Origin of the sequence: Ideonella alba, from assembly GCF_018069875.1 — a bacterium.
Lineage (GTDB): Bacteria > Pseudomonadota > Gammaproteobacteria > Burkholderiales > Burkholderiaceae_C > Ideonella > Ideonella alba.
The window spans coordinates 111,678-163,987 of sequence record NZ_JAGQDF010000014.1 but is presented as its reverse complement, the minus strand read 5'-3'; the positions used below and the strand labels follow the sequence as shown (position 1 = coordinate 163,987).

The following is a 52,310-nucleotide window of genomic DNA, read 5'->3' as shown; positions in this document are numbered from 1 at the left end:
GAACTCGTAGCCGGTCACGTCGTCGTAGATCAGCGTGGAGTCCTTGATGTAGTGGGTGGTGCGCTGGTAGTCGTCGTTGTGGGCGAACTCGTAGCCGGTACCCACCACCTCCATGCCCAGGTCCTCGTAGGCGCCGATCACGTGGCGCGGGCGCAGGCCGCCCACGTACAGCATGACCTTCTTGCCCTGCAGGCGCGGCTTGTACTTGGCGATGGTGGCTTCCACCATCGGGCGGTACTTGGCGATCACCTCCTCGGCCTTGGCCTTGATGGTGTCGTCGAAGTGGCTGGCGATCTCGCGCAGGCTCTTCTCGATCATCGTCGGGCCGAAGAAGTTGTATTCCACCCAGGGAATGCCGTACTTCTCTTCCATGTGCCGCGAGATGTAGTTCATCGAGCGGTAGCAGTGCAGCACGTTGAGCTTGGCCTTGGGGGTGTTCTCCAGCTCGGCGATCGTGCCGTCGCCCGACCACTGGGCGATCACGCGCAGGCCCATCTCTTCCAGCAGGATGCGGCTGGACCAGGCGTCGCCGCCGATGTTGTAGTCGCCAATGATCGCCACGTCATAGGGCGTGGAGACGAAGTCCGGGCGCTTGTTGGGGTCGGTCTTGTCGAAGACCCAGTCGCGGATCGCGTCGTTGGCGATGTGGTGGCCCAGCGACTGGCTGACGCCGCGGAAGCCCTCGCAGCGCACGGGCACGATGGTCTTGCCACCGTACTCCTTGCTCTTCTTCTTGCTGACGGCCTCGATGTCGTCGCCGATCAGGCCGATCGGGCACTCGCTCTGCACCGAGATGCCCTTGTTCAGCGGGAACAGAGCCTCGATCTCGTCGATGATCTTGTCGAGCTTCTTGTCGCCGCCGAAGACGATGTCCTTCTCCTGGAAGTCGGAGGTGAACTGCATCGTCACGAAGGTGTCCACACCGGTGACGCCGATGTAGTAGTTGCGGCGCGCGGCCCAGCTGTACTGGCCGCAGCCCACCGGGCCATGGCTGATGTGCACCATGTCCTTGATCGGGCCCCAGACCACGCCCTTGGAGCCGGCGTAGGCGCAGCCGCGGATGGTCATCACGCCGGGCAGCGACTTGATGTTGCTCTTGACGCCGCAGTCGGGCTTGCCGTCCTCGAAGACGCCAAGGTGCTTGGCGCGGCGCTTGGCCATCTTCTCGGGATAAGCCTTCAGGACTTCGTCGATCAGGGCCTTGTTCTCGGCCTTGCGGTCTTCAACGGTCATGCTCATGGGGTGACTCCATCAAGGATGGTTCGGGGGTGTTCGGTGGGAGCGACGCTTGGCCGGGGGCCTTGTCGTGGTGGGGAGCGTGGCGGGCGCCGCGGCGCCCGCCACGGGCTCATCAGGCGGCCAGTTCCGCGGCGGTCTTGCCGACCTGGCTTTCGTCGATGGTCTTCATGATCCCGTGCTCCATCAGCAGGTCTTCCAGCTCATCCATGGTGATGGGGGTGGGGATCTTGCCGTTGCCCGCGTTGGCGTGCACCTTCTGCGCCAGCGTGCGGTACTCGGCGGCCTGCGCGCTCTCGGGGGCGTACTCGATGACGGTCATGCGGCGCAGTTCGGCGTGCTGCACGATGTTGTCGCGCGGCACGAAGTGGATCAGCGTCGAGTTCAGCTTGGCGGCCAGCGACTGGGCCAGTTCCAGCTCCTTGTCGGTCTGGCGCTCGTTGCAGACCAGGCCACCCAGGCGCACGCCGCCCGAGTTGGCGTACTTCAGGATGCCCTTGGAGATGTTGTTGGCCGCGTACATGGCCATCATCTCGCCCGACATGACGATGTAGATCTCCTGCGCCTTGTTCTCGCGAATGGGCATCGCGAAGCCGCCGCAGACCACGTCACCCAGCACGTCGTAGGACACATAGTCCACGCCGTCGTAGGCGCCGTTCTCTTCGAGGAAGTTGATCGAGGTGATCACGCCGCGGCCGGCGCAGCCCACGCCCGGCTCCGGACCACCCGACTCCACGCAACGGATGTCGCGGTAGCCGATCTTCATCACGTCTTCCAGCTCCAGGTCCTCCACCGAGCCGGCTTCGGCGGCCAGCGAGAGGATGGTGTCCTGCGCCTTGGCGTGCAGGATCAGGCGGGTCGAGTCGGCCTTGGGGTCGCAGCCGACGATGAGGATCTTCTGACCCATTTCCGCCAGGGCGGCCAGGGTGTTTTGCGAGGTGGTGGACTTGCCGATGCCACCCTTGCCGTAGAAGGCGATTTGACGCAGTGCAGCCATTTCAGTTCTCCAATCCAGGTATGAAGTTGGTCCAGCGAAACCGTTGAGGTCCGGTTCAAGCGTTCGTCGCGATCTCGATGCAGCCTTGGGTGCCTCTGTGGTCTTCTTCTGAAGCCCTGGGGGCGATACACGGGTGCCGCGCAGACCCCTTACTGCAACGGCCGTGCCATGTCGCTTGAGATCACTCAAGTGCTTGTTTTTCCGAGGGAAGTGCGCCTGAAGGGGCGCTGGGCGGGGTCGGCTGTGGCGTGTGCGAAACCCGACAAAACCCGGTCGGCGACACGACAGCCGGGCCGCCCTCGTGCGCGCGGGCGGCGCGTCGCGCGTGGGCGCATCGCTCACCCTTGACGCCCGGTGCCGGTGGTCATGCGATGGCCCGTCCAAGCCGGGTGGTATGGCCTTTGCAGACAGGGCTGTCCATGAGCACCGCCCTGCCCATCGTCAGCGCCCCGCCCGCCAACCCGCATTACGCGCGCATCGGTGGGCACGAGGCGATCGTGCGCCTGGTCGAGGCCTTCTACCGCGCGATGGACACGCGCGCCGATGCCGGCGTGATCCGCGCGATGCACGAGCCCGACCTGGCGCGGACCCGGCAGGTGCTGGTGCAGTACCTCAGCGAATGGATGGGCGGGCCGCGCGACTACTCGGCCCAGCGCGGCACGCCGATGCTGCGCCGCCGCCACCAGCCCTTCGACATCGACGCCGCCGCGCGCGATGCCTGGATGGCCTGCATGCGCCAGGCGCTGGCCGAGTGCGTGCCGGACGAGGCGCTGCGCGCCGAGATCGACGCTGCCTTCTGGAAGATCGCCGATTTCATCCGCAACACCGAGGGCGGCGGCCAGCCGCGCCAGCACCCCGGCCGACCGATGGAGGTCGCGCCCCACACCACCCCGGCCACGCACGCCAGTGCGGCCGCCACCGTTTCATCCCCCCACCGGAGTTCGACATGACCGCGATCCAGGACACCGCCTTCGCCCGCCTCGACGCCGAGGGCCGCTTGCTCAACAGCGTGCTGAAGGCACCCACCAAGAAGGCCGGCCGCTTCGGCTTCCGGGGCGACATCGCGCTGAAGTTCCAGGCCAAGCTGGCCGACGAGGCGCGCCCGCCCGAGATCAGCAGCGACCAAGTCATCGCGGTGGCCGAGGCCGGCTCGCCGCACATCAGCTTCCTCACCGGCTTCCTGCTGAGCTTCGAATACGTCAAGCTGCTGGCCGAGGTGCTGGGCGATGCGCTGTCGCCCAGTGGTGTCTACATCCTCTTCTGCGACAACATCGACATCAGCAAGAAGTACACGATGGACTACGCCGGCACCACCTTCGTGATCCTGCCGATCGACGAGGCCACCGTCTACAACGAGCTGCTCGAGCTGCTCTACCTGGAGAAGGGCGACCTGAAGAAGCTCGACACCGCCGGCAAGACCGACGCGATTGCCGACAAGGCCGCCAGCTTCAAGGCCAGCTTCCCGAAGATCAGCTACGAGGAAGGCCTGGCGCTGATGGGGCCCGTCCGCAACCTCTACGAAAACCGCCCGGTTTGAGCCCCGTCTTCCTGCTGCGCGGGCCGATCTGGCGGCTGTGATGCTCGCCGTACGGGTGTACGGCTGCGCTTCTCGCAGCCAGCTCGACCCGCTCGCGACGGAATCCGGGACTCGAACCCATCATGGCGCCTGATGAGTGCGATCAGCCGCAGCACTGGTACAGCACCAATCTGGTCGGCGTGCCGGCCCCGGTGCTGGCCAGCGCGGCCTACAACGCGCACCCGGTGCCGCTGCGGATTGCGGGCGCGCGCGAGACCCATGGCGGGCTGTTCGCGTTGCTCGGGCGCTGTGGTGAGCTGAGCGAGGCGCGCGAGGTGTTCGTGCATTACCTGGCCATCGTCTTCGGGCTGCAGCGGCCCGATGCGGACGATCACAGTCTGAGCGCGGCCGAGCGGCAGCGCTGGCGGCGCAGCTGGCGCGCGCTGCTGCAGGGCTGGGGCATGGATGCCAACGGTCCGGCCGGCGCGGTGCTCAAGGGCTGGGTGGAGAGCCGCTTCGGCCTGGTGCCGCGCTTCCATGGCGCGCCGCTGCGGCGCTTTCCGTCGCCGGCCTGGGTGGGCTACCTGGAGCAGAAGGTGGCCAGCCGCTACCACGGCAACGCGATCTTCCAGCAGCTGGACCTGCTCTACGAGTTCTGCCAGTGGAGCCTGCAGCGCTACCGGCCGGGCGTGAGCCACCTGCCGCTGTGGCGCGGCACCAACCGCTGCGACGAGCAGATCGTCGCCGGCCGGCTGGCCGACCGCCGCTGCACGCTGGCGCTGAACAACCTGGTGTCCTTCAGCCTGTCGGCCGACGAGGCCGGCTGCTTTGGTGACCGCGTGTTCGTCGCCGAGGTGCCGCTGACCAAGCTGCTGGTGTACCCGGGCCTGCTGCCCGGCCAGGTGCTGCAGGGCGAGCAGGAGGTGCTGGCGCTGGGTGGTGACTACGACGTGGTGCTGTGCGATGTCTGACACACGTGCGCTGTTCGACAAGGCCCTGGGCGCCTACCTGGGCCTGGCGATCGGCGACGCGCTGGGCGCGACGGTGGAGTTCATGCGCCCGCGCGAGATCCGCGCCCAGTACGGCGTGCACCGTGAAATGATGGGCGGCGGCTGGCTGAAGCTGGCCCGCGGTCAGGTGACCGACGACACCCAGATGTGCCTGGCCCTGGGCGACGCCCTGCTGCTGGCCGGCGCACCGCTGCTGGCCGCACGCGATGACAGCGCCACGCGGCAGATCGCCGAGGCCTTCGTGCGCTGGCTGCGCAGCAAGCCGGTGGACTGCGGCAACACCTGCCGGCGCGGCATCCAGCGCTACCTGGCCGACGGCAGCCTGCAGGGCCCGGCCAACGAGGGCGACGCCGGCAACGGCGCGCTGATGCGCAACCTGCCGGTGGTGCTGGCCACGCTGCACAACGAATCGCTGCTGGCCCACTGGAGCCTGGCGCAGGCGCGCATCACCCACCACCACCCGCTGTCCGACGCGGCCACGCTGGGCCTGGCCCGCCTGACGCGGGCCGCGCTGCTGGGCGCCGACACCGCCATGCTGGCCCACCAGGTCCAGGACTGGATCCAGGCCTGGCCCGCGTTCCGCCACCAGCCCTACCCCGGCCGTGCCAGCGCCTACGTGGTGGACACGGTGCAGACCGTGCTGCACTTCGGCTTCACCCATCCCGACTTCGAGCAGGCGCTGGTCGCCACCGTCAACCAGGGCGACGATGCCGACACCACCGGCGCGCTGGTGGGCATGCTGGCCGGTGCCCGCTGCGGCGCCTCGCGCCTGCCGCGGCGCTGGCTGCAGCGCCTGCAACCGGCCACGGTGCAGGCGGTGACCGGCCAGGTCAGCCATCTGCTGGCGCTGGCCGACGAGCTGGCGGCGCCGTCCCCCGGATGAGCCGCATCCGAACCCGAGCGACCACAGGCCCGTGATGACCCACCTGATCTTCTTCGAGAAGCCCGGCTGCGGCGGCAACGCCCGCCAGCGCGCGGCGCTGCAGGCCGCCGGCCACACGCTGGCGGTGCGCAGCCTGCTGTCCGAGCCCTGGACCGCGGCCAGCCTGCTCGCCTTCCTGGCGCCGCTGCCGGTGGCCGGGTGGTTCAACCGCGCCGCGCCCCGGGTGAAGTCCGGCGAGATCGTGCCCGAGCAGTTGGACGCCGACACCGCACTGGCCCTGCTGCTGGTCGAGCCGCTGCTGATCCGCCGGCCGCTGATGCAGCGCTGCGACGACGGCAGCCGCCGCGTGGGCTTCGACACCGCCGCCATCGATGCCTGGGTGGGCCTGGCGCCCGCGACGCTGGCACGATCCTCGCTGGAAGGCTGTGCCCACCCCGCCGAACCCTGCGCCACCCCCGGGAGCTGACCATGCCGCTGTTCGATTACCACTGCACCGCCTGCGCCGCCGACTTCGAACGCCTGGTGCGCGCCAGCGACACGCCCACCTGCCCGCACTGCGGCAGCACGGCGCTGGACAAGCGCGTCTCGCCGCTCGCGCCGGCCGGCAAGATCGAGGCGATCCGCCTGGCCCACCGCCGGGTTGCCGACCGCCAGGGCCTGTTCAACCACTACTCGCCCAGCGAGCGCGCGCGACTGCTCAAGGGCAAGACGGTCTGAGCCCTGCTCAGCCGCCGAGCGCCCGCAGGCGCAGCAGCAGGGCCAGCGCCACCAGGCTGCAGCCGCCGGTGAGCCACAGCGCCGACGGGCCCCAGTCCTCCAAGGCCAGCCCGAACAGCCAGGGCGCCAGCGCCTGCGAGACCCGCGCCGGCATCATCAGCAGCCCTTGTCGCTGGCCATAGCCGGCGGGACCGAACAGCACCAGCGGCAGCGTGCCCTTGGCAATCGTCAGGATGCCGTTGCCAGCGCCATGAAGCAGGCCGAACATCGGCGCCGCCACCGGTCCCAGCGCCAGCAGCAGGGCCGCGCCCAGCGGGTGCAGGCCGGCGGCCAGACGCGCCGACAGCAGCGGATGCCAGTGGCGCAGAAACCCGAACTCGGCCAGTCGCGCCGCCACCTGTGCCGGGCCGATCAGGCCACCGATCCACACCGCGGTGGACAGGCCCACGCCGCTGGCCTGCAGCAGCTGCGGCAAATGCGCTGCCATCGCGGTGGAGTTGAACCAGGCGATGGCGAAGACGCCGGCCAGCGCCAGTGTCGTGCCCAGGCCGGGCGGCGCGGGCGCGGTGATGGGCTCCTCGTCCGCGTCCGACACCGAGGGGTGCGCCAGCGCAGCGCTGCGCGCCCGCGGCACGCTGGCGTGCAGCGGCAGTCCCAGCAGCAGGTGCAGCCCGGCCCAGGCCAGGCAGGCGTCACGCCAGCCGTAGCGCGTCAACAGCCAGGCGCTCAGCGGCCAGGCCGCGGTGCTGGCCAGTCCGCCCAGCAGCGTGATGCCGGTGATGCCGCCACGCGAATCGCTGCCCCACAGCCGCACCAGCGCGGCAAAGGCCGACTCGTACAGTCCCAGGGACATGCCCACGCCCAGCAGCGCCCAGGCTGCGAACAGGCCCACTGGTCCCTGCACCTGCGACATCGCCGCCAGCGCCAGCGCCAGCACGCCATTGCTGGCCAGCAGCACCGGCCGGCCACCGTGCCGGTCCACCCAGGCCCCGGCGCGCGGGCCGCACAGCGCCGACACCACCAGCGCCAGGCTGAACGCCGCAAAGGCCGTGCTGACCGACAGGCCCAGCTCGGCCGCCATCGGGGCGGCCAGCACGGCCGGCAGGTAGTAGGTCGAGCCATAGGCCAGCACCTGACCCAGGCCCAGGGCGATGACGAGAGGCGCGCGCGGGTCCACCCGCGCATTGTCACTTCAGCGCGTCGAAGACCCTGGTCATCTCGTCGGCCGGCACGTCGTCCAGGGCCGCGTCCGACAGCGGGTCCTGGCCGGCCAGCCAGGCCGCCTCGGTCGCATCGTCATCCAGCGCCAGCAGCAGCGCCGCATTGAGCTCATAGGCGCCCCAGGCCAGGCCGGCGTCGCGCAGGGCCGACTGCAGCGCGCCCTGCACCAGCGCGCGCACCAGGCGGTGGCCGGGGCTGAAGGGCACTTCGTCGCGCCGACCCGCGGCCGCCTCGGCACAGGCCCGCAGGTCGTGCGAGGCATGGCCCCGGCAGGCCAGCGGCCGCACGGCGTAGATCACGCACACGCCCTGCGCGATGAACGGACAGCGCTGGCGCAGCGCCACCCGCTGGGCCTCGCCCAGGCCATGGGTGGCGGCGTCGGCGGCGCGCACCTGGCCGACCAGGTCGACGCCGCGCGACAGCAGCCGCGGCTGCACGGCGCGCAGGAAGGCCGCCACCGCCAGCACCTCGGGTGCGGTGGCCGACACCCGCAGCGTGCAGCAGGTGGCGCAGCCGCGGCCGCAGGCCAGCGGCGGCTCGTCGGCACATTGCTGGGCCACGTTGGCGCCGAAGCTGTCGGCCGCCTGGGCCAGCAGCTGCGACGCCAGCGTGGCGGCGCCGGCCTGCTGCGCCAGCGTGGCGGCAAAGGCCTGCTGCTGCTGGCGGAAGAAGTCGGGGGCGCTCATGGCTCAGCCGTGCGAATTCAGTAGTGGATCTGGAACCAGTCGGGCTCGCGCCGGTGCAGCTCATCCAGCAGCACCAGCGTGGCCGGCAACGCCGCGCTGGCCACGTACCAGACGATCTCCCGGCGCGCGGACTGCTGACGCTCCAGCGCGATCAGCACGGCGCTCCAGGCCAACCAGTCGACCTGCGGCAGGCGCAGCATCACCACCGGCGGCAGGTGGGCCAGCGTGCGGGCGATGTCCAGCAGATGGCCCTCGACCGCAGCCAGCGTGTTGGGGCTGGCGAACAACTCGTCGGCGCCGTCCTCCAGCCCCGACAGCAGGGCCAGCAGCGCATCACCATGGCGGTGGATCAGGTCGAACAGCGCGCGGGCGTACATGGCAGGGCGACGAAGGTGGGTCCGGTTTGTCGGAAGGTCGACAGACGGCAGCGCCACGCGGCGGGCCGACGCGGGGCTGCGTGCAAGACCCGTGCTCAGCGGGCCCCCCGCGGTTCGCCGGACGCTCAGCCCGCCTCGATCAGCCAGGCCAGGTAGGCCTGCAGCGCGCGCACCTGGCGCTCGCCGTGGCGCGCCAGCGCGGCGCGCAGCGCGGCCCGGCGCGCGGGCGGTGTGTCGGCGCGCAGCGACAGGCCGTAGGCCTGCAGCGGCGAGCGCAGGCCGGGCTCGTCCAGCGCCTGCGCGCCCAGCCCGGGCAGCACCGCCCGCCACAGCGCCCGGGCCGACCAGGAGCCCGCCTGGTCGGGGTGGTAGGCGTGGGCCCGCCCCAGCGCGAACACATCGACCAGGCCGGCCGCCAGCGCCTCCAGCCGTGCCGCCTGCGCCGGCACGCGCTGCGCCAGTTCACGCAGCCGGTTGCGCTCGAAGCCGGCCTGGTAGGCGAACAGCGTGCCGCCGGGCGGCAGCGCCGCCAGCAGGCGCTGGACGAAGTCGGTGCGCGGATCGGACTGGCCCTCGGCCAGGTGCTGCTGCAGCGTCCAGCCGCCATCGGCGGTGGCCTCGCCCAGCGTCCACTGGAAGGGCAGGATCTGGTAAGGCCGGGTGCCTGACCAGATCGGCACCGCCAGACCGATGGTCTCGATGCGCAGGAAACGCCAGGGCCGCGGCCAGTGGGCGGCCAGCGCGGCCACACCGGGCTCGCGCACCGGGGCACCCTGCTGCACGGCGCGCGCAGCGCGTCGCAGCCGCGGCTCGGCCAGTGCCTGCAGCGGCACGTCGAGCACGCTGCGGTGGCCCGCCAGCCGCAGTTGCTCGGCGCGCTCGCGGCCCAGGATCTCCAGCGCCTGCGCGGGCGGCACGGCCGCGGGCGCCGGCTCGCCGGCGTGGCAGTGGTCCGCGTAGGCGCAGCCGCCGTCGGCCGCGCAGGGCGCCACCAGCGGCATCGGCGGCTCGCGGCCCTGGGCGCCGCGCTGCAGCGCCACCAGCCACTCGGCCACCGGCCGGCTGCCCAGCATCGGTCCGACGTCGACCTCGCGGAACAGGCCGGCGTAGCAGCCCAGGCCCGGGTACAGGAAGTCGGTGTCGATCAGCAGCAGGCCCACCGACTGCAGCCGCCAGCCGGCCCGCGCCGCGACGTGCGCGGCCCAGGCCAGCGCATCGACATCCGGCGCGTCAGCCACCGTGCCCAGGCGCAGGCGCCACAGCCGCCAGCCCCGGGCGCCGCGCTGCATCACGTCGATGCGGCAGCGCGCGCCATCGTCGCTGGCCAGGCAGGCGCCCAGCAGCGCGGCCTCGGGGTCGGGGCGCGCACTCAGCTCGGCCAGGGCGAGCTGGGTCTGGGCGACGGCACGGTCCCAATCGTCCTCGTCACGGGGCGCGGCGATCTCGCGCGCGCCGGCATAGGACGCCCGCAGCGCCACCGCCGCTTCGGCGCTGTCGGCCACCCGTGGCGGCTGGCCGGTCGGCGCCGCGCCCTGGCGGTGCAGCCAGTGCAGGCGCGGGCAGGCGCGCCAGCGGCGCAGGTCCGGCTCGTCGAGGAAGGGGGGCGGTGTCATCGTGCTTTGATCTGGGTGCGGCGCGCTCCGGCCTGGTGCCCGGTCGTGTCCGCCCGGTCGCCGACCATGCAGACGGCGTGCCAAGCCGGTGCAAGAACGCGGGTTTACCCGAGCACGCTTCTTGCCTGTTACCAGGCAGAAACGCGCTTCAGGAGATCCCGCATGGGCCGACAGCTGCACGCCTACCTCGCCCCCACGGCGCTGCCCGATGCCGCCACGCTGCAGCGTGCGCTGGACGCGCTGCAGCTGGGCCTGGAACTGCGCGGCGCCTGGCCGCCTGCCGGCCCGACCGCCGAGCTGCCGCTGTCACTGTACGGCCAGGACGCCTGCGTGCAGGTGGACCTGCAGGCGGCGCCGCACTGGCCCGAGGGTGTGCCCTGCGAGGTGGATGTGGCCACGCTGGAGCTGATGCTGGCGCTGCGCTGGAGCGGCGGCCCGCGCGAGCACCTGGCCGCGCTGGCCCTGGCTGCGGCGCTGGCCGAGGGCGCCCAGGCCCAGGTGCTGGAGCCCGAGTGCCGGCTGGCGGTGGGGCCCAGCGCGCTGCAAACCGTGGCGCGCGAGATCCGCGACGAGCAGCTGTGATCAGCCGCTCGGCACCGGCCTGCGGCAGCCGGTGAAGGGTGGGACCGCCCAGCGTGTCGATCGCACCGTGGATGCGGCGTGCCACGGCCGTGTGATGCCCTTGCGCAGGTCACGAGACACCCACCTGTCGACCCTTCCCGCCGAGCGGGAGGCGACCAGAAGCCCCCGATGCCCCGTGCCACGCGCTCCCCCGCCCTGCCCCCTGCTGCCGCCCCCATGCCGCCCCGCATGGCATGCGGCAGCTGGCGCTGGTGGCGCCGGTCAGGCGCTGGTGAGCGGCCTCAGGCCGGCACCGCCAGCATCACGGCGTAGGCCTTGAAGGTGGCGGTGGCCGCCTGGCCCACGGCCAGGCCCAGCGCATCGACCGCGTCATTGGTGACACTGGCGGTGATGGTGGCGCCGCCCGGCAGCGTGACGCCCACCAGCGAGCTGACCGCGCCCTTCTGCACCCGCGAGATCGTGCCGGCCAGCTGGTTGCGCGCCGACAGCTTGTAGCCGGCGAAGTCGGTCACCAGCACCACCTCGGAGGACTTGACCAGGGCCAGTGCCTCGGCGCCCAGCTTCAGGCACAGGCGCGAGGCCGCCGCGGCGGTCATCGAGGCGGTGACGGTCTGCCCGTGGCCGATGTCCAGCGTGGCCTGGGTGGTGGCCGGGCCGTCATGCAGCTCGGTGACCAGGCCGGCGAACTGGTTGCGGGCGGTGGCTTTCATGGACAGTCTCCGAAGCAGGTTGGACAGGTGCGATTGCTGCAGCAGCCAGGCCTCCTGCTCGGCCAGGAAGCCGGCGTGGCGGGCCTGCAGCTGGTCCCAGGTCTCGAGCAGGTGGCGGGCGGCGTAGGTCAGGCGCGAGCCGCCGCCACCGCGGCCGCCGGTCTGGCTGACCAGCAGCGGCGAGCGCGCCAGGTTGCCGGCGGTCTCCAGGATCAGCCAGGCGCCCTTGTAGCTGTAGCCCGCGGCGCGCGCGGCCTTCTGCAGCGAGCCGCTGGCGTCGATCGCGCGCAGCAGGGCGAAAAAGCGCGCGTCGAGCCGGCCGGCCAGGCGCAGTTCGCCCTGCAGCAGGGTGGTGTCGCGCCGGGCACCGGGCTCGGTCGGGGCGCCGGGCAGGCTGTCGACAGCGGCGGGAGGTGTGGTTTCCGACAAATCGGACGCTCGTGATGTGCTTGTGTACTGTACGGCGTTGCAAGCAGAAATCACGCCCGGAGGCGCCATGGCTGCCTTTCTCCCAGGGAACAGCAGGCTGGCGTCGGCGTTGGCACGATCGCTGCAACCATGTTCGTGATGTCTTCGATAACATAACGCCACGACTCCGCCCGAGGCTGGCGTTCGACCGGGAGTCCCCGATGCCACCCCTGACCCTCCTGATCCTGCTGCTGGCGGCCCTGTGGGCCCCGGCCGCGGCGTGGGCCGAGAAGATCACCATCGCGGCCGCAGCCGACCTGAAGTTCGCGATGGACGATGTGGTGACCGCCTTTCGCCAGACGAACCCCGGCGATGAGGTGGAGGTGGTCTATGGCTCCTCCGGCAAGTTCTTCGCGCAGATCCAGAACGCTGCGCCCTACGACCTGTTCTTCTCGGCCGACATCGGCTATGCGCGCGAGCTGGCCAAGGCGGGCCTGGCCGCGTCCGAGGTGCGCCCGTATGCGGTGGGCCGGTTGGTGCTGTGGAGCGCCAGCCTGGATGCGCGCGGCATGACGCTGGCCAGCCTGGCCGACCCCAGGATCACCCGCATCGCCATCGCCAACCCGCGCCACGCGCCCTACGGCCAGCGCGCCGAGGAAGCGCTGCGCGCCGCCGGCGTCTGGGCCCAGGTGGAGCCCAAGCTGGTCTACGGCGAGAACATTGCGCAGACCGCGCAGTTCGTGCAGACCGGCAATGCCCAGGTGGGCCTGATCGCGCTGGCCCTGGCGCTGAGTCCCGAGTTGTCGGCGCGCGGCGGCCATGCGTTGGTTCCCGAGCGGCTGCACCAGCCGCTGGAGCAGGGCTTCATCATCACGCGGCGGGCGGCCGGCAGCGCACTGGCGCGCCGCTTCGCCGATTTCAGCGCCAGCCCGCCGGCGCGCGCCGTGATGGACCGCTACGGCTTCGTGCTGCCGGCCGGAGCGGCGGGGCGATGAGCGATCAGGACCTGCAGGCCCTGTGGCTCACGGCCCGCCTGGCCGCCACGGTGACGGCACTGCTGCTGCTGATCGGCACCCCGGTGGCGTGGTGGCTGGCGCGCACCGGCAGCCGCTGGAAGGGCCCGGTCAGTGCGGTGGTGGCGCTGCCGCTGGTGCTGCCGCCCTCGGTGTTGGGCTTCTACCTGCTGCTGGCGATGGGCCCCGAGGGCCTGGTGGGCCGGCTGACCCAGGCGCTGGGACTGGGGCTGCTGCCCTTCAGCTTCGGCGGCCTGGTGGTGGCCTCGGTGTTCTATTCCCTGCCCTTCATGGTGCAGCCGCTGCAGTCGGCCTTCGAGGCCATCGGCGAGCGGCCGCTGGAGGTGGCGGCCACGCTGCGCGCCTCGCCCCTGGATGCCTTCTTCAGCGTGGCCGTGCCGATGGCCGCGCCGGGATTCCTGACGGCCTCGGTGCTGACCTTCGCGCACACCGTGGGCGAGTTCGGCGTGGTGCTGATGATCGGCGGCAACCTGCCGGGCGCCACGCGCGTGGCCTCGGTGCAGATCTACGACCACGTCGAGTCGCTGGCCTACCCGCAGGCGCACCGCCTGGCCGCGGTGCTGCTGGTGTTCTCGTTCACGGTGCTGCTGGCAGTCTATGCCTGGCGGCCCGCCGCCCGGCGGGAGGCCTGAGATGAGGGACATCGAGGCCCGCTTCCAGCTCGAACGCCCGGGCTTCACGCTCGATGTCGACCTGCGCCTGCCGGGGCGTGGCGTCAGCGCGCTGTTCGGCGTGTCCGGCTCGGGCAAGACCACGCTGCTGCGCTGCATCGCCGGGCTGGAGCGCGCGGCGCGCGGCCGCCTGGTGGTGGACGGCGAGGTCTGGCAGGACGGCAGCCGTTGGCGCCCCACGCACCAGCGGCCGATCGGCTATGTCTTCCAGGAGGCCAGCCTGTTTCCGCACCTGTCGGTGCAGGCCAACCTGCGCTATGGCCTGCGGCGCAGCCCGGGGGCCTCGGACACGCCGCTGACGCAGGCGATTGAGTTGCTGGGCATCGGCCACCTGCTGGCGCGCCGGCCGGCGCAGCTCTCGGGTGGCGAGCGCCAGCGCGTGGCCATCGCCCGGGCGCTGGCCGTCAGCCCGCGCGTGCTGCTGATGGACGAACCGCTGTCGGCGCTGGACCTGCGCCGGCGGCAGGAGGTGCTGCCCTACCTGGACCGCCTGCACGACGAGCTGGCGATGCCGCTGCTCTACGTCAGCCACGCACCCGACGAGGTGGCGCGTCTGGCTGACCACCTGGTGGTGCTGGAGCAGGGCCGCGTGCAGGCCCAGGGACCGCTGCGCGAGACCCTGTCGCGGCTGGACCTGCCGATCCGTCTGGGCGAGGACGCCAGCGCCATCGTCGACGCCCGGGTGACCGAGATCGACGCGGCCTGGCACCTGGTGCGCGTCGACTTCGACGGCGGCCACCTGTGGGCGCGCGATCCCGGCCTGGTGCTGGGTCAGCGGGTGCGCGTGCGGGTGCTGGCGCGCGATGTCAGCCTGGCGCTGGCGCCCGGCACCAGCAGCATCCAGAACGTGCTGCCCGGCGTGGTCGACGCGGTGGGTGACGACGAGCACCCCGGCCTGGCGCTGGTGCGCGTGCGCGTGGGCGACGCCCTGCTGCTGTCCCGCCTGACCCGGCGCTCGGCGGCGGCGCTGCAGGTGGCGCCAGGCCAGGCGCTGTGGGTGCAAGTCAAGTCGGTGGCCTTGCTGGAGTAGCCCCGGGCCCGGCCCACCCGGCATGCTGGCAGGGCCCGCGTGCAGGTCGGCGTTCAGGCCAGGCCATCTGGCGCTCAGCGCGCCGAGCGCACCAGCCGCACGTACAGCGGGTTGCCGATGCCCGTCTGGTTCTGCACATAGCTGTCCGCGAAGTCCACCGTCCAGGCGATGTTGGGGCGCTGCGCGAAGGGCGTCGAGGACCAGGCCTTGTCCTGCGGTGTGGCCGGGAACACGCTGGCGTCGATCGCCGGCAGGCGGCAGCCCATGTCGAGCAGACTGGCCAGTTCCTTCACCTGGGGCAACCGCCAGCCGCTGGGGTTGTTGCCGGGGTTGGCCTGGCGGGCCAGTCCCAGCGCGTCGGCGTGGGTGTGGGTGGTGGCGGTGCCGGTGCAGGTGCTGCCGTTCCAGGTCTGGCCGGCACTGCAGCGTTGCCAGACCAGGCCGCTGCGCAGGTCGATGACCTGGTCGTCGTGCAGCTCGAAGCGCTGGGCTGCGGGCCAGGTGGGGCAGGCGGCATGGGCGTTGCAGGCCACGGCCAGCAGCGCCAGAGTCTTGATCGTGTTCATCATCACCTCCTTGAAGTCGTGGCGTCGCACATCGGTGGGGTGCCTCAGGAGCCCCCGCGGACCAGGCGCACCTGGTGCAGGTAGCCGCCGCCGCTGACAGGGCTGAACTCCGGCTCGTAGGCCTGGCTGCCGCTGGCCATGTCCATCACCCAGCGGTAGTTGCCGGTGGCATCGACGGTCGCCGTCCAGTGGAGGCCGCTGTGGCTGCTGTTGACGAACCAGGCCGGCGGCAGCGACGAGCCGGCCGTGGTGATGCCGTAGTCGATGATCGAGCGCATCTCCTCGGCCGTGGGCAGGCGCCAGTCCGAGAAGCCGCACAGGCGCACGCGGTTGACCTCGGCGATGTAGTCGTCCTTGGCCCAGAGGTTCGCGCCCGGGTTGGTGCCGGTGCCGAAATGGATGTTGCTGTCCGTCGAGCGCTGGCCGGTGACGGTCTTGCCCTCCCACACCAGGCCGGTGCGGTTGTCCTTGACGCATTCATCCAGCGCATGGGTGCCCACCCGCGTGAAGCTCATCTTCTGCACCGCAGCGCGGTGGCCGTCCTGCTGGCCGTTCAGCGCGATCGCGTCGGCCGCCGAGCAGGCGCCCAGCGTGATGCCGCCCGTGATCGAGTAGCACTGGCTGCTGGTGATGCCGCTGTGCGGCAGCCGGGGGGCCGGCGCCGTCACCGCGGGCACGGCCACCGGCAGTTGCCAGGCGGCCAGCTGCGGGCCGGCCGCGTCGGTGGCATGCAGCACACCGGACTGGTTGCCCGCCGGGGTGGCCAGATCGATCTTGCAGCTGAACAGGCGCTGGGTGGCGCTGGGCGTGCCGGTCTCGGTGGGGGCGGCGGTGCAGCCGTCCACGGCCATGGCCAGCACCGCGTCGGCCTGCAGCGCGGTGCCGCTGACCTTGAACTGCACCGTCTCGCCAGCGGTCACCGTGCCGGTGCCGAAGCCGCTGGTGCTGGGGCTGGACCAGGTGACGCCGCTGACGTTGCTGACCACGGCCACGGTGGGCTGGGCCACGGCCTGGCCGTTGAGGGTCAGCGCCAGCTGGCGCGTGCCGGGCAGACGGAAGCTGCAGCGCACGTCCATCGTCGTGTCGGTGACGTCGGTGGGCGCGTCGCAGCGGGCATCCGGGTCGTCGCTGACGGCCAGCTGCCAGCCACTGGCCGGCCAGCCGCTGCCGGTCAGGCGCAGCGTGGTCGGCGTCATGCGCACGGCCTGGGCCGGGGTCAGCGCCTGCCAGCGCACCGGGGCCACGGTCAGCGTGAACACCGCGCTGCGCACGCCGGTCAGGCCGTCGGCCCCAACCACCTGCGCGCTCAGGCGGTGCTCGCCCGCGGCGAGCGGCGTGGCAGGCGTCAGGGTCCAGGTGCGACCCGACACCGTGGGCGCGCTGGCCAGCGCCAGATCGCCGTCGTAGACGCGCAGCGTCTGGCCGGCGCCCAGCGCGGCGGACAGGGTGCCGCTGATCGTGGGCGTGGTGTCGTCGGTGCGGCCGCCGCTGGTGACCGCGCCGGGTTGCGTGGCGCTGTCCGAGCGCACGCTGTCCAATGTGGTCGAGGGCAGCACCACCGTGCCGCCGCCGCCCTGCGCAGGGTCGCTGGGCACCTCGCTGCCACCACCGCCGCCGCCGCAGGCGCTCAGCATGGCGCACAGCATCAGGGTCAGGGCAGACCGGCCGAACGCCGGGCTGCACTGGGCGGGTGCGGCTGTCGATGGCCGCTCAGGTCGGTTCTTGGGGGCGTGCATGTCAGGTCCTCCACATCGCTGGTCCCGCCACGACACGGGGCCGGGGCGGCGCTGGCGCGACTGTAGGAACCGGCACCGGGACCGTCTTCCTCAATCCTGCGGAGTGGCCCGGCAGCGGGCGGGCTGCCTGGCGTCATGCCGATGACAGGACCCGCTTCTAGCATCGCAGCCATGCTCGAACGCCTCGTCTACCGATCCACCGCCCACCACGACCTGGGCACGCTGGCGCTGTTCCAACTGCTCACCGCCGCCCAACTTCGCAATGAGCAGTTGCAGATCACCGGCCACCTGCTCTACCTGGATGGCCAGTTCACCCAGTGCATCGAGGGACCGCCCGAGAGCATCGAGCAGCTCTGGCAAAGCCTGCAGCGCGATGAGCGGCACCACCAGATCGAGCTGCTGATGCGTGGTCCCACCGAAGCCCGTCGCTTCAGTGAATGGAGCATGGCGTTCTCCACCTACGCCAGCTTCTACGTGCACGGCCTCAAAGGCTTCTTCCCGGTGGACGACAGCGGCCAGTCGCCGCTGGTGCCGCTGTGCCAGCGGGAGCACGCGCCCGGCGCCTGAGGCCGGCTCGCGGCGCGCCTGCTCAGCGCCTCAGTGTGCCGGCCCCTCGGCGGCCCACAGCGTGTCGACCTGTTGCTTGAGCCGCGCCGCGGCCTGCAGCGCGCCTTCCAGGTGGCCGGCATGGCGCCTGGCGGTTTCGCTGCCACCCAGCAGCAGACGGCCCTCCCACAGCGGCTGTCGCAGCCACTCGCTGGACCAGGCGGGGCCGGCGTGGGCCTCGTCGGCCAGGTCGCGCTGGCTGCAGGTCAGCGGCTCCTGCGCCCAGTCGTGGTGGTGCCATTCGCCGTCACCGGCGCCGGCGCCCCACAGCTGCTCCACCTGGCTGTCCAGCAGCAGGGCCAGGCTGGCCGCGAAGCGCGGGCGCTCGGCCGCCGGCAGCGCGATGAAGCCGGCCAGGGCGTCGCCGTCGCCGGACACGCCGGCGTCGAAGACCTCGGCCAGCACCGCCTGCGCATGCGGCACCCAGGCGCTGCCGCAGCCGCCGGACTGGCGCCAGGGCGCGGGCCGTCCGGTGGGCGCGGCGAGCGCGGCCTTGGCGGCGGTGGCCATCCAGGTGGGCGTGTCGGCCAGGGCCTGGCTCACCGGCGGCGGCAGTGCGGGCGTGCAGACGATGTCCTGCGCCACCAGGCGCGGCGGCAGCGCCAGCACCACCTGGCGGGCGGACCAGACGCGGCGCTGTCCGCCCTGCATCACGGTGGCGCGGACATGGTCAGCCGCGTCGTCCAGCGACAGCAGCGTGCTGCCCAGGTGCAGGCGCTCGCGCGGCAGCAGGCCGGCCAGCGCGGTCACCAGGGCCGCCATGCCATCGACCAGGCGCTGCGCGCCGCCATGCAGCGCGCCGGGCTGGGGCTGATCGGCCGGCACGGGCTGGCCATCGGCGCCCAGCGCCATGGCCTGGCGGCGCGGGCCCTGGGCGGGATCGTCCAGCCACTGCAGCCAGCCGTCGTCGGGCTGCGGCAGCGTGGGCAGGCCCAGCTGGCGCACCACCTGGGTGATCGCCGGCTGACTGGCCGGCCAGAACCAGGTGGGACCCAGGTCCAGCGCCGGACCGGCCGAGGGCAGGCGCGTCAGCACCCGGCCGCCCAGGCGCGGGCGCGCCTCAAGCAGCTGCCAGTCCAGGCCGCGCGCCTGCAGGCCCTGGGCCAGTGCCAGGCCGCAGACACCGCCCCCGACGACCAGGACGTCGATCATGGCCCGGCGCCGCTCAGCCCGACAGCGCGCCCAGCAACTCCACCGTCACCGGCTCGCTGCCCAGCGTGACCTGACAGGCCAGGCGGCTCTTGCTGCCCACGCCGACCAGGGTGTCGAGCTTGGCGTTCTCGGCCGGGGTCAGCCGGCTGATGGTCTTGCGGCCTTCGGTGACGAACAGGTGGCAGCCGCCGCAGCTGGCGTTGCCGCCGCATTGGCCGGCCAGCTGCAGGCCGGCGTTGATCAGGGTCTGCAGCAGGTTGGCGCCAGCGGCGAATTCAACCGTGGTGCCCGCGGGCAGGACGGTGAGCGTGGTCATCTCAAGACTCCTTCAAGGTTCGATGAAAGCCGGCCTGCGGCCGGTGAGCTGCGCGGCCACGTCGGCCAGCGGCAGGGCGATGCGGGTGATGCCCTGCTCCTCCAGGAAGCGGGCCTCCATGCGGGTGGGTTCGTCGGGCAGCACCGCGTAGTGCGGGCCGGCCGAGCGCTTCATGATCTGGCGCGCGAAGCTGCGCGGCAGCTGGTCGTTGAAGCGGCAGCCCAGGAAGACGAATCCCAGGCTGGCGCGGCGCTGCTGCACCAGGGCCGGGATCGGCGTCTGGATGTCGATCTCGGTCAGCACCTCGACATAGTCGGAGTCACTGACCAGGTAGTTGGACGCCGGCGCGTGGCCGCCCCAGGGTTTGTAGAACACCGTGCGCACGTCCACCGGCTCGTCGGCCAGCGCGGTGCCGTCAGCGCCGTACCAGCCGCACCAGGTGCCGAAATGCTCGCTCTGCGACAGGCCCTGCACCTCGGCGAAGGAGGCAGCGGCATCGACCAGCGCCGTGCGCATCGTGTCGTCGTACCAGCCCGCCACGATCAGCGGGCTGCGCAGACCCGCCAGCCAGCGGTGCAGCGCGCTGGGCAGCGGCTGCGCGGTGAACGCCGCGTCCATGCCGGCCACCAGGGTCTTGCGGTGCTTGAAGTTCTCGATGAACTGCGCCGCCTGCGTCAGCCGGTTCCTGATCTTGCCCGGCACGCTGTTGCGCGCCGTCAGCAGCGCCGCCAGCGCCAGCGGCTCGGCCGGCACCGGCGGGTTCTCGACCAGCCCCAGCATCGCCGGCCCCAGATACGGCGCCAGCGTGCCGCCGGCCAGGCCCTCGGCCACGGCCTCGGGCAGATGTTCCAGTGTGTCAAAGCTCATATCGATCAACCTCGCTCTCGTGTACTGACTTCGCTCGACCAGCACCGCGACCCCATCCAGTCCCTGGCGCGGATCCGGCTTCGCCGGTCCGCTGCCAGAGCCCCCTCGGGGGGTGGCGAGCGCCAGCGAGCCTGGGGGCACCAATCAGCGAGCCTGGGGGCACTAATAAATCGCGGCACCAGCACCGATGTTGGTGGCGGTGTCCTGCAGTGTGGCGACGATGAACTTCACCTCGTCGTCGTCCAGGTGGGCATGGAAAGGCAGGGCCAGCGCGCGGTCGCCGATGCGTTCGGCCAGCGGCAGGTCCCCGCGCTGCCAGCCCTGCTGCTGGTAGAAGAACTGCTGGTGCAGCGGCTTGCAGTAGGGCGCGGCCTCGATGTGCTCGGCGGCCAGGTCCTCGACGATCTGCTTGCGCGCGCTGGCCGTGAAGCGGGTGCCCAGGTGCACCACCCAGACCATCCAGTGCACGACGTCGACGCCCTCGCCGATGTAGGGTGGCTTGATGCCCTCGAAGCTGTTGGTGTGCTGCCGGTAGCTGCGCTCCACCGCCTGGCGCCGCTCGAGCAGGCCGTCGATGCGCGCCAGCTGCGCCACGCCCAGCGCCGCGCCCAGTTCGCCCATCGCCGCCTGCAGCGGCACGCGTGCGCCCACCGCCACCGCGTTGCGGTCCTTGATCGAGCGCTGGCGCAGGTAGCGCAGCTCGATCGCCAGGCGGTCGTCGTCGGTCACCACCATCGCGCCCTCGCCGCAGCACAGCGCCGAGGGTTGCGAGAAGTCGAACACCGCCAGGTCGCCGAAGCGGCCCACCGGGCGGCCGCGGTAGCGCGAACCGATGGCTTCGGTCGAGTCCTCGATCAGGCGCAGGCCGTGGCGCTCGGCCAGCGCGCGCAGCGCGTCCCAGGCGGCCGGGTGGCCGTTGACGTTGCCCGCCAGCAGGGCGCGGGTGCGCGGCGTGATGCGCGCCTCGGCGCGCGCGGCATCCAGGCAGCCGGTCCAGTAGTGGATCTCCGAGAACACCGGCGTCGCACCCGCCAGCGTGATGGCCTGCGCCACCTGGTGCCAGCCATGCGGCGAGCAGATCACCTCGTCGCCCGGCCCGATCCCCAGCGCCCGCAGCGCCAGCCAGGTGCCCAGCGTGCCGCTGGCCACGGCCACCGCATGGCGCCGCCCCAGCCAGTCGGCAAAGGCGCGCTCGAAGCGCTCGACCATCGGCCCGGCGCTCAGGCGCGAGCCGCCCAGCGCGGTCTGCACCAGGGTCTGCTCCAGCTCGGAGAAGTCGGGGTCGGACAGCGGGATCCAGTCGTCGCCGAGCAGTTCGTCGGTCTGCGGCGTCTCGCCGGCCACCAGGCCGTCGGGGCCGATCAGGGCCTCGTCGGCATCGGGCCCCTCGGCGGCGGCGCCGGCGACCGTCCTGACCGCGGCCGTGTGAAGGGCGGCGTCCATCTCAGACATCCGCCAGGTAGAGGCCGGCCAGCGCGCCGGGATCGTGGCTGACGCTCCAGCAGTGGCCATCACTGGCCGCACCCCACAGCGCGCGGCGCGCACCCTGGGCCAGCGGCGCTTCGCCGCGCATGTCGAAGGCGTCCACCACCATCACCCGCAGCGGTGCCAGCTGCTGGCGCAGCACGGCCGCGGCCTCGCGCACCGTGGGCTGGGCCTCGGCCAGGCTCAGGGCCTCGTCAACGGTGGCCATCTCAGTCACCACTGAGGCGGCGCGCCTCGACCGTGATCGGCAGCGCGGTGCCATCGGGCATGTCGGGCAGGGCCAGCACCCAGTCGTTGCCCAGCGTCACCGTGCCACCCCACAGGCCCGGCTTCTCCTGCGAGACGATGGGCTCCTCCAGGTCCTTCTTGGCGACATAGGCCGACAACGCGCCGGTGGAGGTCTTGCGGATCATGACTTTCATGGGGTTCTCCAGGAGGTGTTCAGGCGGCGGCGGCCAGCTCGGCCAGCAGCGGCACGATGGCGCGCTCAACGGCGGCCAGCGTGCGGGCGATGTCGGTGTCGGTGGTGTCGCGGCCCAGCGAGAAGCGGATGCCGGCGCGCGCCTCGTGCGGCGTGCAGCCCATGGCCAGCAGCACGGCGGAGGGCTCGGTGCCGCCCGCCGCGCACGCCGCGCCGCTGCTGGCGACGATGCCCTCGCGCTCCAGCGCATGCAGCGCGCGCTCGGCGTCCAGCGTGCCGAAGCGCAGGCCCAGCGTGTTGGGCAGGCGCGGTGCGCCCTCACCGAAGACCACCAGCGCCGGCACGCGCTGGCGCAGCCCCTGCGCCAGGCGGTCGCGCAGGCCCTGGATGCGCGGCAGATCCGCCTCCAGCGTGGCGGCCACGCGGGTGGCGGCGGCGGCGAAGCCGGCAATGCCGGGCGCGTTCTCGGTGCCACCGCGCCGGTGGCGCTCCTGCTGGCCGCCGATCAGCGGCGGCCAGTCCAGGCCCTTGCGAATCACCAGCGCACCCACCCCCTTGGGGCCGTGCAGCTTGTGGGCCGAGACCGACCACAGGTCGGCCCCGCTGGCGTCAAAACGCAGCGTGCACTTGCCCAGCGCCTGCGTGGCGTCCACATGGAAGGGCACGCCGTGCGCGCGCGCCAGCACCGACAGGGCCTGCAGCGGCATGCACACGCCGGTCTCGTTGTTGGCGGCCATCACCGACAGCAGCGCCACGTCGGGCCCGATCAGGCGGGCGGCAGCGTCGACATCGACCACCCCCCGCGCATCCACCGGCAGCAGATCGACCGGCGTGCCCTGCGCGCGCAAGCGTTCGGCCAGGCCCAGCAGGCCGGGGTGCTCGACCGCGGAGAGCAGCAGCCGCGTGCGGCCCAGCGCCCGGCCGCGCGACAGCGCGCCCAGCACCGCCGCGTGGTTGGACTCGGTGGCGCCGCTGGTGAAGACCAGCTCGGCCGGCTGGCAGCCGATCACCCGCGCCAGCGCCGCGCGCGCGGCCCCCAGCCGCTGGCGCGCCGCCTGGCCGGGCGCATGCATCGACGAGGGATTGGCCCAGTCCTGGCGCAGCGCCTGCAGCATCGCCTCGACCGCCTCCGGGGCCGGCGCGGTGGTGGCGTTGTGGTCCAGGTAGACCGGCGACGCCACGCTCATTGCCAGAACTCCTTCAGCGGGTCGTCCACCAGCCGCGCCAGCGCGTCGGCCAGCGTCGCGGCGCGCAGCTTGAAGACCCAGGCGCGCCGGCGGTGGTCGTGCGCATGCAGGTGCCACTGGCCCGCCACCGGTTGCAGCCAGGCGATCTCGATGATGCCGCCCAGCGGGTCCACGCTGCGCGAGCAGTTGGGGCTGAGCACCTGCCAGCCCACGCCGCCCGGTCCGGGCTGGACCTGCGGCTGCACGTACTTGTAGCGGTGCCGGGCTTCCAGCGCGACCTCGATGCGCGCGCGGTCGAGCACATAGACCGCCGCCGGCTCGAAGCGGCCGGCAGGGGGCTGGAGCTGCCCGGCGGCCATGGCTCAGGCCTCGGACACCGCGGCGGTGGCCGGCGCGGCGCGCTCGAGCTCTTCCTCGAGGCAGCCCACCACCGTGCGGCCGAACTCGACCATGTAGACCGGCAGATTGGCCTCGGCATGGTGGCCGACCTGGACCACCTCGCCCAGGCTGCCGGCGCGCACCAGCAGCGCGCCCTCGTCGACATCCGGGTAGCTGCCGTCGTTGAACAGGTCGACCGTGGCGCGCACGGGCTGTCCCCAGGCGTAGATCGGGGCGCGGGGTTCGATCATCAGAGCTCTCCTGTCGGAACGGTTCAGCGCAGCGCGCGCAGCGAGTCGGCCCGCGCGCCCAGGCGCGCCAGCACCTCGTCGGGCAGGTGGTCCAGCGTGCACAGCTCCTTGGCCCGCATGCCCACCTGGTGGCCGCTGGCCGGGAACTCCACCGCGTAGATGTAGAACTGCTGCAGGAAGGTGCCGATCGAGCGCACGTAGCCGATGTCGCCGCGCTCGACCAGCACGTCGCCGATCGCCTTGCCGGGGTAGGTGCCGTCGTTGCGGATCACGCTGCGGCTGGCCACCCGCTCGCCCATCGCGTAGCGGGGCGGATGGGCCAGCTCGACCGTGTCGTCGTCACGCGCGATGTCCGCCATGAAGGGCCTCCAGTGGTTGCAATCCCTGCAGCCGCTCGCGGGCGCGGCAGCGCACCTCGGCGTCCTCATCGGCCGCCAGCTCCTGCAGCAGGCCGCGGTGGCGGCGCTCGTCCAGGCGGTCGGCCAGCACCCAGCGCACCGACCAGTCGGGGTCTTCGCTGAACGAGACCAGCAGGTCCACCGGCGCGCGCTGGGCGACGGTGTGGCGCACCCGGGGCGACGCATCGTTCGCCAGGCGCCACAGGGTTGGCATCTCCAGCCGCTCGGCCACCACGCGGCGCACCTGCTCGTCAGGGTCACGGGCCAGCAGCGGCAGCAGCGCCGGCGGCAGACGACGTGCCACGGCGCTGCGGACCTCGTAGTCGGGGTCGTCGACCAGGGCGCTCAGGGCCGAGGGGTCCAGGCGCTGCGCGACGCGGATGCGCACCTCGCGGTGGGGATCGGCCACCATCGCGGCCAGCTGGCGCAGCGGCAGGCGCAGCGCCACCTGCAGGCGCACGGTCTCGTCGGGATCGTCGCGCAGCCGGGCCAGCTGGAAGACATCGACATGGCGCGCGGCGATCGCCCGCACCTCGAAGTACGGATGCGCCAGGTGGCGGTCGGCCAGCGTGGGATGGGCACGGAAGAAGCGGTCGATGCGGCGCGCGTAGGCGTCCTGCATGCAGCTGTGGCCAGGCTCGCAGGCGCCACTGCGGCGCAACGCCGCGTGCGGGCAGTGGGTGCAATCCAGCGCCTGACCTTGCCAGTCCAGCACCGGGATGTCGCCGGCGGGCGCACGCACGCGCAGCGCCAGTGGCGAGCGGGTGGCGACGGCGCTGTCCATCGTCCCTGTCCTCAGGCCGGGGCCAGGCGGGCCCAGGCCGCCGCGCCGGTCACTGGCGGCGCGCCAGCGTCGTCCGGGTCCTCGCCGACCAGCGCGCGTTGGCGCACCGCCTCGACCAGCGCGCCGCCGACCCGGTCGTCCGGGTCCAGGTGGCGCAGCAGCGCCAGCGCGTCGCGCGCCTCGACCGGGTCGTCCAGCCGCAGGCTCAGGTAGGCATAGCCCTTGAGCGTGAACAGGTAGAAGCGGGTGACCGCGTCGTCCTGGGCGCCGGACAGCGGCTGGCGCGGCACCTCGCGCCAGGCCGCAGGCAAACCCAGCGCCTGCGCACCCACCAGCAGCGCACGACGCGCCACATCGCGCGCCAGCGACAGGCGGTGGCCGTAGAAGTGGTGGCGGTACAGCGCGATCAGCACCGCCGGGTGGCCCGGGGCCAAGGCCTGCGCACGCATCAGCGCAGCCATCGCGGCGGGCGGGTCGGCGCGCAGCCGACCGGCCTCGGCCAGCGCCGCCTCGGCTGCGCCGGGCAGGCCGCGGCCCAGCACCGCATCGTCGAAGCCGCTGGCGTCCACCACCGGCTCCGTCAGTGGCGCTTCAGCGAGGACAGCGGCACCGTGGCGGCCGCGGGCGGCGCGGCGTCGCTGGAACTGCTGCAGGCACAGGGGCCGGCCGAGGGGTTGAAGAAGGTCAGGCCCGACGAGGTGGGCGTCTCGGCGAAATCGACCGTGACGCCGTCGAGCACCAGGCGGCTCTCGGCCGGCAGGAAGACCCGCACGTCGCCGAACACCATCTCGGCATCACCCGCGGCCGGCGACTCGGCCACGGTGAACTCCGACGCATAGCCCGAGCAGCCACCCGGCGTGACCGTCAGCCGGAAGCCGCCGGCCGGGTGCGACGAGAAGCGCACCATGCGGCGCATGAACTTCGCCGCAGCCGGCGTGACGGTCACATTGGGAAGAATCATTCCAGTCTCCATGTGCAGAACAAAAGGGCCTGGGCAGTCAGCCGACCGAACCCAGTCGCGACGTGGATCCGGCTTTGCCGGTCCACAGACGCGGCCCCCCTGGGGGGAGGCGCCGCAGGCGCTTCGGGGGGGTGGTCAGACCTTCTTGATGCAGCCGTCGACGGGGCAGACCGACACGCACTGCGGCGCGTCGAACTGGCCTTCGCACTCGGTGCACTTGGCCGGGTCGATGATGAAGGTGCCGCCCTTTTCGCGGATGGCAACGTTGGGGCATTCGGGCTCGCAGGCGGAGCAGCCGGTGCACATCGAGGCAATGATCTTCAGGGCCATGGTGAGTTCTCCTGGCGGGGTCGGGGAAAGGGCCATCAGGCGGCGAGTTCGGCCGCGTCGCCGGCAGCGCCGGTGAACGCGCCCTGGCGGATGCGCGCATCGCCGCGCGCCTGGTGGGTGATCTGGCCGGCGGCCACGCGGCCGCAGTAGTCGGTGAACCAGCTGAGCGCGGCCTTCTCGATGAACTCGTGGGCGTACTGGTCGACCGGCTCGATGCCGGCGGCCGTCAGCTCGTCACGCGGGCAGGCGCCGATCTTCGAGACCAGCACCGCATGGCAGTCGTTGATCGCGCCGACGATGCTGGGCAACTGCTCGTCTTCGCCATAGCCGCCCTGGCAGTACAGGTCCACGCGGCGGTGGCCCACAAAGAGCGCCTCCTTGCGGCTCACCTCGAAGATCTGGAACTCGGTGGCGTGGCCGAAGTGCTGGTTGACGCGGCCATGCCCCTCGGTGGCCACCGCCACCAGCACCTTCAGGTCCTCCTGGCCGGCGATCAGGGCGGCGTCCAGCGCGGCATCGAGCGCATCGACCTTGGCCTGGTGCTGGGCCTGGCGCTCGGCCTCGACCTTGGCCTGGTAGGCGCGGCGCTTGTCCAGGTCGTAGTGGATGTCCATCGCCTCGATCTTGTCGAGCGTGAATTCCTCCGAGCGGTCTTCACCCAGCAACCCCACCGCATCCGCGCGGCACTGGCGGCAATGGCGCATCAGGTTGGCGCCACCCATGCAGGCGTCCTGCACCGCCTTGAGCTCCTGCGCGGTGGGGCCGCGCTGGCCGGTCAGGCCGAACACCGTGCCGTGCTCGGGCTCGGAGATCAGCGGCATGATGTTGTGCAGGAAGGCGCCGCGCTTCTTGACCTCGCGGTTCACCTCGATCAGGTGCTCGTCGTTGATGCCGGGAATCAGCACCGAGTTGATCTTGGTGAGCACACCGCGCGCGGTCAGCATCTCCAGGCCCAGCATCTGGCGCTCGTGCAGGATCTTCGCCGCCTCGACGCCGGTGTAGCGCTTGTGGTTGTAGAAGATCCAGGGATAGATCTTCTCGCCCACCGCCGGGTCGACCATGTTGATCGTGATCGTGACGTGGTCGATGTTGTACTTGCAGATCTCATCGACCATGTCCGGCAGCGCCAGGCCGTTGGTCGACAGGCACAGCTTGATGTCGGGCGCCTGCTCGGCGAGCTGGCGCATGGTGTCGAAGGTCTTCTTCGGGTTGGCCAGCGAATCACCCGGGCCGGCGATGCCCAGCACCGTCATCTGCGGAATCTCGCTGGCCACCGCCAGCACCTTCTTCACCGCCTGGTCGGGCGTCAGCTTCTGGCTGACCACGCCGGGGCGCGATTCATTGCTGCAGTCGTATTTGCGGTTGCAGTAGTTGCACTGGATGTTGCAGGCCGGGGCCACCGCCACATGCATGCGGGCGAAGTGGTGGTGGGCCTCTTCCGAGTAGCAGGGGTGGTTCTTGACCTTCTCCCAGATCTCGGGCGGCATGTCATCGGCACCGGCCGAGGAGCCGCAGCTGGCCTTGCCCTCGCCGCCGGTGGTGGAGCAGCCGCCACCGGTCTCGATGACCTCACTGATGGCGCTGCGACCTTTCTTCAGGTCGGCGATCGAGACGAAGGCGGCGTTGGCAGACATGGGCACCTCGCGGTCGTGGGTTGAGTCCCCTATTGCGAGAGCCGTGCCAGTCAGAAAACACTGAAAAATCAAGCACTTGGATTGGCGTGTCGGCTGTGCCGGTCACGACAAAAGCGACAAGGCCGCCCGATGGCGGCCTTGTCGACGTCAGCGCCGGGCGGCGCTCACAGCTTGCGCACCTCGATGCGGTGCTTCTGCAGCGCATAGCCCAGTTGGCGCGGCGTGACCTTCAGCAGCCGCGCCGCCTTGGCCTGCACCCAGCCGCACTGCTCCATCGCCCAGACCAGGCGGTCACGCTCGCCGGCCGGGGCCTCGGGGCCGAAGTGGCGCGGCGGCACCGCGCCCGACTCGGCCAGGCGTTCGGCCGGGCCGATGGTCAACACCTCGTCGTCATCGGGCAAGGGGCTGCTGTGGCCGTTGACCCGGCCGGCGAAGTGGACCACCGCCGGCGCCACCGCATCGGCCTTGTCGATGTGGTGCAGGGTCTGGGTGAGGCAGCGGTTGGAGCGGCAGGGGAAGGCCAGGCCGTTGATCGAGCCGCCCTCCACCATCGTGGCGGTGCGCTCGATGCAGTTCTGCAGCTCGCGCACATTGCCCGGCCAGTAGCAGTTGGTCAGCACCTGCATGGCCTCGGGCGTGACCTTGACGTTGCGCCGGTTCTCCTTGTTGTAGCGGTCCAGGAAATGGGCCACCAGCGGCGGGATGTCCTCGCGCCGCTCCCGCAGCGGCGGCAGGAAGATGCTGACCACGTTGATGCGGTAGTACAGGTCGGCGCGGTACTCGCCACGCTGGACCATGCGCTCGAGGTCGCGGTTGGTGGCGCAGATCAGGCGCACGTCCACCTTCACCGGCCGGCTGCCGCCGACGCGCTCGAACTCGCGCTCCTGCAGCACCCGCAGCAGCTTGGCCTGGAAGCCGGCCGAGATGTCGCCCACCTCGTCCAGGAAGAGCGTGCCGCCATGCGCCAGCTCGAAGCGGCCCTTGCGCTCGCCCACCGCGCCGGTGAAGGCGCCCTTCTCGTGGCCGAACAGCTCGGACTCCAGCAGCGATTCGGTCAGCGCCGCGCAGTTGACCTTGATGAAGGGCGCTTCCTTGCGCGGGCTGAGGAAGTGGATGGCGCGCGCGATCTCTTCCTTGCCGGTGCCCGATTCGCCGCGCAGCAGCACGGTGGCGCGCGAGGGCGCGGCCTGGTGCACCTCGGCGAAGACGCGCTGCATCTGCCGGCTCTGGCCCACCACGTTGTCCAGCGAACGCCGGCGCGGGATGTCCGCGGTCAGCGCCTTCTGCAGCCGGGTGGTCTCCTGCTGCAGGCGCTGGTGCTCGGCGCTGACCGAATGGTGCAGCGCCACCGACTGCGCCAGCAGCGTGGCCACCATGGTCAGGAAGCGCTGGTCGTCGGACAGCCGGGCCACGCCCTGCAGCTCGCGCTGCGCCGCCAGCACACCCACGGCGTTGTGATCCGCGCCGGTGCGCAGCGGCACCACGATGAAGGACAGGCGCTTGCCTTCCTGGGGACCGAAGGCGCCGGTGCGGTCGATGAACTCGTCGCTGTCCTCGACGTTCGTCACCACCACCGGCAGGCCGGAGAAGTGCACCCGGCCGATCACGCCCTCGCCCGGCTGCCACTGGCCGCGTTCCATCTCGTCGCGGGTCAGCCCGACGGCGCTGTGCACGCGCAGCTGGCCGTCTTCGCTGACCGGCAGCACCACCATCGCGCGCAGCAGACCCAGCTGGGCGGCCAGGGTGTTCAGCGCGGCGCGGAAGGTGCGCTGCAGGTCGAGCGAGTCGCCCAGGATGCGACACACTTCATAGATGGTGGAGAGCTCCAGATGGGAGCGCTCCTGTGCGATGCGGCTGATCACGGTGCACCTCCTGTGTCCGGGGGCGCGCCGAGACGGTGCATCCGCCGCGGCGACCCGGTTGGAGGCGGTTCAGTGCAAGAAGCGCGCCGGTGGCGCGCGCTCACCAGACCGTGGCCGGTGCGCGCAGCCGCGCCACCGGGGTGCCACCCAGCAGGTGGCTGTCGAAGAGCTCGCCGATGTCGGCCACTGTCACGCCCTGGTACAGCACGCCTTCGGGGTAGACCAGCACGTTGGGGCCACCGTCGCAGGGGCCGAGGCAGCCGGAGTAGGTGACCGCCACCTGGTCGTAGCACTGGCGCTTCTGCACTTCGGCCCAGAAGGCCTGCAGCAGCGGGCTGGCGCCCTGGGCGGCGCAGCTGCCGCGCGGATGGCCGGGCGGGCGCTGCTGGCTGCAGACGAAAACGTGGCGGGTCGGCTGGGGCATGGCGTGATGAATCGGTGGAAAGAACGGTCAGGCGACGTGGGCGGCGATCAGCGCCTGCAGCTGGCGCAGGTGGTCGGCCTCTTCCTCGGCGAACTCGGCGGCCAGCGCACGCAGCTCGGGGTCGATCGTGCTGGCGGCCACCGCGGCGTACCAGGCATGGCCGCGGCGCTCGCTGTCCATGGCCAGCGCCAGCGCCGCGGGCGCGTCCAGCAGCGCATCGACGCCGGCCCAGTCAGCCACCTCGGGCGAGACGCCGTCGGGCCACTGGAAGTCCTGCGGCGCGATCACCGGGATCTCGCGAAAGCCCCCGCGGGCCATCGCGTCGGCCAGGTGCAGGCGCGAGTATTTGGCCATCAGCGCGAAGAAGGCCTTGAGGTCGGCATTGCCCTCCGTCGCCAGTGCGGCGGAGAGCTCCTCGTAGCGGCGGGCGGCTTCGCGCTCCAGCTGGATCGCGTGGGCCAGGAAGGTGTTGACATCCATGGCTCAACCGAATTTGAAGAGGATGCCGTGCCCGCCACGCGGGTACTCCCACGCGACGTTGGCGTGCTCGGTGCAGATCACCCGGCAGCTGCCGCACTCCAGGCAGCCGTCGGTGATCAGCGTCACCGAGCGATTGCCCTCGGCCTTGTAGCAACTGGCCGGGCAGACGAAGGTGCAGCTCTGGTCCTTGCAGTCGTTGGCGCAGACCTCGGGCTTCCTGATCTGGATATGCGGGCGGCCGTGGTCGACCTTGTAGCGGTTCTGGAAGAGCTTTTCTTCGACGTTGACGACGAGGCTCATGATGGCTCCTTCGGGCGAGGGCGGGCAAAGGGTGTGCAGCAGCGGCTGGCGCGCTCAGCGCGAGGCACGCCAGAGCTTGAAGGCATCGCCCATCAGGCCGGTCAGGCTGCGCTTGCTGCGGAAGCTTCCCAGGATTTCCTTTTCCTTGGAGTGCTTGTCCACACCGTCGACGGTGAAGAAGGTCTTGGCGGCGCGGTTGACCAGCTCGGGGTAAGCGGTGAAGAACTGCGGACTGCTGTGCAGCACCTCGGGCAGCTTGCGGTACTTCTTCAGGTCCTTCATGACGAAGGACTCGTCCATCTTGTCCTTGTAGAGCTTCAGGCGGGCGGCCGAGGGTTCCTGGCCGGCGGCCTTCAGGGCGATGACCGTCTCGCCGGCCAGGCGGCCGCTGGTCATGGCCAGGTTGGAGCCTTCGCGGTGGGCGGCGTTGACGAAGCCGCCCGAGTCGCCCACGATCAGCCAGCCCGCGCCATAGATGCGCGGCACGGCGTTGAAGCCGCCTTCCGGGATCAGGTGGGCACAGTACTCCTTCATCTCGCCGCCTTCGATCAGCGGGGCGATGCTGGGGTGCTTCTTGAGCTTCTCCAGCAGCGTGTAGGGGCTGGTGCGCTGGGGGTTGGCCTTGAAGTCGCTGAGCATGCAGCCCACGCCGATGGTCAGCGACTCCTTGTTGGTGTAGAGGAAGCCGGTGCCCACCATGCCTTCGGTCACCTTGCCCATCAGCTCGATGACCACGCCCTCTTCGTCCTTGACGTTGAAGCGCGCCTGGATCACTTCTTCGGGCAGGAAGAGGATTTCCTTGACCGCCAGGGCCACGTTGCCTGCGTCCAGCTCGCCATGGAAGCCGGCCTTGCGCGCCAGCGTGCTGTTGACGCCGTCGGCCAGCACCACCACGTCGGCATAGACCTCGCCGCCCAGGCGGTCACAGCGCACGCCGATGACCTGCTCGCCGTCGAGCAGCAGCTCCTCCACCGTGGTCTCGCAGATCAGCAGCGCACCCGCCTCGCGGACCTTGGACGAGAACCACTTGTCGAACTGCGCCCGGATGATGGTGTAGCGGTTGTACGGCGGCTTGTTGTAGTCGTCGCTGCGGTAGTGGGTGCCGACGAAGCTCTCGTCGTCCATCATCCACATGCGCTGTTCGATGATGTGGCGCTCCAGCGGCGCGTCCTCGCGGAAGTCCGGGATGATCTGTTCCAGCGCGTTGCTGTACAGGATCGCGCCCTGCACGTTCTTGCTGCCGGGGTATTCGCCGCGCTCGATCTGCAGCACCTTCAGACCCGCCTTGGCCATCGTGTAGGCCGCGGCATTGCCCGAAGGGCCGGCACCGACCACGATCGCGTCGAACTTCTCTTTGCTCATGACAGCCCCTCGTCCGACGGGTACGTCGCCCGATCCCCCAAGGGGATGCGGGCCGGCTTGGGAGCGGCCCGGCGCTCGGCCCGCCACGTCGATGTCGTGATGTCGTTCATCATGGCTCCTGGTGTTCAAGCGACCTTGCGGATGCGCTTGTCGAGGTGGGAACGGAAGGCGGCGGTCAGTGCCGGCAGCACCTGCATCGCGTTGCCGACGATGCCGTGGTGGGCAAAGTCGAAGATCGGGGCGTTGGGGTCGGTGTTGATGGCCACGATCACGTCGGAGGCCTCCATGCCCACCCGGTGCTGGATCGCCCCCGAGACGCCGGCGGCGATGTAGAGCTTGGGGCGCACGGTCTTGCCGGTCTGGCCCACCTGCCGCTCGGCCTCCATCCAGCCGGCCTGGGTGACGGCGCGGGTGGCGCCCACCTCGGCGCCCAGCACGCGGGCCAGGTCCCACACCAGCTTGCAGTTGTCGGCGTTCTTCAGCCCCTTGCCGGCGGTGACGATGATGTCGGCATAGGCCAGGTTGATGTTGTTGCTGGTGGCGTCGGGGATGAAGCCCAGCAGCTTGGTGACGATGTCGGTCTCGATCATGCCGAGCGGCATCGTGATGATGTCGCCGGTGCGGCTCTCGTCACGCGGCGGCATGGGCGCGGTGCGCGGGCGCATGGTGGCCATCTGCGGCCGATAGGCCAGGGTCATGATGGTGCACAGCAGGCTGCCGCCGAAGGTCGGGCGGGTCGCGGCCAGCGCGCGGCCGTCGATGTTCAGCTCGGTGCAGTCAGCGGTCAGGCCGGTGCCCAGCGTGGTGGCCACCGAGCCGGCCAGGTCGCGGCCCATGGTGGTGGCGCCCAGCAGCAGGATCTCGGGCTGGTGGGTGTTGACCAGGTCGGTCAGGCCCTTGGTGAAGGGCTCGTTGCGGTAGCCCTGCAGCACCGTGTCGCGCATGATGTAGCAGTGGTCGGCGCCGTAGGTGTAGGCTTCCTTGGCGTAGTCCTCCAGCTTGTCGGCCGGGCCGCCGAGCAGCACGCCGCTGACGTCCACGCCCAGCTTGTCGGCCAGCTTGCGGGCCTCGCCCATCAGCTCCCAGCTGACGCTGTGCACCTGGCCGCGGTCGTGTTCGATGAACACCCAGACGCCCTTGTAGACCTTCAGGTGCTCGGGCAGTTCGGTGCTGCGGCCACTGCGGCCGGCGGTCCGGGCGGCACCAGCGGCCGCGGCGGCGGCCATCTGGGGAGCATTCGCGGGTTTGGCGGCGTCACTCATGGCGTGGCTCCTCAGGCGGACAGGCGATCGACGGTCTCTTGCTCGAGCGTCGGGTGGGTGGTGAAGATCTTCTGCAGCAGGTTCAGGCAGACGTCGTTGACGCTGGTGCCGTCGCCCACTTCCTGCATCTCGGCGCGCACGCTGCGCGCCTTGGGGGCAAACACCTTGCTGACGATGGTGGGGCTGCCCTTGAGGCCGATCTTGGCGATGTCCTCGATGCCGGCGTCGTCCTTGTTCCACTTGCGGATCTGGCAACGGCCGGCGCGCAGCATGTCGTCCATGGTGGCGAAGCGCATCGTGTTCGTGCCCTCCAGCATGGTGATGAGGCTGGGCAGCGTGGTCTGCAGGCGCTGCACGCCGCCTTCGGCCCGGCGTTCCACCGTCAGGGTGCGGCCGTCGAGGTCGACCTCGTTGATCTTGCTGACATAGGTCAGCAGGTTCCAGCCCAGGCGCTTGGCGATGCCGGGGCCGACCTGGGCGGTGTCGCCGTCGATCGTCTGCTTGCCGGTGAAGACCAGGTCCACCGCCTGCTCCTCGCCGATCTTTTTGATGGCGGAGTACAGCGCGTAGGAGGTGGCCAGCGTGTCGGCGCCGGCGAAGGCGCGGTCGGTGATCAGGATGGCGTCGGTGGCGCCAAAGCTGATGCACTTGCGCAGCGCCTCCTCGGCCTGCGGCGGGCCCATGCACAGCACGGTGACGCGGCCGCCGAACTGGTCCTTCAGCCGCAGCGCCTCTTCCAGCGCGAACAGGTCGTAAGGGTTGACGATGGCCGGCACGCCCTGGCGCATGATGGTGTTGGTCACCGGGTGGACGCGGATCTGCGCCGAGTCCGGGACCTGCTTGATGCAGACGACGATGTGCATGGAAGGACTCCTGCGGTGAGGGGGTCAGGCGCGCGCGGTGCGCCGCTCGGCCAGGCTGTCACGCAGGCGGCTGACCTGCACGTGCTGGGTGCCGCCAGCGTCCTGGAAGACCTTGAAGACCTTCTCGGTGGCAGCGTTGGAGGCGGTGAAGTCCTGGTAGGCGCGGGTCAGCAGCTCGCGGTAGCGGGTGAACATCGCCACCTCGTCCAGGCCGGCCAGGCCGTCGGCCTGGCGCAGGTACTGGTAGAAGCGCTTGAGGATGTGCAGGCGGTTCACGTTCACCACGTGCTCGTCGTAGGTGATCCCGAAGAACTCCAGGAACTCGTTGGCGCTGGACAGCGCCTTCAGGCGGGTGGTCAGGTCGTTCATGGCGTGGTCCTTCAGGCGGCCAGCGGGGTGGGGAAGCGGGCGAACAACTCGCGGTGCAGACGTCGCAGCTCGTCAGGTCGGGGCGAGCACTTGGTGGCCAGCACATGCCGGCGCACCGCGGCCAGCAGCACGGGCGCCTGGGCGTCGCCCAGCGGCAGGCCCAGGCTGTCGCAGACGGCGCGCAGCGCATGCGTGCCGCTGTGCTTGCCCAGCACGGTGGTGTGGCCGCGGCCCAGCTCGGCGGGGTCGAAGCCCTGGTAGTTGCGGGCGTCCTTCAGCAGGCCGTCCACATGGATGCCGGACTCGTGGCTGAAGACGCCCTCGCCGACGATCGCCTTGCCCGCGGCCACCGGCCGGCCGGCGGCCTGGGCCACCAGGCGCGACAGCGCCGGCAGCGCCCGTGTGTCGACGCCGCACTCCACGCCGTGCAGGTGGCGCATCGCCATCACCACCTCTTCCAGCGCGGCATTGCCGGCGCGCTCGCCCAGGCCGTTGACGGTGGTGCTGGCGTGGGTGGCGCCGGCGCGCCAGGCGGCCAGGGTGTTGGCGGTGGCCAGACCCAGGTCGTCGTGGGCGTGCATCTCGATCGCGATGTCGACCTCGGCGCGCAGCTCGCTGATGCGCTGCCAGGTCTCGAAGGGATCCAGGATGCCCAGCGTGTCGGCATAGCGCAGCCGCGACGCGCCGGCCCATTGCGCGGCGGCGGCGCAGCGGCGCAGGAAGCCGCTCTCGGCGCGCGAGGCATCCTCGAAGCCCACGCTGACGGTGGCACCGGCGTCCAGCGCCGCCAGCACGTGGCGGGTCAGGGTGTCCAGCACCCAGGCGCGGTCGCGCTGCAGCTTGCGCTCGATCTGCAGGTCAGACACCGGCACCGACAGGTGGACGATGTCGGCGCCGCAGGCCAGCGCGTCCTGCAGGTCGGTGCCGTGCATGCGCGCCCAGACCATGGTGCGGGCGCGCAGGCCCAGGCCGGTGATGGCGCGGATCAGCGCGCATTCCTCAGCCCCCATCGCCGGCACGCCGATCTCCAGCTCGGGCACGCCGGCCGCATCCAGTGCCCGGGCAATGGCCAGCTTCTCGTCGGCGGTGAAGGCCACACCGGCGGTCTGCTCGCCATCGCGCAGCGTGGTGTCGTTGACGGTGAAGGGCCAGGTGGGGTCGGCGCGCATGGGGCGGTCCTTGCGGGGCTGTGGGCAGGACTTCGCAAGCGCTGTGCCATCCCGGACCGACCACTCAAGTCATTGATTTGCAAAGAAAAAGCCCCGAACGGCGGCCTGCCGTCGGGGCTGTGGGAATTGTCGGGTTGCGCACAGGCGGCGCGCAGCCCGTGGGGCGGTCAGCCGCCGTCGGAGCGGTTGGCCGAGACCATCACCGCCACGTCCTCCCAGGGCATCACGAAGGCCATCTTGTCCACCGGCGTGCGGGTGACCGGGTGCCAGGAGCGGAACTCCAGCCAGCCCCCGCCCTGGTCGGCGATCGCCAGCGTCTGCTGCACCACGGCCTGCACGTCGACGCCCGGCGGCAGCACCGCCGGCTTGTTCGCCTTGCTGGGGTCGGCGCCGAAGGCACGGAAGTGGCCCTGGCGGTCCAGCACGATGACGAACAGGTCGCGGTCGATGAAGCCGCCGGCCTTGTCGTGGAAGCGCTGCACCGCGCGCGACAGGCCGTCACTGCGCAAGGCGGCCACGGCGCGCTCGCACAGCGCGCGTGCCTCGTCGGCACAGCCCTGGCGCAGGCGCATCGTCAGCACGCCCTGCTTGAGGTTCGCGGCCTGCTGGCGCAGCTGCTCGGCCGCGCCGACCGAGTTGTCGACCATGATCATGTTGCGCTGGGTCAGCTGCTCGATGCCGCCCACGGCCTGGGCGATCTCGCCCACGCTGTGGCTCTGCCGCGCGGTGGAGGTGGCCACCTCGCGCACCCGGTCGGCCACCTGGCGCACGCCCTCGGCCATCTCGCCCAGCAGCTGGTCGACCTCGCGGATGCGCTGCACGCCGGCGCCCACCTCACCGGCCGAGGCCTGGATCAGCTGGCGCACCTCGGCCGCGGCGCTGGCGGTGCGGCCGGCCAGCGTGCGCACCTCGGTGGCGACGACGGCGAAGCCGCGGCCGGTCTCGCCGGCGCGGGCGGCCTCGACCGCGGCGTTCAGGGCCAGGATGTTGGTCTGGAAGGCGATGCCGTCGATGACGCCGATGATCTGGCTCATCTGCTGCGAGCGTTGCTCGATGCGCGAGACGGCCTCCACCGCCTGCTGCACCGCGCCAATGCCCCGCTCGGCGTTGTGGCGCACGCCGCTGGCCAGCTGGTCGGCCTCGCCGGCCGCGGCCGCGTTGCGCTGCACGCTGCCGGTCAGCTCGCTGACGCTGGCGCTGGTCTGCTCCAGCGTGGCGGCCTGTTCCTCGGTGCGCTGCGACAGCGCGCGGGCGTCGGCCGACAAGCGCTCACCCGCCAGCGCGGCCAGCTCGGCCTCGCTGCGGATGTTGGCCACCAGGCGCGACCAGGCGCGCTGCATGGCCTCCAGGCGCTCGCCCATCGGGCCCAGGCCGCCACGCACCGCCTGGGCGTCCAGCGAATGGGTCAGGTCGCCCGAGGCCACGCGCTCCATCGCGGCATGCAGATCGGCCAGCGCGGCACGCTGGCGGCGCTGCTGCCACGCGGCCAGCGCCAGCGCCGCCACGAGCAGCAGCGTCGCCGCGGGCAGCGCCGCGGCGCTCAGCCAGGGCAGCAGCGCGGCGCTCAGTACCAGGGTGGCCGGCAGCCAGGGCGAGGTGGCGCCCAGCCGCAGGGTCGACAAGCGAGGGACAGCGTTCATCGTGGGCAGTCGGACAGGGCCCCGGCGATCACCGGGGCAACACCGGCGGGTGTGGCCAGCCGTCGCGCCGATGAACGCTGGAACAGACCGGCTCCCGTGCCGCTGATCCGGCGCGGCGCTCAGCGTTCGCGCGCGTGATTCTTGGTATAGCGCGGCAGCTCGATCGTCAGCGGTGCCTCGCGCAGGGTCACGCAGCAGGCCAGGCGCGACTGGGCGTCCAGGCCCCAGGCCTCGTCCAGCTGGTCTTCCTCATCGGGGCCAGGCGTCTTCAGCGAGGCACCGCCGCTGCGCACATGCACATGGCAGGTGGCGCAGGCGCCGACCTTCTCGCAGGCATGCTCGATCGCAATGCCGTGCGCCAGCAGCGCATCCACCAGACTGCCGCCCGGCTGGGCCTCGATGCGGGCACCCTGCGGGCACAGCACGGCGTGCGGCAGCACGGTGATCAGCACGGGCGCGCTCATGGCTCAGGCCGACACGTGCGAAGGCGCGGGGGCGGCAGCCACCGCACTGGCCAGCGTGTCCAGGCGCTGGCCGGCCAGTGCCTCGCGCACCCGGGCGTCCATGCGCCGGCCGGCGAAGTCGGTGGTGGCCTGGTTCAGGCCCTCGGTGGCCTGGCGCAGGGTCTCGCGCAGGGCCTTGCGCTCGTCCGCATGGCCGCCCTCACCGGCGGCGCACTGCTCCAGCCCGTCGGCCACGTCCTGCATCGCGCGCAGGATGGCGAACTGCTCGCGCGGCCACAGCAGGTGGGCGTCGGCGTGCAGCGCGGCGTCCACCGCATCCAGCAGGCGGCGTGCCTCGACCTCGGCCTCGCGCAGCAGGCGCGCGGCGGCATCGGACTCGGCACTGGCGATGGCCGACTGCAGCATGCCGGCCACCGCCTCGTTGGCCAGGCCGTGGCTGGGCTTGACCTCGACATGGGCCTGAACGCCGCTGGTCTGCTCCTGCGCGGTCACGCTGAGCAGGCCGTCGGCATCGATCTGGAAGGTGACGCGGATGCGCGCCGCGCCGGCCACCATCGGCGGGATGCCGCGCAGCGTGAAGCGCGCCAGGCTGCGGCACTCGCTGACCAGCTCGCGCTCGCCCTGCACCACGTGCAGCGCCATCGCGGTCTGGCCGTCCTTGAAGGTGGTGAACTCCTGCGCCCGCGCGGTGGGCACGGTGGAGTTGCGCGGGATGATCTTCTCGACCAGGCCGCCCATGGTTTCCAGGCCCAGCGACAGCGGGCACACGTCCAGCAGCAGCAGGCCATCGTCGCCGGCGGCGCGGTTGCCGGCCAGCTGGTCGGCCTGGATGGCGGCGCCCAGCGCCACCGCCTGGTCCGGGTCGATGCCGGTGTAGGGCTCGCGGCCGAAGAAGGCGCTGACCGCGCGGCGCACCGCCAGCAGCCGGGTTGAGCCGCCCACCAGCACCACGCCGTCGACGTCGGGGGCCTTCAGGCCGGCGTCGCGCAGCGCGCGCCGCACCGGGCCCAGCGTGCGCTCGATCAGCGGCTGCACCAGCGCGTCCAGGCGCTCGCGGGTCAGCAGTGCGCCCTGCGATTCGCCGGCGGTGGTGCGGCACAGCATCGTGACCTGCGCCTGCTCGGACAGGGCCTCCTTGGCGGTGCGGGCCGCCGTGCGCAGCGCGCTGGCATCGTTGGGGCCCCAGTCCATCGCCGGGTCCAGGGCGCAGAACCATTCGACCAGCAGCTGGTCGACATCGTCGCCGCCGAGCACCGGGTCGCCGTTGGTGGCCATCACCTCGAAGACGCCGCGGGACAGGCGCAGCACGCTGACGTCGAAGGTGCCGCCGCCCAGGTCGTAGACCACGTAGACGCCCTCGCTGGCGGTGTCCAGGCCATAGGCCACGGCCGCCGCGGTGGGCTCGTTGAGCAGGCGCAGCACGTTCAGGCCGGCGGCGCGCGCAGCGTCCTTGGTGGCCTGGCGCTGCGCGTCGTCGAAGTAGGCGGGCACGGTGATCACCGCGCCCACCAGCGGGCCGCCCAGCGCCGCCTCGGCGCGCAGGCGCAGCGCCTGCAACACCTCGGCGCCCACGGCCACCGGGCTCTTCACGCCGGCCACGGTGCGCACGCCCACCGCGCTGGGGCCCAGCGCCTCCAGCGCATAGGGCACCAGACCCGGCGTGATGTCGGCCGGCGCGCGGCCGATCAGGCGCTTGGCCGAGGCGATGGTGTTGAGCGGGTCCTCCGCCGCCAGCGCCTGCGCGTCGGTGCCCACGGTGACCGCCCCATCGGCGGCGTAATGGACGACGCTGGGCAGCAGCAGCCGGCCCTGTTCATCGCCCAGCACCACCGGCACCCCGCTGCGCAGCGTGGCCACCAGCGAGTGGGTGGTGCCCAGGTCGATGCCCACCGCCAGCCGGTGCTGGTGCGGTGCCGCCGCCCGGCCGGGTTCAGCGATCTGCAGCAGCGCCATTCATCGCTCCAGGAAAAGTTGGGGGAAGTCCCGCCGCCCACGTGCCGCGCCGCCGCCGCCCCCACCCGGTCCCAGCCGTGGATCCGGCTTCGCCGGTCCACTGGCTGAGCCCCCTCGGGGGGTGGCGAGCGCCAGCGAGCCTGGGGGCTCCATCACACGGCGAAGGACTCGCCACAGCCGCAGTTGGCGGTGGCGTTGGGGTTGTGGAACTTGAAGCCTTCGTTCAGGCCCTCGCGCACCCAGTCGAGCTGGGTGCCGTCGACCAGTGGCAGGCTTTGCGCGTCCACCAGCAGCGCCACGCCCTCGGTCTCGAAGACCTGGTCGTCGGCGCCGGCGGCGTCGGCGAACTCCAGCGCATAGGCGTAGCCCGAGCAGCCGCTGGTCTTGACGGCGATGCGCAGGCCGACGCCGCTGCCGCGCTGCGTGAGCGCCTTGCGGATCTGGGCAGCGGCCTTGGGGGTGACGGACAGCGACATGGCAGGCCTTTCGGGGAAGTCAGACCGAGAACGAACTGCCGCAGCCGCAGGTGCTGCTGGCGTTGGGGTTGCGGATGACGAAGCGCGAGCCTTCCAGGCTGTCCTCGTAGTCGATCTCGGCGCCCACCAGGTACTGCAGGCTCATCGCGTCGACCAGCACGCGGATCGCGCCGCGCGTGACCTCGACATCGTCGGGCTTGGGCGCGTCGTCGAAGGCGAAGCCGTACTGGAAGCCCGAGCAGCCACCGCCGGTGACGAAGATGCGCAGGCGCAGCTCGGGGTCGTTCTCCTCGGCCAGCATCGCGCCGACCTTGTCGACCACCGCATCGCTCAGGTTCAGCGGCGGCACGCCGTCAGCAAAGCTGGGCAGCACCGGCGGCGGGGTCATCGTGGCGGACGAGGCGCAGCTGGCGCCGTTGGGCTGGGATTGGCAGGCCATGACGGGTTCTCCGGACAGGTTCAGTGGGTGGGGGCGCAGGCGGGGTGCTCGACCGGCTCGCCGAGCTTGGCGCGGTAGTCGTTGACGGCCGCCTTGATCGCGTCCTCGGCGAGGATGGAGCAGTGGATCTTCACGGGCGGCAGCGCCAGCTCCTCGGCGATCTGGGTGTTCTTGATGGCCAGCGCCTGGTCCAGCGTCTTGCCCTTGACCCACTCGGTGACCAGCGAGCTGCTGGCGATGGCCGAGCCGCAGCCATAGGTCTTGAAGCGGGCATCCTCGATCACGCCGGTGGCCGGGTTGACCTTGATCTGCAGCTTCATCACGTCGCCGCAGGCCGGCGCACCGACCATGCCGGTGCCAACACCGGCGTCACCGGTCTCGAAGCCACCGACGTTGCGGGGGTTCTCGTAGTGGTCGATGACCTTGTCGCTGTATGCCATGGGGATCTCCTGAAAGTCAGTGTTCTGCCCACTGCACGGACGCGAGGTCGATGCCGGCCAGGTGCATGTCCCACAGCGGGCTCAAGCTGCGCAGGCGCTCGACCGTGGCACGCACCCGCGCGGCAGCGGTGTCGATCTCGGCCTCGGTGGTGAAGCGGCCGATGGAAAAGCGGATCGAGCTGTGCGCCACCTCGTCGGACAGGCCCAGCGCGCGCAGCACATAGCTGGGCTCCAGGCTGGCCGAGGTGCAGGCCGAACCGGAGGACACCGCCACGCCCTTGATGCCCATCAGCAGCGACTCGCCCTCGACGAAGGTGAAGCTGATGTTGAGGTTGTGCGGCACGCGCTGGGTCAGGTGGCCGTTGACCAGCACCTCGGGGATGTCCTGCAACTGGCCCAGCAGGCGCTGCTGCAGCGTGCGGATGCGCTCGTTCTCGGCGGCCATGCCGGCGCGCGCCAGGCGGTAGGCCTCGCCCATGCCGACGATCTGGTGGGTGGGCAGCGTGCCCGAGCGCATGCCCCGCTCATGGCCGCCGCCGTGCATCTGGGCCTCGATGCGCACGCGCGGTTTGCGCCGCACATACAGCGCACCGATGCCCTTGGGCCCATAGGTCTTGTGCGCCGACAGGCTCATCAGGTCGACACACTGCGACGCCATGTCCAGCGCGATCTTGCCGGGGGCCTGGGCGGCATCCACATGGAAGAGGATGCCGCGCTCGCGCAGCAGCGCGCCGATCGCGCTGATGTCCTGCACCACGCCGATCTCGTTGTTGACGGCCATCACCGAGACCAGGATGGTGTCGGGGCGGATCGCGGCTTCGAGCACGGCCATGTCCAGCAGGCCGTCGGCCTGCACCGGCAGGTAGCTGACCTCGAAGCCCTGGCGCTCCAGTTCGCGCATCGTGTCCAGCACGGCCTTGTGCTCGGTCTGCACGGTGATCAGGTGGCGGCCCTTGGCCTGGTGGAACTGGGCCGCGCCCTTGATCGCCAGGTTGTTGGACTCGGTGGCGCCGCTGGTCCAGACGATCTCGCGCGGGTCGGCGCCGATCAGTGCGGCCACCTGTTCGCGGGCGATCTCCACCGCCTCCTCGGCCGCCCAGCCGAAGGCGTGGCTGCGCGAGGCCGGGTTGCCGAACTGCTCGTACAGGTAGGGCAGCATGGCCTGCACCACCCGAGGGTCCACCGGCGTGGTGGCGGCGTAGTCCAGGTAGATCGGCTTGGCGGTGTCCATCACAGGCTCCCTCGGGCCCACGGCCCGCGACGATGGCCTTACCGCAACTGGCGTGCCAGTCCTGTCGAACGCAGCCAAATGATTGATTTGAAAAGGAAATCCAGGATCCCGGGCGTGCGAAGGGCGTGTGCAGGGTGCTGTGTGGTTTGTCGGTTCCTCGACGTGCGTCAACCGCCCCACCGGCAACCGGCAGGCCGTTGCATGAGCACAACCGGCATGCGCACTTCGGCAAGTCGGGTCACAATCACGCCCGAGTCCAACGCCTGCGCTGCATGATCGATTTCCTGGCGAGTCTGCCCGTCGAAGCCTGGTCCGTGAGCAGCGGCGTGGGCGCCGTGCTGCTGCTGGCCATGGGCGGCACCTGCCTGCACCTGTGGCGGCGCGACCGCGAGCCCGGGCTGTGGCAGCTGGGCGTGGCGGCGCTGGCCATTTCGCTGTTCTATGCGCTGGATGCCACGCACCTGAACAAGCCCCAGGGGCCGATGATCCAGCCGATGCTGTGGCTGCCGGTGCTGATGATGGTGGCGATCGGCTTCTGGACCGCCGGCATGTCCAAGGTGCTGGGCCTGCGCGGCGGCTGGCGCAGCCCGCTGGTACCGGTCCTGCTGGTGCCGCCGCTGCTGGTCAGCCTGCCCCTGATGGCCGGCATTCCGCTGCCCCGCAGCACCGGCAATGTGGTGCTGACCGCCGTGTTCATTGGCGTGGCCGGCCTGGCCTGGCGCCAGCGCCAGCGCGAGCCGGGCGCCGGCCACGGCTGGGTGGCGCTGTCGGTGGCGGCGATTCCCGCACTGGCCCTGCTGGTGCATTTCAGCGGCGCGGTGTCCTTCGCGCTGCGCTACCTGGTGATGGCGCCGCTGGCGGTGTCCTTCCTGACGGTGCTGATCGTCACGCTGCGGCGGCGCACCCAGGCGCTGCAGCGCGAGGTCGAGCGCCGCCGCAGCGCCGAGGTGGCGATGGAGACGCTCAACGCCTCGCTGGAGCGCAGCGTGCAGCAGCGCACCGCCGACCTGCGCGACATGGTGGCCGGGCTGGAGAGCTTCAACCGCAGCGTCTCGCACGACCTGCGCGGGCCGCTGGGCGGCATCGAGGGCGCGGCGCGCCTGGCCGACGAGGCGCTGCAGCGCGGCGACACCGCGGCCGCACGCACGCTGCTGGGCGCGATCGGCAGCCAGGCCCAGACCTCGCGCGCGCTGGTGGCCTCGCTGCTGGAGCTGGCGCGGGTGGGCGATGCGCGACTGGCGCGGCGCAGCGTGTCGCTGGAGTCGCTGGCGCGCGAGGCGATCGCCGACATCCAGCGCCAGTCGGCCGGGCAGCGTCTGCCGGTCTTCAACCTGCACGACCTGCCCACCGTGCAGGCCGATGCCGACCTGCTGCGCCCGGTGCTGGTCAACCTGCTGGGCAATGCCTGCAAGTTCAGCGGCGGCCAGGCCGAACCGCGGGTGGAGATCGGCGCCGAAGCCCACGACTCGCAGCTGACGGTCTTCGTGCGCGACAACGGCGTGGGCTTCGACCCCGATCGCGCGCGCGAGCTGTTCCAGCCCTTCCGTCGCCTGCATGGCCGCGGCTTCGATGGCCATGGCGTGGGCCTGAGCATCGTGCGCCGCGCGGTGGAGCGCCACGGCGGCCAGGTCTGGGCCGAGGGCCGCCCCGGCGAGGGCGCCTGCTTCTACTTCACGCTGCCGACGTCGGACTCGCCGTAGCCGCGTCGGCGCCCGACAGGCGCAGCGATTCGGCCCGGCCGCGGAAGATCAGCGGCTGCTCGGGCAGCCGTCCGGCATCGGCCGCGGCCACCGCCGCCTGCACCACGCCGTGCTGCGGGCTCTTGGCGCAGACCGGATCGGCGGCGGCGGCATCCTTGGCCAGCATGTAGGCCTGGCAGCGGCAGCCACCCAGGTCCTGCTCCTTCTGGTCGCAGCTGGCGCAGGGCTCCTTCATCCAGCCGGTGCCGCGGTAGGCGTTGAAGCCCTCGCTGTCGTACCAGATCGACTTCAGGTCGCGCTCGCGCACCGTGGGAAAGCTCAGGCCCGGCAGCATGCGCGCGGTGTGGCAGGGCAGCGCAGCGCCGTCGGGGGTGATGGTCAGGAACACGTTGCCCCAGCCGTTCATGCACTTCTTGGGCCGCGCCTCGTGGTAGTCGGGCGAGACGAAGAACAGCTTCATCTTCCCGTCGAGTTTCTGGCGCCACTCGTCGGTGATGGCCTCGGCGCGCTGCAGCTGTTCGCGGCTGGGCATCAGGTGGCCGCGGTTCTCCAGCGCCCAGGAGTAGTACTGGCTGTTGGCCAGCTCCAGGTACTCGGCGCCCAGTTCGTGGGCCATCGCGATGATGCGGTCAACGTGGTCGATGTTCAGGCGGTGGATCACCACGTTCATCACCATCGGCCAGCCCTGGGCCTTGAGCATCTCGCCCACACGCTGCTTCAGCGCGAAGGTCTTGGTGCTGGAGAGGAAGTCGTTGACCTCGCGGCTGGAGTCCTGGAAGGACAGCTGGATGTGGTCCAGGCCGGCGGCCTTCAGCGCCGCACAGCGCTCTTCGGTCAGGCCCACGCCGCTGGTCAGCAGGTTGGTGTAGAAGCCCAGGCGGTGGGCTTCGGCGACCATCTCTTCCAGGTCCTCGCGCAGCAGCGGCTCGCCACCCGAGAAGCCGCACTGCACCGCGCCCAGCGCGCGTGCCTCGCGCAGCACGCGCAGCCACTCGTCGGTGGACAGCTCGTCCTCAACGCGCGCGTAATCCGTCGGGTTGTAGCAGAACACGCAGTGCAGCGGGCAGCGGTACGTCACCTCGGCCAGCAACCACAAGGGCGGGCCGACCACGGCGCTCTTCAGGCCCGACAGCGCATTCATGCCAGCGTCACCCAGCGGTTGCCGCTGGCGATCTCCAGGAACTTCTCGACATCCGGCCGCAGCCCCGTGGCGCTGAACGCGGCTTCCAGGCTGCTGACGATGCCGGCCAGGTCGGTGGCGCCGTCACAGCGGCTCATGATCTCGCCGGCGCTGCGGTTGAGCTTGACCATGCCCTCGGGGTAGAGCAGCACATGGCAGCCCTGGGCCTCTTCCCATTGAAGGCGAAAGCCGTGGCCCAGGCGCGGGGTGACCGAATCGTCCATCAGGTATTGACACCGTAGCGTGTCGCCATCGCATCGTTCATCGCCCACAGCACATCGAGCTTGAACTTCAGGATGTCCAGCGCACGCAGTTGCAGCGGCTTGGTATTGAAGTAGCTCAGCGTGACCTCCAGGCCTTGTTCCACGTCGCGCCGCGCCTGGGTGACGCGGTTGCGGAAGTATTGCAGGCCGGTGGACTCGATCCAGGGGTAGTGCTCGGGCCAGGTGGCCAGGCGCTGCTTGTGGATCTCGGGCGCGAACAGCTCGGTCAGCGAGGAGCAGACCGACTCCTGCCACGGCCGCTGGCGGGCGAAGTTGATGTAGGCGTCGACCGCGAACTGAACCGCCGGAATGATGTGGCGGCCGTCGGTGATTTCCTCGCGCGTCAGGCCGCAGGCGATGCCCAGACGGATCCAGGCCTCGATGCCGCCTTCGTCCTTGACACCACCGAGCTCGTAGCCATCGTGGTCCAGGATGCGCTGGATCCAGCCGCGGCGGACCTCGCGGTCCGGGCAGTTGGACATCACCGCCGCGTCCTTCACCGGAATGGCGATCTGGTAGCTGAAGCGGTTGGCCACCCAGCCGCGGATCTGCTCCGGCGTGGCCTTGCCGGTGTTGAGCATCACGTTGAACGGGTGGTGGATATGGTAGGCCTTGCCTTGCTCGCGCAGGCGGGCTTCGAACTCGGTGCGCGACCAGGCGCTGCCGCTGTCAGAGAGGATGGCTGTCACAGGTCGATCTCCAGTCCGTCATGGCTGACCTCGACGCCCGCGGCGGTGCAGGCAGCGCGCTCGGGCGAGTGTTCGTCGAGGATGGGGTTGGTGTTGTTGATGTGGATGAGCAGCTTGCGGGTGCTGGCGGGCAGCTTCGAGAGCCACTCCAGCATGCCGCCGGCGCCCGACTGCGGCAGGTGGCCGATCTCGCTGCCGCGCTTGGACGAGATGCCCAGGCGGATCATCTCGTCGTCGGTCCAGAAGGTGCCGTCGACCATCACCACGTTGGCGGTGTTCATCACCTCCCACACCGTGGGGTCGATCTCGGCCAGGCCGGGCGCGTAGAACAGCGTGCGGCCATTGGCGGTGTTTTCGAACAGGTAGCCGACGTTGTCGCCCACCACATTGTGTTCGCGGTGCGGCGAGAAGGGCGCGGGCTTGCTCCACAGCGGCAGGGCGCGCACGCGCAGACCGGCCACGCCGGGCACCTCGAAGGGCGCGCCGTCGGGCGTCACGGTGTGGCGATCCACGCCGCAGAAGTGGCCCAGCACGCGCAGGATCGGATTGCCCTGGCTCAGGTCGTCATGGACCGGGTCGGTGCACCACAGCGGCAGCGGGCTGCCGCGCTCGCGCAGCATGAACAGGCCCGTGGTGTGGTCGATCTGGCCGTCGACCAGCAGCACGCCGCGGATGCCGGTGTCGCGCAGCTGGCGCGCCGGCTGCAGCGCCGGCGTGGCCTGGATCTGCTGCAGGATGTCCGGGCTGGCATTGACCAGTACCCAGTCGGCGCCGTCACCCACGATCACCGAGCTCTGTGTGCGGCGACGCAGCCCGGGCCGCCCGGCCCGCACGCCAGCGCACTGGGTGCAGTTGCAGTTCCACTGCGGGAAACCGCCACCGGCGGCAGCGCCCAGCACGATGAGCTTCATCAAGACACGCGAGAAGGGAGGGAGAAACAGACGGGGCCGTGCATGCACGGCCCCGGGGCGAGGATGCAGCCGATCAGCGGGCCGCGATGTACATCGTGATTTCGAAGCCGAAACGGAAGTCGCAGGCGCTCGGGGTTTCCCAGGTCATGAAGGTCTCCTTGGTCAGTGCAGTGCCGGGATGGCACCGATGACGAAGTGTGGTCCCGAGGCCGCCGTAGGTCATCGGCCCGCCCATGAAACGGGGCTCATGATTTTCATGAACCGGCCTGCGGGTTCACCCGAATTCGGCGGGCGCGCCCCTGGGCGCCAACGACAATCGGTCCATGGACGCCCTGCCCCGCCCCGCCACCGGCCCCAGCCTGCGGCTGCAGCTCTACGTGATCGTGCTGGCGATGATGCTGCTGTTCATCGGCGCCCTGCTGTGGCTGCGCATCGATGCCACCCGCGCCAGCGTGCGCGAGGAGATCACCGGCTCCAACCGGGTGGCGGCGCAGTTGCTGGAGCGGGTGAGCTGGATCTTCGCGCGTGGCGGTCCGCCGGCGATGCTGGAGTTCCTGGACCGGCTGGGCCGCGTGCGCGCCAACGAGATCACGCTGGTCGACACCGACGGGCGCGAGCTCTACCACTCGCCGCCGTCCAGCTACAAGGAAGGCCGCAGCGCGCCGGACTGGTTCACCGACCTGGTCACGCCACCGCTGCAGCGCCAGCAGATCCGCATGCCGGGCGCCACGCTGACGATCGAGTCCAACCCCTCGCGCGCCATCCTCGACGGCTGGGACGACCTGTGGCAGCTGGCCGGTGCCACCGCGCTGGCGCTGGCCGCGGTGCTGGCGGCCGTGGTGGGGGCGGTGCACCGGGCGCTCAAGCCGTTCGGCCAGATCGTTGCCGGCCTGCAGCGCCTGCAGCAGGGCGACTACGCCGCGCGCCTGCCGGCCCTGCCCGGCCGCGAGGCGGCGCTGATCGGCGACGCCGTGAACCGCCTGGGCGAGGCGATCGAGACCACGGTTCAGCAGCGCATCGCCGCGCATGCCGCCGAGCAGCGCCTGGCCGACAGCCGCGACTGGGCGCGCCGGGTGGAGCAGCGGCTGGAGGCCGAGCGGCGCGAGATCGCCGCCGAGCTGCACGACGAGCTGGGCCAGTCGGTCACCGGCATCCGCTCCCTGGCGCGCTCGCTGGCCACCCGCCTGCCCGAGCATGACACGATGGGCCGCGACGCCGCCCAGCTGATCGACACTGAAGCGGCGCGCCTGTACGACGCGATGCACGGCCTGATCCCCCGCCTGACCCCGCTGACGCTGGGGCCGCTGGGTCTGCCCGATGCGCTGCAGGACCTGCTGGCCTCGCTGCGCGCACGTCACGCCGGCACCGAGTTCGCGCTGCAGATCGACGGCGCCGACGGCCCGGTCGACCCCGAACCGGCCCTGGCCGCCTACCGCACGGTGCAGGAAGCGGTGAACAATGCGCTCAAGCACAGCGGCGCACAGCGCATTGCGGTGGCGCTGCGCCGCAACGGAGAACGAATGCACCTGACGATCACCGACAACGGCCGCGGCCTGCCCGCCACCGAGGGCCCCGCCGGGCGCTTCGGCCTGCGCGGCCTGCGCGGCCGCGTCGAGGCCCTGGGCGGCCGCTTCGAAGCCCGCAATGCCGACGGCGGCGGTGCCTGCGTGCAGGTCGAGCTGCCCGTGCGGGCGCCGGAGGCCGGCGCATGATCCGCGTGGTGCTGGTCGACGACCATGCGGTCGTGCGCATGGGCTTCCGGATGCTGTTGCAGGCGCCGGGCAGCGACATCGAGGTGGTGGGCGAGGCCGCCGACGGCGAGGCCCTGCTCAAGGGCCTGCCACAGTGGCAACCCGAGGTGGTGGTGATGGACCTGACCATGCCCGGCCTGGGCGGTCTGGAAACCCTGCGTCGGCTGCGCGCGCGCGACGACGCGCCGCGCGTGCTGGTGCTTTCGGCCCACGAGGACACCGCCTACCCGCGCCGTGCGCTGAACGCCGGCGCCCAGGGCTTCGTCAGCAAGCGCAGCGCCCCCGAAACCCTGCCCGAGGCGATCCGCGCGGTCGCCCAGGGCAAGCGCTACCTGGATGCGCAGACCGCGCAAGCGCTGGCGCTGTCGCAACTGGACGGCTCGGCCAGCCCGTTCGATGCGCTGTCCGAGCGCGAGTTCGAGGTCTTCACCCGTCTGGCCCGCGGCAAGAGCGTGGCCGAGATCGCCGAGGCGCTGAGCCTGTCGCCCAGCACCGTGGGCACCCACCTCTACAACATCAAGCAGAAGCTGAACGCCGGCAACCAGGCCGAGCTGACGCTGCTGGCGCTGCGCTGGGGTGTGATCGAGGCCTGAAATGTGGGCCGCCAGGCTTGGCGCTGCGCGCCGTCGCCACCCCCCAAGGGGGCTCCGCGGGCCTTGGGACGGCCCGGCGGCCCGCGGGTGGGCCCCCAGGCTTGCCGCTGCGCGGCTTCGCGCCTTGCAGGCCGCAGCCGGCCTGTCGGCCCGCGGTGGCGCCCATGGAGCTGCCGCTGCGAATCAGGCCTCAATGGGCCTGAGGCCACCTGAGGCGGCCCAGCGTTTCCTCACAGGCCCAGGTCACAACCCGGTGCTCAGCACCACCGAGCCCAGCTGGCGCGTGAAGTCGAAGCCGCTGATGCTGGAGCGCCGCTGCAGCCAGCCCAGGTTCAGGCCGACCTGCCAGTGGCGGCCCAGGTCGTGGCGCAGCGCCAGGTCGGCCGAACGCAGGCGGTCGTCGCGTGGCTGGAAGCCGTTGACGTAGTGGCTGCGCACCTGGGCCAGCGTCAGGCTGGTGCGGGTGGCGCCCCACTGTTCGTTCCAGCCCAGCTGCCAGCGGCTGCCGACCACCGCATCGGCACCGTCGCCGGGCACGTCGCTGGCCTCGCGCTGGCCGCCCAGCACCAGGCTGCGCAGCGGCGTAGCCTGCCAGCGCAGTTCGCCCGACCAGCTCAGCAGGCCCTGGGTGGGGCGCAGGCGGTCGAAGCGGCGCTGCTGCGGCCCGGCCTGCAGCTGGCCGCTCCACTCGGCCGTGGGCTCCCACTGCAGCAGGCCCAGCAGCCGCACGTCGGTGTGCGACAGCGACTGGTAGCTGTTGGGGTAGCGCTGGCGCAACCGCCGCAGTTCCACGCCGGCGCGGCGCTCGGGCTCGGCCAGCGGCACCAGCACGCGGCCGATCAGGCTGGCGCTGTCGGCGTCGGCCAGGATGGTCAGCGCGCGCTGCGTGCGGTAGCGCTTGCGCGACGCGCTGGCATCGAGCTCCAGCCGCGGCGAGGCGCCCTGGGCCAGCGCCAGGTCGTGGCGCCAGACCAGGCCGGCGGCGGCGGCCAGGTAGCGGTCGGGCGGCGCGGCCGGCTGCGACGGATCGGGCTGGCCAACGCTGTCATGCCACTCCTGCCCCGCAGCACGCCAGGCGACGGCACTGCGCGGCCCCAGCAGGTGCAGGCCGTCGGCCGACAACTCGGTGTTGGTGCTGTCGTCCAGCCGGCTCGACAGGTAGGTCGTGCGCTCGGCGCGCCAGCCCAGGTTCAGCCGGCTGTCGCCATCCTGGCGCTGCAGTTGCAGCGTCGGGAACAGCGCGACGAAGGCCGAGCGGCGCTGGCCGGCCGACTGCAGGCGCAGGTTGTCGTTGTGGCCGGCAGCCACCAGCAGCTGCGGCTGCAGCGTCCACGCGTTCCAGCGCAGGCCGGGTGGCGCGAAGGCCTCTTCGGAGGACTCAGCGGTGGCCGCTTCGTCAGCCGCCAACGCAGCGCCCGCGCCGTGCACCAGCATCAAGCCGGCGCACAGTGTGGGCCACCAGGGCAGACCCCTCAAGGCAGCATCGCGCCGCGCGTGCGCACGTCGGCGCCGCGCAGGTCGCCCGGCGTGCGCGTGGCGGCCTGGCCGGCGGTGGCCGGTGCCGGCGTGCGGGGGGCCGAGCCGCCGGCCAGCGTGGAGCCGTTCATCGAGGGCTGCAGGCCGCTGGCGATCGCAGGCGCCGACGCCTGCGCGCGCAACTGCGCCATGGCCTGGTAGGCCGCGGCCCAGTTCTCGGTCAGCTGGGCCTGGCGTTCGGCGGCGCTGGCGGGCGGTGTCCACAGCGCCGAGCCATTCGGCCGGCTCAGCAGGTAGCTGATGTCCGAGCCCTTGCTGGCGCTGGCGGTCAGCGTGTAGGTCAGCAGCACCGTGTTGTTGCCCGCGACAAAGCCGGTCAGCGTCTTGGACTTGTCGGTGAAGTAGGCCTGGGCGTCGGGCAGCGTGGCGAAGTTGGCGTTCAGCACGGTGGTGCCGCCCCGCTTGACCTTGAAGTTCAGCGTGTCGAAGCCGCCGTTGTAGGCGCTGATGTCCAGCAGGCCCAGCGTCAGGTCGGCCGCGGTGTTCAGGTTGAAGCTGTAGAGCGCGCTGGCCGTGTAGGTGCGGGTGCCCGTACCGCCGGTGTAGTTGGCGCCCAGCGACCCCAGCCCGATCACCACGCCCGAACCCACCGCCGCCGCCACGGTGGGGTGCGCACCCAGCAGCGTGTTCAGCGACGAGGCGTTGGGCGCGCCATTGGCGAACGAGAAGGCCTGCATGCCGTTGCTGCCGCCGTTCAGGTTGGGGAAGTTCAGGCCGGTGGCCGGGTTGTAGGACGATGAGGCCTGGCTGATGGTGGTGGCCTTGACGTCCGCCTCGGCACTGGTCTGGATGCTGCTGGTGCCGCTGGTGGCGGTGCTGCGCGCCGTGGCCAGGCCGGCCGCGCCATTGGCCCAGGCGTAGGACGACAGGTCGGCCGCATCGATGCCGGTGGTCACCGCGGTCGCGTTGGCCGTGCCCGCCACCGAGGTGGCGCGGGCATTGGCCGCGGACGCACCCGCCGCGGCGGTGGTGTTGGCCGTGGCCGAAGCGTCGGCCTGGCCGGCGCTGGCGCCAGTGCCGCCATTGGCATAGGCGTTGACCGTGGCGGTGCGGGCCGCGGTGCCGTTGCCGCGCGCATCGGCGCTGCCCCCGGTGCCGGCGCCCACGCCATTGCCGGCCGTGGCGGTGGTGTTCAGCGTCAGCGTGCCCAGGGTGTTGACCGTGGTGATGCCGGTGTTGGTGCCGGCATT

General features: G+C 71.4%; 61 protein-coding genes (2 of these 61 cut by a window edge). 14 read left to right on the top strand and 47 right to left on the bottom strand.

Annotation, left to right across the window (positions count from 1 at the left end):
- A protein-coding gene (nifD, locus tag KAK07_RS21250; protein ID WP_210856741.1) for a nitrogenase molybdenum-iron protein alpha chain crosses the window boundary here: on the bottom strand, positions 1 to 1,239 show its 5' portion. The gene continues 228 nt to the left of window position 1, outside the view; 1,239 of the gene's 1,467 nt are visible here — the first part of the coding sequence; it begins with the start codon at positions 1,237 to 1,239; its stop codon lies off the left edge, out of view.
- 112 nt (positions 1,240 to 1,351) lie between these two features.
- Entirely contained in the window at positions 1,352 to 2,233 is an 882-nt protein-coding gene (gene nifH, locus KAK07_RS21245) for a nitrogenase iron protein (protein WP_210856742.1), read from the bottom strand.
- A 419-nt stretch (positions 2,234 to 2,652) separates the two neighbouring features.
- Here nifH and KAK07_RS21240 point away from each other — a divergent pair, with 419 nt between their 5' ends.
- The 6 genes from KAK07_RS21240 (at position 2,653) to KAK07_RS21215 (ending at position 6,359) form a co-directional block, all read left to right on the top strand.
- Positions 2,653 to 3,183 carry a group II truncated hemoglobin gene (locus KAK07_RS21240; RefSeq protein ID WP_210856743.1) on the top strand — a complete coding sequence of 177 codons (531 nt, stop codon included), beginning with the start codon at positions 2,653 to 2,655 and terminating at the stop codon, positions 3,181 to 3,183.
- Positions 3,180 to 3,770: a hypothetical protein gene (locus KAK07_RS21235; RefSeq protein WP_210863112.1), complete on the top strand. Its 591-nt coding sequence runs from the start codon at positions 3,180 to 3,182 to the stop codon at positions 3,768 to 3,770. The genes KAK07_RS21240 and KAK07_RS21235 overlap by 4 nt, the downstream gene beginning before the upstream one ends.
- A 122-nt stretch (positions 3,771 to 3,892) precedes the next feature.
- Positions 3,893 to 4,720: an NAD(+)--dinitrogen-reductase ADP-D-ribosyltransferase gene (locus KAK07_RS21230; RefSeq protein WP_210803814.1), complete on the top strand. Its 828-nt coding sequence runs from the start codon at positions 3,893 to 3,895 to the stop codon at positions 4,718 to 4,720.
- The gene (draG, locus tag KAK07_RS21225) at positions 4,713 to 5,642 is read left to right on the top strand and encodes an ADP-ribosyl-[dinitrogen reductase] hydrolase (RefSeq protein WP_210863110.1); all 930 of its coding nucleotides are present in this window, start codon (positions 4,713 to 4,715) and stop codon (positions 5,640 to 5,642) included. Before KAK07_RS21230 ends, draG begins: the two co-directional genes overlap by 8 nt.
- A 34-nt stretch (positions 5,643 to 5,676) precedes the next feature.
- Positions 5,677 to 6,108 (top strand): ArsC/Spx/MgsR family protein, encoded by a 432-nt coding sequence (locus KAK07_RS21220; protein ID WP_210863109.1) that lies wholly within the window; start codon positions 5,677 to 5,679, stop codon positions 6,106 to 6,108.
- A gap of 2 nt (positions 6,109 to 6,110) precedes the next feature.
- Positions 6,111 to 6,359, top strand: coding sequence for an FmdB family zinc ribbon protein (locus KAK07_RS21215; RefSeq protein ID WP_210803817.1), 249 nt, complete (start codon positions 6,111 to 6,113; stop codon positions 6,357 to 6,359).
- A 7-nt stretch (positions 6,360 to 6,366) separates the two neighbouring features.
- On the opposite strand, the gene KAK07_RS21210 is transcribed toward KAK07_RS21215, so the two are convergent.
- The 4 genes from KAK07_RS21210 to KAK07_RS21195 form a co-directional block, all read right to left on the bottom strand.
- Positions 6,367 to 7,536, bottom strand: coding sequence for an MFS transporter (locus KAK07_RS21210; RefSeq protein WP_210863107.1), 1,170 nt, complete (start codon positions 7,534 to 7,536; stop codon positions 6,367 to 6,369).
- A gap of 10 nt (positions 7,537 to 7,546) precedes the next feature.
- A complete protein-coding gene (locus KAK07_RS21205) occupies positions 7,547 to 8,266 on the bottom strand; it encodes a YkgJ family cysteine cluster protein (RefSeq protein WP_210863105.1) in 720 nt (239 codons plus the stop codon).
- 17 nt (positions 8,267 to 8,283) lie between these two features.
- Positions 8,284 to 8,643: a hypothetical protein gene (locus tag KAK07_RS21200; protein WP_210863103.1), complete on the bottom strand. Its 360-nt coding sequence runs from the start codon at positions 8,641 to 8,643 to the stop codon at positions 8,284 to 8,286.
- 125 nt (positions 8,644 to 8,768) lie between these two features.
- Positions 8,769 to 10,256 (bottom strand): DUF2779 domain-containing protein, encoded by a 1,488-nt coding sequence (locus KAK07_RS21195; protein ID WP_210863102.1) that lies wholly within the window; start codon positions 10,254 to 10,256, stop codon positions 8,769 to 8,771.
- A gap of 162 nt (positions 10,257 to 10,418) precedes the next feature.
- On the opposite strand from KAK07_RS21195, the gene KAK07_RS21190 reads away from it, so the two are divergent.
- Positions 10,419 to 10,838 (top strand): hypothetical protein, encoded by a 420-nt coding sequence (locus tag KAK07_RS21190; RefSeq protein WP_210863100.1) that lies wholly within the window; start codon positions 10,419 to 10,421, stop codon positions 10,836 to 10,838.
- Between the two features lie 281 nt (positions 10,839 to 11,119).
- On the opposite strand, the gene KAK07_RS21185 is transcribed toward KAK07_RS21190, so the two are convergent.
- Positions 11,120 to 11,896 (bottom strand): TOBE domain-containing protein, encoded by a 777-nt coding sequence (locus tag KAK07_RS21185; RefSeq protein ID WP_247664526.1) that lies wholly within the window; start codon positions 11,894 to 11,896, stop codon positions 11,120 to 11,122.
- Positions 11,897 to 12,177: 281 nt separating this feature from the next.
- Here KAK07_RS21185 and modA point away from each other — a divergent pair, with 281 nt between their 5' ends.
- The 3 genes from modA to modC are packed head-to-tail and all read left to right on the top strand — an operon-like array spanning position 12,178 to position 14,691.
- Positions 12,178 to 12,951 (top strand): molybdate ABC transporter substrate-binding protein, encoded by a 774-nt coding sequence (gene modA, locus KAK07_RS21180; RefSeq protein ID WP_210856744.1) that lies wholly within the window; start codon positions 12,178 to 12,180, stop codon positions 12,949 to 12,951.
- Positions 12,948 to 13,622: a molybdate ABC transporter permease subunit gene (gene modB, locus KAK07_RS21175; RefSeq protein WP_210803825.1), complete on the top strand. Its 675-nt coding sequence runs from the start codon at positions 12,948 to 12,950 to the stop codon at positions 13,620 to 13,622. Before modA ends, modB begins: the two co-directional genes overlap by 4 nt.
- A 1-nt stretch (position 13,623) precedes the next feature.
- A complete protein-coding gene (modC, locus tag KAK07_RS21170; protein WP_210803826.1) occupies positions 13,624 to 14,691 on the top strand; it encodes a molybdenum ABC transporter ATP-binding protein in 1,068 nt (355 codons plus the stop codon).
- A gap of 74 nt (positions 14,692 to 14,765) precedes the next feature.
- On the opposite strand, the gene KAK07_RS21165 is transcribed toward modC, so the two are convergent.
- Positions 14,766 to 15,257, bottom strand: a complete 492-nt coding sequence (locus tag KAK07_RS21165) for an Lcl C-terminal domain-containing protein (protein ID WP_210803827.1) — start codon at positions 15,255 to 15,257, stop codon at positions 14,766 to 14,768.
- Between the two features lie 44 nt (positions 15,258 to 15,301).
- Positions 15,302 to 16,903: an Lcl C-terminal domain-containing protein gene (locus KAK07_RS21160; protein ID WP_210863096.1), complete on the bottom strand. Its 1,602-nt coding sequence runs from the start codon at positions 16,901 to 16,903 to the stop codon at positions 15,302 to 15,304.
- A gap of 261 nt (positions 16,904 to 17,164) precedes the next feature.
- Between KAK07_RS21160 and KAK07_RS21155 the strand changes: the two genes are divergently transcribed.
- Entirely contained in the window at positions 17,165 to 17,560 is a 396-nt protein-coding gene (locus tag KAK07_RS21155; RefSeq protein ID WP_210863094.1) for a BLUF domain-containing protein, read from the top strand.
- Between the two features lie 30 nt (positions 17,561 to 17,590).
- Here KAK07_RS21155 and KAK07_RS21150 read toward each other — a convergent pair whose 3' ends face one another.
- The 31 genes from KAK07_RS21150 to KAK07_RS21000 all read right to left on the bottom strand — a co-directional run bounded on the left by KAK07_RS21150 (position 17,591) and on the right by KAK07_RS21000 (position 42,497).
- Positions 17,591 to 18,751, bottom strand: a complete 1,161-nt coding sequence (locus KAK07_RS21150) for a flavin monoamine oxidase family protein (RefSeq protein WP_210863092.1) — start codon at positions 18,749 to 18,751, stop codon at positions 17,591 to 17,593.
- Between the two features lie 13 nt (positions 18,752 to 18,764).
- Positions 18,765 to 19,067 carry a 2Fe-2S iron-sulfur cluster-binding protein gene (locus KAK07_RS21145; RefSeq protein WP_210803831.1) on the bottom strand — a complete coding sequence of 101 codons (303 nt, stop codon included), beginning with the start codon at positions 19,065 to 19,067 and terminating at the stop codon, positions 18,765 to 18,767.
- 12 nt (positions 19,068 to 19,079) lie between these two features.
- A complete protein-coding gene (locus tag KAK07_RS21140) occupies positions 19,080 to 19,934 on the bottom strand; it encodes an SIR2 family NAD-dependent protein deacylase (RefSeq protein WP_210863090.1) in 855 nt (284 codons plus the stop codon).
- Between the two features lie 162 nt (positions 19,935 to 20,096).
- Positions 20,097 to 21,377, bottom strand: a complete 1,281-nt coding sequence (locus KAK07_RS21135) for a DegT/DnrJ/EryC1/StrS family aminotransferase (RefSeq protein WP_210856746.1) — start codon at positions 21,375 to 21,377, stop codon at positions 20,097 to 20,099.
- 1 nt (position 21,378) lies between these two features.
- Positions 21,379 to 21,627: a hypothetical protein gene (locus KAK07_RS21130; RefSeq protein ID WP_210856747.1), complete on the bottom strand. Its 249-nt coding sequence runs from the start codon at positions 21,625 to 21,627 to the stop codon at positions 21,379 to 21,381.
- A gap of 1 nt (position 21,628) precedes the next feature.
- Positions 21,629 to 21,841, bottom strand: a complete 213-nt coding sequence (gene nifT / locus KAK07_RS21125) for a putative nitrogen fixation protein NifT (RefSeq protein WP_210863089.1) — start codon at positions 21,839 to 21,841, stop codon at positions 21,629 to 21,631.
- Between the two features lie 19 nt (positions 21,842 to 21,860).
- On the bottom strand, positions 21,861 to 23,027 hold the full coding sequence (locus tag KAK07_RS21120) for a cysteine desulfurase family protein (RefSeq protein WP_210863087.1): 1,167 nt from the start codon (positions 23,025 to 23,027) through the stop codon (positions 21,861 to 21,863).
- Complete coding sequence (locus tag KAK07_RS21115) at positions 23,024 to 23,386, bottom strand: DUF3024 domain-containing protein (RefSeq protein ID WP_210863085.1); 363 nt, start codon at positions 23,384 to 23,386, stop codon at positions 23,024 to 23,026. The genes KAK07_RS21120 and KAK07_RS21115 overlap by 4 nt, the downstream gene beginning before the upstream one ends.
- Positions 23,387 to 23,389: 3 nt before the next feature.
- Positions 23,390 to 23,656 (bottom strand): nitrogen fixation protein NifZ, encoded by a 267-nt coding sequence (locus tag KAK07_RS21110; RefSeq protein ID WP_210803838.1) that lies wholly within the window; start codon positions 23,654 to 23,656, stop codon positions 23,390 to 23,392.
- A gap of 23 nt (positions 23,657 to 23,679) precedes the next feature.
- Positions 23,680 to 24,015: a nitrogen fixation protein NifZ gene (locus tag KAK07_RS21105; RefSeq protein WP_210803839.1), complete on the bottom strand. Its 336-nt coding sequence runs from the start codon at positions 24,013 to 24,015 to the stop codon at positions 23,680 to 23,682.
- The gene (locus tag KAK07_RS21100; protein WP_210863083.1) at positions 23,996 to 24,838 is read right to left on the bottom strand and encodes a 4Fe4S-binding leucine-rich repeat protein; all 843 of its coding nucleotides are present in this window, start codon (positions 24,836 to 24,838) and stop codon (positions 23,996 to 23,998) included. Before KAK07_RS21100 ends, KAK07_RS21105 begins: the two co-directional genes overlap by 20 nt.
- An 11-nt stretch (positions 24,839 to 24,849) precedes the next feature.
- On the bottom strand, positions 24,850 to 25,407 hold the full coding sequence (locus KAK07_RS21095) for a hypothetical protein (RefSeq protein ID WP_210803841.1): 558 nt from the start codon (positions 25,405 to 25,407) through the stop codon (positions 24,850 to 24,852).
- Between the two features lie 11 nt (positions 25,408 to 25,418).
- Complete coding sequence (locus KAK07_RS21090) at positions 25,419 to 25,799, bottom strand: HesB/IscA family protein (RefSeq protein WP_210803842.1); 381 nt, start codon at positions 25,797 to 25,799, stop codon at positions 25,419 to 25,421.
- A gap of 135 nt (positions 25,800 to 25,934) precedes the next feature.
- Positions 25,935 to 26,129 carry a 4Fe-4S binding protein gene (locus KAK07_RS21085; protein WP_210803843.1) on the bottom strand — a complete coding sequence of 65 codons (195 nt, stop codon included), beginning with the start codon at positions 26,127 to 26,129 and terminating at the stop codon, positions 25,935 to 25,937.
- Between the two features lie 35 nt (positions 26,130 to 26,164).
- Positions 26,165 to 27,763 (bottom strand): nitrogenase cofactor biosynthesis protein NifB, encoded by a 1,599-nt coding sequence (nifB, locus tag KAK07_RS21080; protein ID WP_210863082.1) that lies wholly within the window; start codon positions 27,761 to 27,763, stop codon positions 26,165 to 26,167.
- 164 nt (positions 27,764 to 27,927) lie between these two features.
- Positions 27,928 to 29,625 carry a nif-specific transcriptional activator NifA gene (gene nifA / locus KAK07_RS21075; RefSeq protein ID WP_210856752.1) on the bottom strand — a complete coding sequence of 566 codons (1,698 nt, stop codon included), beginning with the start codon at positions 29,623 to 29,625 and terminating at the stop codon, positions 27,928 to 27,930.
- Between the two features lie 100 nt (positions 29,626 to 29,725).
- Positions 29,726 to 30,049 (bottom strand): (2Fe-2S) ferredoxin domain-containing protein, encoded by a 324-nt coding sequence (locus KAK07_RS21070; protein ID WP_210856753.1) that lies wholly within the window; start codon positions 30,047 to 30,049, stop codon positions 29,726 to 29,728.
- A gap of 27 nt (positions 30,050 to 30,076) precedes the next feature.
- Positions 30,077 to 30,529: a ferritin family protein gene (locus KAK07_RS21065; RefSeq protein WP_210863080.1), complete on the bottom strand. Its 453-nt coding sequence runs from the start codon at positions 30,527 to 30,529 to the stop codon at positions 30,077 to 30,079.
- Positions 30,530 to 30,532: 3 nt separating this feature from the next.
- Positions 30,533 to 30,832, bottom strand: coding sequence for a ferredoxin family protein (locus KAK07_RS21060; protein WP_210856785.1), 300 nt, complete (start codon positions 30,830 to 30,832; stop codon positions 30,533 to 30,535).
- Positions 30,833 to 30,883: 51 nt separating this feature from the next.
- Positions 30,884 to 32,191 (bottom strand): FAD-dependent oxidoreductase, encoded by a 1,308-nt coding sequence (locus KAK07_RS21055; RefSeq protein WP_210803848.1) that lies wholly within the window; start codon positions 32,189 to 32,191, stop codon positions 30,884 to 30,886.
- Between the two features lie 125 nt (positions 32,192 to 32,316).
- Positions 32,317 to 33,417 (bottom strand): electron transfer flavoprotein subunit alpha/FixB family protein, encoded by a 1,101-nt coding sequence (locus KAK07_RS21050; RefSeq protein ID WP_210863120.1) that lies wholly within the window; start codon positions 33,415 to 33,417, stop codon positions 32,317 to 32,319.
- Positions 33,418 to 33,464: 47 nt separating this feature from the next.
- Complete coding sequence (locus KAK07_RS21045) at positions 33,465 to 34,316, bottom strand: electron transfer flavoprotein subunit beta/FixA family protein (RefSeq protein ID WP_210803849.1); 852 nt, start codon at positions 34,314 to 34,316, stop codon at positions 33,465 to 33,467.
- Between the two features lie 24 nt (positions 34,317 to 34,340).
- On the bottom strand, positions 34,341 to 34,685 hold the full coding sequence (nifW, locus tag KAK07_RS21040) for a nitrogenase stabilizing/protective protein NifW (protein WP_210856755.1): 345 nt from the start codon (positions 34,683 to 34,685) through the stop codon (positions 34,341 to 34,343).
- A gap of 11 nt (positions 34,686 to 34,696) precedes the next feature.
- Entirely contained in the window at positions 34,697 to 35,854 is a 1,158-nt protein-coding gene (gene nifV, locus KAK07_RS21035) for a homocitrate synthase (protein WP_210863078.1), read from the bottom strand.
- 167 nt (positions 35,855 to 36,021) lie between these two features.
- Positions 36,022 to 37,494, bottom strand: a complete 1,473-nt coding sequence (locus tag KAK07_RS21030) for a methyl-accepting chemotaxis protein (protein WP_210863076.1) — start codon at positions 37,492 to 37,494, stop codon at positions 36,022 to 36,024.
- A gap of 119 nt (positions 37,495 to 37,613) precedes the next feature.
- Positions 37,614 to 37,958, bottom strand: a complete 345-nt coding sequence (locus KAK07_RS21025; RefSeq protein ID WP_210863074.1) for a 2Fe-2S iron-sulfur cluster-binding protein — start codon at positions 37,956 to 37,958, stop codon at positions 37,614 to 37,616.
- Between the two features lie 3 nt (positions 37,959 to 37,961).
- Positions 37,962 to 39,911 carry a Fe-S protein assembly chaperone HscA gene (gene hscA, locus KAK07_RS21020; RefSeq protein ID WP_210863072.1) on the bottom strand — a complete coding sequence of 650 codons (1,950 nt, stop codon included), beginning with the start codon at positions 39,909 to 39,911 and terminating at the stop codon, positions 37,962 to 37,964.
- A gap of 152 nt (positions 39,912 to 40,063) precedes the next feature.
- Complete coding sequence (locus KAK07_RS21015; RefSeq protein ID WP_210856760.1) at positions 40,064 to 40,387, bottom strand: HesB/IscA family protein; 324 nt, start codon at positions 40,385 to 40,387, stop codon at positions 40,064 to 40,066.
- A 19-nt stretch (positions 40,388 to 40,406) separates the two neighbouring features.
- Positions 40,407 to 40,775 (bottom strand): iron-sulfur cluster insertion protein ErpA, encoded by a 369-nt coding sequence (gene erpA / locus KAK07_RS21010; RefSeq protein ID WP_247661337.1) that lies wholly within the window; start codon positions 40,773 to 40,775, stop codon positions 40,407 to 40,409.
- Between the two features lie 71 nt (positions 40,776 to 40,846).
- A complete protein-coding gene (gene iscU / locus KAK07_RS21005) occupies positions 40,847 to 41,266 on the bottom strand; it encodes a Fe-S cluster assembly scaffold IscU (protein WP_210856762.1) in 420 nt (139 codons plus the stop codon).
- 16 nt (positions 41,267 to 41,282) lie between these two features.
- Entirely contained in the window at positions 41,283 to 42,497 is a 1,215-nt protein-coding gene (locus KAK07_RS21000) for an IscS subfamily cysteine desulfurase (RefSeq protein ID WP_210856763.1), read from the bottom strand.
- A 272-nt stretch (positions 42,498 to 42,769) separates the two neighbouring features.
- Here KAK07_RS21000 and KAK07_RS20995 point away from each other — a divergent pair, with 272 nt between their 5' ends.
- Complete coding sequence (locus KAK07_RS20995) at positions 42,770 to 44,197, top strand: sensor histidine kinase (protein WP_210863070.1); 1,428 nt, start codon at positions 42,770 to 42,772, stop codon at positions 44,195 to 44,197.
- Here KAK07_RS20995 and pqqE read toward each other — a convergent pair.
- From pqqE to pqqA, 5 genes are all read right to left on the bottom strand, one after another.
- Positions 44,169 to 45,338, bottom strand: coding sequence for a pyrroloquinoline quinone biosynthesis protein PqqE (pqqE, locus tag KAK07_RS20990; RefSeq protein WP_210863068.1), 1,170 nt, complete (start codon positions 45,336 to 45,338; stop codon positions 44,169 to 44,171). The genes KAK07_RS20995 and pqqE overlap by 29 nt on opposite strands.
- Positions 45,335 to 45,601 (bottom strand): pyrroloquinoline quinone biosynthesis peptide chaperone PqqD, encoded by a 267-nt coding sequence (pqqD, locus tag KAK07_RS20985; RefSeq protein WP_210863066.1) that lies wholly within the window; start codon positions 45,599 to 45,601, stop codon positions 45,335 to 45,337. The genes pqqE and pqqD overlap by 4 nt, the downstream gene beginning before the upstream one ends.
- Positions 45,601 to 46,329 (bottom strand): pyrroloquinoline-quinone synthase PqqC, encoded by a 729-nt coding sequence (gene pqqC, locus KAK07_RS20980; protein ID WP_310738698.1) that lies wholly within the window; start codon positions 46,327 to 46,329, stop codon positions 45,601 to 45,603. The genes pqqD and pqqC overlap by 1 nt, the downstream gene beginning before the upstream one ends.
- The gene (gene pqqB / locus KAK07_RS20975; RefSeq protein WP_210863064.1) at positions 46,326 to 47,240 is read right to left on the bottom strand and encodes a pyrroloquinoline quinone biosynthesis protein PqqB; all 915 of its coding nucleotides are present in this window, start codon (positions 47,238 to 47,240) and stop codon (positions 46,326 to 46,328) included. The genes pqqC and pqqB overlap by 4 nt, the downstream gene beginning before the upstream one ends.
- Positions 47,241 to 47,313: 73 nt before the next feature.
- Entirely contained in the window at positions 47,314 to 47,388 is a 75-nt protein-coding gene (gene pqqA, locus KAK07_RS25965; protein ID WP_510587267.1) for a pyrroloquinoline quinone precursor peptide PqqA, read from the bottom strand.
- 175 nt (positions 47,389 to 47,563) lie between these two features.
- On the opposite strand from pqqA, the gene KAK07_RS20965 reads away from it, so the two are divergent.
- A complete protein-coding gene (locus KAK07_RS20965; RefSeq protein WP_210863060.1) occupies positions 47,564 to 48,952 on the top strand; it encodes an ATP-binding protein in 1,389 nt (462 codons plus the stop codon).
- Positions 48,949 to 49,584 (top strand): response regulator, encoded by a 636-nt coding sequence (locus KAK07_RS20960; protein WP_210856770.1) that lies wholly within the window; start codon positions 48,949 to 48,951, stop codon positions 49,582 to 49,584. The genes KAK07_RS20965 and KAK07_RS20960 overlap by 4 nt, the downstream gene beginning before the upstream one ends.
- A 243-nt stretch (positions 49,585 to 49,827) precedes the next feature.
- Here the strand turns inward: KAK07_RS20960 and KAK07_RS20955 are convergent, their stop codons facing one another.
- Positions 49,828 to 51,018 carry an outer membrane beta-barrel protein gene (locus tag KAK07_RS20955; RefSeq protein WP_210863058.1) on the bottom strand — a complete coding sequence of 397 codons (1,191 nt, stop codon included), beginning with the start codon at positions 51,016 to 51,018 and terminating at the stop codon, positions 49,828 to 49,830.
- A 38-nt stretch (positions 51,019 to 51,056) separates the two neighbouring features.
- Positions 51,057 to 52,310, bottom strand: partial view of a beta strand repeat-containing protein gene (locus KAK07_RS20950; RefSeq protein ID WP_210863056.1) — the final stretch only. It continues 4,482 nt past the right edge of the window; 1,254 of the gene's 5,736 nt are visible here — the last part of the coding sequence; the start codon falls outside the window, past its right edge; the stop codon is at positions 51,057 to 51,059.

What these genes read in the sequence shown, in the direction of transcription:
- modA (WP_210856744.1), top strand. Translation starts at nt 12,178, where the DNA reads ATGCCACCCCTGACCCTCCTGATCCTGCTGCTGGCGGCCCTGTGGGCC.
- KAK07_RS21090 (WP_210803842.1), bottom strand. Translation starts at nt 25,799, where the DNA reads ATGATTCTTCCCAATGTGACCGTCACGCCGGCTGCGGCGAAGTTCATG.
- KAK07_RS21065 (WP_210863080.1), bottom strand. Translation starts at nt 30,529, where the DNA reads ATGGATGTCAACACCTTCCTGGCCCACGCGATCCAGCTGGAGCGCGAA.
- KAK07_RS21140 (WP_210863090.1), bottom strand. Translation starts at nt 19,934, where the DNA reads ATGAGCTTTGACACACTGGAACATCTGCCCGAGGCCGTGGCCGAGGGC.
- iscU (WP_210856762.1), bottom strand. Translation starts at nt 41,266, where the DNA reads ATGGCATACAGCGACAAGGTCATCGACCACTACGAGAACCCCCGCAAC.
- nifB (WP_210863082.1), bottom strand. Translation starts at nt 27,763, where the DNA reads ATGTCTGCCAACGCCGCCTTCGTCTCGATCGCCGACCTGAAGAAAGGT.
- nifT (WP_210863089.1), bottom strand. Translation starts at nt 21,841, where the DNA reads ATGAAAGTCATGATCCGCAAGACCTCCACCGGCGCGTTGTCGGCCTAT.
- erpA (WP_247661337.1), bottom strand. Translation starts at nt 40,775, where the DNA reads ATGACCCCGCCGCCGGTGCTGCCCAGCTTTGCTGACGGCGTGCCGCCG.
- KAK07_RS21135 (WP_210856746.1), bottom strand. Translation starts at nt 21,377, where the DNA reads ATGGACGCCGCCCTTCACACGGCCGCGGTCAGGACGGTCGCCGGCGCC.
- KAK07_RS21105 (WP_210803839.1), bottom strand. Translation starts at nt 24,015, where the DNA reads ATGGCGGACATCGCGCGTGACGACGACACGGTCGAGCTGGCCCATCCG.
- KAK07_RS21045 (WP_210803849.1), bottom strand. Translation starts at nt 34,316, where the DNA reads ATGCACATCGTCGTCTGCATCAAGCAGGTCCCGGACTCGGCGCAGATC.
- modC (WP_210803826.1), top strand. Translation starts at nt 13,624, where the DNA reads ATGAGGGACATCGAGGCCCGCTTCCAGCTCGAACGCCCGGGCTTCACG.
- nifW (WP_210856755.1), bottom strand. Translation starts at nt 34,685, where the DNA reads ATGAACGACCTGACCACCCGCCTGAAGGCGCTGTCCAGCGCCAACGAG.
- KAK07_RS21130 (WP_210856747.1), bottom strand. Translation starts at nt 21,627, where the DNA reads ATGGCCACCGTTGACGAGGCCCTGAGCCTGGCCGAGGCCCAGCCCACG.
- KAK07_RS21030 (WP_210863076.1), bottom strand. Translation starts at nt 37,494, where the DNA reads ATGAACGCTGTCCCTCGCTTGTCGACCCTGCGGCTGGGCGCCACCTCG.
- KAK07_RS21240 (WP_210856743.1), top strand. Translation starts at nt 2,653, where the DNA reads ATGAGCACCGCCCTGCCCATCGTCAGCGCCCCGCCCGCCAACCCGCAT.
- KAK07_RS21215 (WP_210803817.1), top strand. Translation starts at nt 6,111, where the DNA reads ATGCCGCTGTTCGATTACCACTGCACCGCCTGCGCCGCCGACTTCGAA.
- KAK07_RS20960 (WP_210856770.1), top strand. Translation starts at nt 48,949, where the DNA reads ATGATCCGCGTGGTGCTGGTCGACGACCATGCGGTCGTGCGCATGGGC.
- KAK07_RS21230 (WP_210803814.1), top strand. Translation starts at nt 3,893, where the DNA reads ATGGCGCCTGATGAGTGCGATCAGCCGCAGCACTGGTACAGCACCAAT.
- KAK07_RS21120 (WP_210863087.1), bottom strand. Translation starts at nt 23,027, where the DNA reads ATGAGCGTGGCGTCGCCGGTCTACCTGGACCACAACGCCACCACCGCG.
- KAK07_RS21195 (WP_210863102.1), bottom strand. Translation starts at nt 10,256, where the DNA reads ATGACACCGCCCCCCTTCCTCGACGAGCCGGACCTGCGCCGCTGGCGC.
- nifV (WP_210863078.1), bottom strand. Translation starts at nt 35,854, where the DNA reads ATGCGCGCCGACCCCACCTGGCCCTTCACCGTCAACGACACCACGCTG.
- modB (WP_210803825.1), top strand. Translation starts at nt 12,948, where the DNA reads ATGAGCGATCAGGACCTGCAGGCCCTGTGGCTCACGGCCCGCCTGGCC.
- nifH (WP_210856742.1), bottom strand. Translation starts at nt 2,233, where the DNA reads ATGGCTGCACTGCGTCAAATCGCCTTCTACGGCAAGGGTGGCATCGGC.
- pqqD (WP_210863066.1), bottom strand. Translation starts at nt 45,601, where the DNA reads ATGGACGATTCGGTCACCCCGCGCCTGGGCCACGGCTTTCGCCTTCAA.
- KAK07_RS21205 (WP_210863105.1), bottom strand. Translation starts at nt 8,266, where the DNA reads ATGAGCGCCCCCGACTTCTTCCGCCAGCAGCAGCAGGCCTTTGCCGCC.
- KAK07_RS21100 (WP_210863083.1), bottom strand. Translation starts at nt 24,838, where the DNA reads ATGGACAGCGCCGTCGCCACCCGCTCGCCACTGGCGCTGCGCGTGCGT.
- KAK07_RS21190 (WP_210863100.1), top strand. Translation starts at nt 10,419, where the DNA reads ATGGGCCGACAGCTGCACGCCTACCTCGCCCCCACGGCGCTGCCCGAT.
- draG (WP_210863110.1), top strand. Translation starts at nt 4,713, where the DNA reads ATGTCTGACACACGTGCGCTGTTCGACAAGGCCCTGGGCGCCTACCTG.
- KAK07_RS20955 (WP_210863058.1), bottom strand. Translation starts at nt 51,018, where the DNA reads ATGCTGGTGCACGGCGCGGGCGCTGCGTTGGCGGCTGACGAAGCGGCC.
- KAK07_RS21000 (WP_210856763.1), bottom strand. Translation starts at nt 42,497, where the DNA reads ATGGACACCGCCAAGCCGATCTACCTGGACTACGCCGCCACCACGCCG.
- pqqE (WP_210863068.1), bottom strand. Translation starts at nt 45,338, where the DNA reads ATGAATGCGCTGTCGGGCCTGAAGAGCGCCGTGGTCGGCCCGCCCTTG.
- KAK07_RS21145 (WP_210803831.1), bottom strand. Translation starts at nt 19,067, where the DNA reads ATGACCACGCTCACCGTCCTGCCCGCGGGCACCACGGTTGAATTCGCC.
- KAK07_RS21235 (WP_210863112.1), top strand. Translation starts at nt 3,180, where the DNA reads ATGACCGCGATCCAGGACACCGCCTTCGCCCGCCTCGACGCCGAGGGC.
- KAK07_RS21150 (WP_210863092.1), bottom strand. Translation starts at nt 18,751, where the DNA reads ATGATCGACGTCCTGGTCGTCGGGGGCGGTGTCTGCGGCCTGGCACTG.
- KAK07_RS20995 (WP_210863070.1), top strand. Translation starts at nt 42,770, where the DNA reads ATGATCGATTTCCTGGCGAGTCTGCCCGTCGAAGCCTGGTCCGTGAGC.
- KAK07_RS21015 (WP_210856760.1), bottom strand. Translation starts at nt 40,387, where the DNA reads ATGTCGCTGTCCGTCACCCCCAAGGCCGCTGCCCAGATCCGCAAGGCG.
- KAK07_RS20965 (WP_210863060.1), top strand. Translation starts at nt 47,564, where the DNA reads ATGGACGCCCTGCCCCGCCCCGCCACCGGCCCCAGCCTGCGGCTGCAG.
- KAK07_RS21165 (WP_210803827.1), bottom strand. Translation starts at nt 15,257, where the DNA reads ATGAACACGATCAAGACTCTGGCGCTGCTGGCCGTGGCCTGCAACGCC.
- KAK07_RS21160 (WP_210863096.1), bottom strand. Translation starts at nt 16,903, where the DNA reads ATGCTGTGCGCCATGCTGAGCGCCTGCGGCGGCGGCGGTGGTGGCAGC.
- KAK07_RS21025 (WP_210863074.1), bottom strand. Translation starts at nt 37,958, where the DNA reads ATGAGCGCGCCCGTGCTGATCACCGTGCTGCCGCACGCCGTGCTGTGC.
- KAK07_RS21070 (WP_210856753.1), bottom strand. Translation starts at nt 30,049, where the DNA reads ATGCCCCAGCCGACCCGCCACGTTTTCGTCTGCAGCCAGCAGCGCCCG.
- KAK07_RS21110 (WP_210803838.1), bottom strand. Translation starts at nt 23,656, where the DNA reads ATGATCGAACCCCGCGCCCCGATCTACGCCTGGGGACAGCCCGTGCGC.
- KAK07_RS21200 (WP_210863103.1), bottom strand. Translation starts at nt 8,643, where the DNA reads ATGTACGCCCGCGCGCTGTTCGACCTGATCCACCGCCATGGTGATGCG.
- KAK07_RS21085 (WP_210803843.1), bottom strand. Translation starts at nt 26,129, where the DNA reads ATGGCCCTGAAGATCATTGCCTCGATGTGCACCGGCTGCTCCGCCTGC.
- KAK07_RS21155 (WP_210863094.1), top strand. Translation starts at nt 17,165, where the DNA reads ATGCTCGAACGCCTCGTCTACCGATCCACCGCCCACCACGACCTGGGC.
- KAK07_RS21050 (WP_210863120.1), bottom strand. Translation starts at nt 33,417, where the DNA reads ATGGCCGCCGCCGCGGCCGCTGGTGCCGCCCGGACCGCCGGCCGCAGT.
- KAK07_RS21115 (WP_210863085.1), bottom strand. Translation starts at nt 23,386, where the DNA reads ATGGCCGCCGGGCAGCTCCAGCCCCCTGCCGGCCGCTTCGAGCCGGCG.
- pqqB (WP_210863064.1), bottom strand. Translation starts at nt 47,240, where the DNA reads ATGAAGCTCATCGTGCTGGGCGCTGCCGCCGGTGGCGGTTTCCCGCAG.
- KAK07_RS21055 (WP_210803848.1), bottom strand. Translation starts at nt 32,191, where the DNA reads ATGAGCAAAGAGAAGTTCGACGCGATCGTGGTCGGTGCCGGCCCTTCG.
- hscA (WP_210863072.1), bottom strand. Translation starts at nt 39,911, where the DNA reads ATGGCGCTGCTGCAGATCGCTGAACCCGGCCGGGCGGCGGCACCGCAC.
- KAK07_RS21220 (WP_210863109.1), top strand. Translation starts at nt 5,677, where the DNA reads ATGACCCACCTGATCTTCTTCGAGAAGCCCGGCTGCGGCGGCAACGCC.